This is a genomic window from Frigoribacterium sp. CFBP 13712 (assembly GCF_014842255.1).
In the GTDB taxonomy this organism is placed as follows: Bacteria; Actinomycetota; Actinomycetes; order Actinomycetales; family Microbacteriaceae; genus Frigoribacterium.
In genome coordinates, this window is the sequence record NZ_JACYVH010000002.1 from 168,036 (window position 1) to 224,436 (window position 56,401).

General features: G+C 70.9%; 53 protein-coding genes (2 of these 53 only partly in view). 26 read left to right on the forward strand and 27 right to left on the reverse strand.

The window, feature by feature from the left end:
• Positions 1-74: the 3' end of a mycothiol conjugate amidase Mca gene (gene mca / locus IFT51_RS04440; RefSeq protein ID WP_192059615.1), read on the forward strand. 817 nt of this gene lie to the left of the window's left edge; only the last 74 of its 891 coding nucleotides appear in the window; the start codon falls outside the window, past its left edge; its stop codon occupies positions 72-74.
• Positions 71-457, forward strand: coding sequence for a hypothetical protein (locus IFT51_RS04445; protein ID WP_192059617.1), 387 nt, complete (start codon positions 71-73; stop codon positions 455-457). Before mca ends, IFT51_RS04445 begins: the two co-directional genes overlap by 4 nt.
• A 112-nt stretch (positions 458-569) precedes the next feature.
• On the opposite strand, the gene IFT51_RS04450 is transcribed toward IFT51_RS04445, so the two are convergent.
• Positions 570-1,295 carry a hemolysin III family protein gene (locus tag IFT51_RS04450; RefSeq protein ID WP_192059619.1) on the reverse strand — a complete coding sequence of 242 codons (726 nt, stop codon included), beginning with the start codon at positions 1,293-1,295 and terminating at the stop codon, positions 570-572.
• Between the two features lie 85 nt (positions 1,296-1,380).
• Here IFT51_RS04450 and IFT51_RS04455 point away from each other — a divergent pair, with 85 nt between their 5' ends.
• The 5 genes from IFT51_RS04455 (at position 1,381) to IFT51_RS04475 (ending at position 6,974) form a co-directional block, all read left to right on the forward strand.
• Complete coding sequence (locus IFT51_RS04455; RefSeq protein ID WP_243213856.1) at positions 1,381-2,169, forward strand: isoprenyl transferase; 789 nt, start codon at positions 1,381-1,383, stop codon at positions 2,167-2,169.
• Between the two features lie 109 nt (positions 2,170-2,278).
• Complete coding sequence (locus tag IFT51_RS04460; protein ID WP_192059621.1) at positions 2,279-3,406, forward strand: aminotransferase class V-fold PLP-dependent enzyme; 1,128 nt, start codon at positions 2,279-2,281, stop codon at positions 3,404-3,406.
• 263 nt (positions 3,407-3,669) lie between these two features.
• Positions 3,670-5,037, forward strand: a complete 1,368-nt coding sequence (locus IFT51_RS04465) for a PhoH family protein (protein WP_243213852.1) — start codon at positions 3,670-3,672, stop codon at positions 5,035-5,037.
• A 330-nt stretch (positions 5,038-5,367) separates the two neighbouring features.
• The gene (locus IFT51_RS04470; protein WP_192059623.1) at positions 5,368-6,396 is read left to right on the forward strand and encodes a glycyl-tRNA synthetase; all 1,029 of its coding nucleotides are present in this window, start codon (positions 5,368-5,370) and stop codon (positions 6,394-6,396) included.
• Positions 6,396-6,974: an A24 family peptidase gene (locus IFT51_RS04475; protein ID WP_192059625.1), complete on the forward strand. Its 579-nt coding sequence runs from the start codon at positions 6,396-6,398 to the stop codon at positions 6,972-6,974. Before IFT51_RS04470 ends, IFT51_RS04475 begins: the two co-directional genes overlap by 1 nt.
• A gap of 137 nt (positions 6,975-7,111) precedes the next feature.
• Here the strand turns inward: IFT51_RS04475 and IFT51_RS04480 are convergent, their stop codons facing one another.
• The 5 genes from IFT51_RS04480 to xseA form a co-directional block, all read right to left on the reverse strand.
• Positions 7,112-8,506 (reverse strand): class II fumarate hydratase, encoded by a 1,395-nt coding sequence (locus IFT51_RS04480; RefSeq protein ID WP_192059627.1) that lies wholly within the window; start codon positions 8,504-8,506, stop codon positions 7,112-7,114.
• Positions 8,507-8,575: 69 nt separating this feature from the next.
• On the reverse strand, positions 8,576-9,226 hold the full coding sequence (locus IFT51_RS04485; RefSeq protein WP_197981787.1) for a carbonic anhydrase: 651 nt from the start codon (positions 9,224-9,226) through the stop codon (positions 8,576-8,578).
• Positions 9,227-9,228: 2 nt separating this feature from the next.
• Positions 9,229-9,912 (reverse strand): DUF4245 domain-containing protein, encoded by a 684-nt coding sequence (locus IFT51_RS04490; protein WP_371740679.1) that lies wholly within the window; start codon positions 9,910-9,912, stop codon positions 9,229-9,231.
• Positions 9,909-10,106: an exodeoxyribonuclease VII small subunit gene (locus tag IFT51_RS14825; protein ID WP_243213879.1), complete on the reverse strand. Its 198-nt coding sequence runs from the start codon at positions 10,104-10,106 to the stop codon at positions 9,909-9,911. The genes IFT51_RS04490 and IFT51_RS14825 overlap by 4 nt, the downstream gene beginning before the upstream one ends.
• 103 nt (positions 10,107-10,209) lie before the next feature.
• Complete coding sequence (gene xseA, locus IFT51_RS04500; protein WP_192059632.1) at positions 10,210-11,523, reverse strand: exodeoxyribonuclease VII large subunit; 1,314 nt, start codon at positions 11,521-11,523, stop codon at positions 10,210-10,212.
• A 188-nt stretch (positions 11,524-11,711) separates the two neighbouring features.
• Between xseA and IFT51_RS04505 the strand changes: the two genes are divergently transcribed.
• Both IFT51_RS04505 and IFT51_RS04510 read left to right on the forward strand, forming a co-directional pair.
• Complete coding sequence (locus IFT51_RS04505) at positions 11,712-12,725, forward strand: 4-hydroxy-3-methylbut-2-enyl diphosphate reductase (RefSeq protein WP_243213878.1); 1,014 nt, start codon at positions 11,712-11,714, stop codon at positions 12,723-12,725.
• Positions 12,722-13,342, forward strand: a complete 621-nt coding sequence (locus IFT51_RS04510; RefSeq protein WP_192059634.1) for a DUF6264 family protein — start codon at positions 12,722-12,724, stop codon at positions 13,340-13,342. Before IFT51_RS04505 ends, IFT51_RS04510 begins: the two co-directional genes overlap by 4 nt.
• Before the next feature lie 85 nt (positions 13,343-13,427).
• Here the strand turns inward: IFT51_RS04510 and fbaA are convergent, their stop codons facing one another.
• Positions 13,428-14,456, reverse strand: coding sequence for a class II fructose-bisphosphate aldolase (gene fbaA / locus IFT51_RS04515; protein WP_192059636.1), 1,029 nt, complete (start codon positions 14,454-14,456; stop codon positions 13,428-13,430).
• Between the two features lie 75 nt (positions 14,457-14,531).
• The gene (locus IFT51_RS04520) at positions 14,532-17,876 is read right to left on the reverse strand and encodes an SdrD B-like domain-containing protein (RefSeq protein ID WP_192059639.1); all 3,345 of its coding nucleotides are present in this window, start codon (positions 17,874-17,876) and stop codon (positions 14,532-14,534) included.
• A 92-nt stretch (positions 17,877-17,968) separates the two neighbouring features.
• Between IFT51_RS04520 and glpX the strand changes: the two genes are divergently transcribed.
• On the forward strand, positions 17,969-18,967 hold the full coding sequence (gene glpX, locus IFT51_RS04525) for a class II fructose-bisphosphatase (protein ID WP_192059641.1): 999 nt from the start codon (positions 17,969-17,971) through the stop codon (positions 18,965-18,967).
• A gap of 9 nt (positions 18,968-18,976) precedes the next feature.
• On the opposite strand, the gene IFT51_RS04530 is transcribed toward glpX, so the two are convergent.
• Together IFT51_RS04530 and IFT51_RS04535 are read right to left on the reverse strand one after the other, a co-directional pair.
• Positions 18,977-20,263: a DNA recombination protein RmuC gene (locus IFT51_RS04530; RefSeq protein ID WP_244636923.1), complete on the reverse strand. Its 1,287-nt coding sequence runs from the start codon at positions 20,261-20,263 to the stop codon at positions 18,977-18,979.
• Between the two features lie 73 nt (positions 20,264-20,336).
• Positions 20,337-20,969, reverse strand: coding sequence for an exonuclease domain-containing protein (locus IFT51_RS04535; RefSeq protein WP_192059647.1), 633 nt, complete (start codon positions 20,967-20,969; stop codon positions 20,337-20,339).
• A 119-nt stretch (positions 20,970-21,088) separates the two neighbouring features.
• Here IFT51_RS04535 and ychF point away from each other — a divergent pair, with 119 nt between their 5' ends.
• Together ychF and IFT51_RS04545 are read left to right on the forward strand one after the other, a co-directional pair.
• Positions 21,089-22,162 carry a redox-regulated ATPase YchF gene (gene ychF / locus IFT51_RS04540; protein WP_192059649.1) on the forward strand — a complete coding sequence of 358 codons (1,074 nt, stop codon included), beginning with the start codon at positions 21,089-21,091 and terminating at the stop codon, positions 22,160-22,162.
• 1,091 nt (positions 22,163-23,253) lie between these two features.
• Complete coding sequence (locus tag IFT51_RS04545; protein ID WP_192059651.1) at positions 23,254-23,616, forward strand: hypothetical protein; 363 nt, start codon at positions 23,254-23,256, stop codon at positions 23,614-23,616.
• A gap of 1,054 nt (positions 23,617-24,670) precedes the next feature.
• On the opposite strand, the gene IFT51_RS04550 is transcribed toward IFT51_RS04545, so the two are convergent.
• Positions 24,671-25,675, reverse strand: coding sequence for an AraC family transcriptional regulator (locus IFT51_RS04550; RefSeq protein WP_192059653.1), 1,005 nt, complete (start codon positions 25,673-25,675; stop codon positions 24,671-24,673).
• A gap of 222 nt (positions 25,676-25,897) precedes the next feature.
• Between IFT51_RS04550 and IFT51_RS04555 the strand changes: the two genes are divergently transcribed.
• Together IFT51_RS04555 and IFT51_RS04560 are read left to right on the forward strand one after the other, a co-directional pair.
• Positions 25,898-26,182, forward strand: a complete 285-nt coding sequence (locus IFT51_RS04555; RefSeq protein WP_192059654.1) for a hypothetical protein — start codon at positions 25,898-25,900, stop codon at positions 26,180-26,182.
• Between the two features lie 366 nt (positions 26,183-26,548).
• Positions 26,549-27,715 carry a N(5)-(carboxyethyl)ornithine synthase gene (locus IFT51_RS04560; RefSeq protein WP_192059656.1) on the forward strand — a complete coding sequence of 389 codons (1,167 nt, stop codon included), beginning with the start codon at positions 26,549-26,551 and terminating at the stop codon, positions 27,713-27,715.
• 54 nt (positions 27,716-27,769) lie between these two features.
• Here IFT51_RS04560 and IFT51_RS04565 read toward each other — a convergent pair whose 3' ends face one another.
• Positions 27,770-28,318, reverse strand: coding sequence for a TetR/AcrR family transcriptional regulator (locus IFT51_RS04565; protein ID WP_192059658.1), 549 nt, complete (start codon positions 28,316-28,318; stop codon positions 27,770-27,772).
• A gap of 53 nt (positions 28,319-28,371) precedes the next feature.
• On the opposite strand from IFT51_RS04565, the gene IFT51_RS04570 reads away from it, so the two are divergent.
• Positions 28,372-29,091, forward strand: a complete 720-nt coding sequence (locus IFT51_RS04570) for an MBL fold metallo-hydrolase (protein ID WP_192059660.1) — start codon at positions 28,372-28,374, stop codon at positions 29,089-29,091.
• On the opposite strand, the gene IFT51_RS04575 is transcribed toward IFT51_RS04570, so the two are convergent.
• Genes IFT51_RS04575 through IFT51_RS04595 form a run of 5 tightly spaced genes read right to left on the reverse strand, consistent with a single transcriptional unit; the run spans position 29,088 to position 34,507 of the window.
• Entirely contained in the window at positions 29,088-31,400 is a 2,313-nt protein-coding gene (locus IFT51_RS04575; protein ID WP_192059663.1) for an FdhF/YdeP family oxidoreductase, read from the reverse strand. The two genes, IFT51_RS04570 and IFT51_RS04575, sit on opposite strands and share 4 nt — an antisense overlap.
• Positions 31,397-32,386: a formate dehydrogenase accessory sulfurtransferase FdhD gene (gene fdhD, locus IFT51_RS04580; protein ID WP_192059664.1), complete on the reverse strand. Its 990-nt coding sequence runs from the start codon at positions 32,384-32,386 to the stop codon at positions 31,397-31,399. Before fdhD ends, IFT51_RS04575 begins: the two co-directional genes overlap by 4 nt.
• Positions 32,387-32,415: 29 nt before the next feature.
• Positions 32,416-33,591, reverse strand: coding sequence for a molybdopterin molybdotransferase MoeA (locus IFT51_RS15035; RefSeq protein ID WP_192059666.1), 1,176 nt, complete (start codon positions 33,589-33,591; stop codon positions 32,416-32,418).
• Positions 33,588-33,875 (reverse strand): DUF6457 domain-containing protein, encoded by a 288-nt coding sequence (locus IFT51_RS04590; RefSeq protein WP_197981789.1) that lies wholly within the window; start codon positions 33,873-33,875, stop codon positions 33,588-33,590. Before IFT51_RS04590 ends, IFT51_RS15035 begins: the two co-directional genes overlap by 4 nt.
• Positions 33,876-33,883: 8 nt before the next feature.
• On the reverse strand, positions 33,884-34,507 hold the full coding sequence (locus IFT51_RS04595) for a molybdenum cofactor guanylyltransferase (protein WP_192059668.1): 624 nt from the start codon (positions 34,505-34,507) through the stop codon (positions 33,884-33,886).
• A gap of 193 nt (positions 34,508-34,700) precedes the next feature.
• On the opposite strand from IFT51_RS04595, the gene IFT51_RS04600 reads away from it, so the two are divergent.
• The gene (locus IFT51_RS04600) at positions 34,701-35,411 is read left to right on the forward strand and encodes a hypothetical protein (RefSeq protein ID WP_192059670.1); all 711 of its coding nucleotides are present in this window, start codon (positions 34,701-34,703) and stop codon (positions 35,409-35,411) included.
• Between the two features lie 67 nt (positions 35,412-35,478).
• Here IFT51_RS04600 and IFT51_RS04605 read toward each other — a convergent pair whose 3' ends face one another.
• Entirely contained in the window at positions 35,479-36,465 is a 987-nt protein-coding gene (locus IFT51_RS04605; RefSeq protein ID WP_320478629.1) for a bifunctional methionine sulfoxide reductase B/A protein, read from the reverse strand.
• 108 nt (positions 36,466-36,573) lie between these two features.
• Between IFT51_RS04605 and IFT51_RS04610 the strand changes: the two genes are divergently transcribed.
• The gene (locus tag IFT51_RS04610) at positions 36,574-38,199 is read left to right on the forward strand and encodes an ABC-F family ATP-binding cassette domain-containing protein (protein WP_192059674.1); all 1,626 of its coding nucleotides are present in this window, start codon (positions 36,574-36,576) and stop codon (positions 38,197-38,199) included.
• Between the two features lie 28 nt (positions 38,200-38,227).
• On the opposite strand, the gene IFT51_RS04615 is transcribed toward IFT51_RS04610, so the two are convergent.
• Together IFT51_RS04615 and IFT51_RS04620 are read right to left on the reverse strand one after the other, a co-directional pair.
• The gene (locus tag IFT51_RS04615) at positions 38,228-38,458 is read right to left on the reverse strand and encodes a hypothetical protein (protein ID WP_192059676.1); all 231 of its coding nucleotides are present in this window, start codon (positions 38,456-38,458) and stop codon (positions 38,228-38,230) included.
• Positions 38,459-38,669: 211 nt separating this feature from the next.
• Positions 38,670-38,963 carry a hypothetical protein gene (locus IFT51_RS04620; protein ID WP_192059678.1) on the reverse strand — a complete coding sequence of 98 codons (294 nt, stop codon included), beginning with the start codon at positions 38,961-38,963 and terminating at the stop codon, positions 38,670-38,672.
• Between the two features lie 78 nt (positions 38,964-39,041).
• Between IFT51_RS04620 and IFT51_RS04625 the strand changes: the two genes are divergently transcribed.
• Positions 39,042-39,737: an SDR family oxidoreductase gene (locus IFT51_RS04625; protein WP_192059680.1), complete on the forward strand. Its 696-nt coding sequence runs from the start codon at positions 39,042-39,044 to the stop codon at positions 39,735-39,737.
• Between the two features lie 124 nt (positions 39,738-39,861).
• Here the strand turns inward: IFT51_RS04625 and IFT51_RS04630 are convergent, their stop codons facing one another.
• Both IFT51_RS04630 and IFT51_RS04635 read right to left on the reverse strand, forming a co-directional pair.
• Positions 39,862-40,353 carry a MarR family winged helix-turn-helix transcriptional regulator gene (locus tag IFT51_RS04630; protein ID WP_192059682.1) on the reverse strand — a complete coding sequence of 164 codons (492 nt, stop codon included), beginning with the start codon at positions 40,351-40,353 and terminating at the stop codon, positions 39,862-39,864.
• Positions 40,354-40,550: 197 nt separating this feature from the next.
• Positions 40,551-42,218 (reverse strand): glycosyl hydrolase 53 family protein, encoded by a 1,668-nt coding sequence (locus IFT51_RS04635; RefSeq protein ID WP_192059684.1) that lies wholly within the window; start codon positions 42,216-42,218, stop codon positions 40,551-40,553.
• Between the two features lie 279 nt (positions 42,219-42,497).
• On the opposite strand from IFT51_RS04635, the gene IFT51_RS04640 reads away from it, so the two are divergent.
• The 7 genes from IFT51_RS04640 to IFT51_RS04670 are packed head-to-tail and all read left to right on the forward strand — an operon-like array spanning position 42,498 to position 51,404.
• Positions 42,498-44,147 carry an ABC transporter substrate-binding protein gene (locus IFT51_RS04640; RefSeq protein WP_192059686.1) on the forward strand — a complete coding sequence of 550 codons (1,650 nt, stop codon included), beginning with the start codon at positions 42,498-42,500 and terminating at the stop codon, positions 44,145-44,147.
• Positions 44,148-44,151: 4 nt separating this feature from the next.
• On the forward strand, positions 44,152-45,105 hold the full coding sequence (locus tag IFT51_RS04645; RefSeq protein WP_192059688.1) for an ABC transporter permease: 954 nt from the start codon (positions 44,152-44,154) through the stop codon (positions 45,103-45,105).
• A complete protein-coding gene (locus IFT51_RS04650) occupies positions 45,105-45,980 on the forward strand; it encodes an ABC transporter permease (RefSeq protein ID WP_192059690.1) in 876 nt (291 codons plus the stop codon). Before IFT51_RS04645 ends, IFT51_RS04650 begins: the two co-directional genes overlap by 1 nt.
• A 5-nt stretch (positions 45,981-45,985) precedes the next feature.
• Positions 45,986-47,902 carry a gamma-glutamyltransferase family protein gene (locus IFT51_RS04655; RefSeq protein WP_371740680.1) on the forward strand — a complete coding sequence of 639 codons (1,917 nt, stop codon included), beginning with the start codon at positions 45,986-45,988 and terminating at the stop codon, positions 47,900-47,902.
• A complete protein-coding gene (locus tag IFT51_RS04660; protein WP_192059693.1) occupies positions 47,886-49,553 on the forward strand; it encodes an ABC transporter ATP-binding protein in 1,668 nt (555 codons plus the stop codon). Before IFT51_RS04655 ends, IFT51_RS04660 begins: the two co-directional genes overlap by 17 nt.
• Positions 49,534-50,481, forward strand: coding sequence for a GntR family transcriptional regulator (locus tag IFT51_RS04665; protein ID WP_371740681.1), 948 nt, complete (start codon positions 49,534-49,536; stop codon positions 50,479-50,481). The genes IFT51_RS04660 and IFT51_RS04665 overlap by 20 nt, the downstream gene beginning before the upstream one ends.
• On the forward strand, positions 50,478-51,404 hold the full coding sequence (locus IFT51_RS04670) for an acetamidase/formamidase family protein (RefSeq protein ID WP_192059695.1): 927 nt from the start codon (positions 50,478-50,480) through the stop codon (positions 51,402-51,404). The genes IFT51_RS04665 and IFT51_RS04670 overlap by 4 nt, the downstream gene beginning before the upstream one ends.
• Before the next feature lie 21 nt (positions 51,405-51,425).
• Here the strand turns inward: IFT51_RS04670 and IFT51_RS04675 are convergent, their stop codons facing one another.
• The 5 genes from IFT51_RS04675 to IFT51_RS04695 form a co-directional block, all read right to left on the reverse strand.
• The gene (locus tag IFT51_RS04675; RefSeq protein ID WP_192059697.1) at positions 51,426-52,304 is read right to left on the reverse strand and encodes an ABC transporter permease; all 879 of its coding nucleotides are present in this window, start codon (positions 52,302-52,304) and stop codon (positions 51,426-51,428) included.
• The gene (locus tag IFT51_RS04680) at positions 52,291-53,289 is read right to left on the reverse strand and encodes an ATP-binding cassette domain-containing protein (protein WP_320478638.1); all 999 of its coding nucleotides are present in this window, start codon (positions 53,287-53,289) and stop codon (positions 52,291-52,293) included. Before IFT51_RS04680 ends, IFT51_RS04675 begins: the two co-directional genes overlap by 14 nt.
• Positions 53,290-53,299: 10 nt before the next feature.
• Positions 53,300-54,421 (reverse strand): DUF2092 domain-containing protein, encoded by a 1,122-nt coding sequence (locus IFT51_RS04685; RefSeq protein WP_192059701.1) that lies wholly within the window; start codon positions 54,419-54,421, stop codon positions 53,300-53,302.
• A 203-nt stretch (positions 54,422-54,624) separates the two neighbouring features.
• A complete protein-coding gene (locus IFT51_RS04690; protein WP_192059703.1) occupies positions 54,625-54,936 on the reverse strand; it encodes an antibiotic biosynthesis monooxygenase in 312 nt (103 codons plus the stop codon).
• 61 nt (positions 54,937-54,997) lie between these two features.
• Positions 54,998-55,480 carry an FBP domain-containing protein gene (locus IFT51_RS04695; protein WP_192059706.1) on the reverse strand — a complete coding sequence of 161 codons (483 nt, stop codon included), beginning with the start codon at positions 55,478-55,480 and terminating at the stop codon, positions 54,998-55,000.
• 102 nt (positions 55,481-55,582) lie between these two features.
• On the opposite strand from IFT51_RS04695, the gene IFT51_RS04700 reads away from it, so the two are divergent.
• On the forward strand, positions 55,583-56,401 hold the 5' portion of the coding sequence (locus IFT51_RS04700; protein WP_192059708.1) for a putative protein N(5)-glutamine methyltransferase. It continues 93 nt past the right edge of the window; the window shows 819 of its 912 coding nt (coding positions 1-819); its start codon is at positions 55,583-55,585; its stop codon lies off the right edge, out of view.

Genomic DNA, 56,401 nt, shown 5'->3' on the forward strand with positions numbered 1-56,401 from the left:
CGACCATGCCCGAGAACGACCTGTTCGCCGGTGTGACCGACGACGACACCGGCCTGATCGGGGCGATCCGATGAGCGCCCTCGGCGACGCCACCCTCTCGGCCTCGGTGCGCCTCCTCGCCCAGCCGTCGACGCCCGATGCGACGCTGCCGGCGTCGACCGTGCCCGACGTCGACGTGACCCCGGGCGTCTGGGGCTTCGTGGCGATCGCATTCGTCGCGGTCGCGACGGTGCTGATCATCGTCGACATGACCCGCCGGGTCCGTCGCACGCGCTACCGCGGCGAGGTCCGCGAGCGCATCCAGGCGGAGCGCGACGGGGTCGCCTCCGGCGAGACCGCTGCCTCCGGCGACGGCGTCACGTCGGGCGACGGCGTGGCCTCCGGCGACGGCACCACCCGCGCCGTCGACGACGCATCCGACGGCGACGCGTCCGCGGGGCCCTTCGTCCGCGACTGACCGGAGCTGCCCCGAGGCGATCCGTCTGCGGGGCCGACCCTCCGCGACCGACCTGCGCGCGCCTCCTCGGCTCGAGAGAGGCCGGTGGCGCGACCGGTGCTCGATGGTCGGCCTAGAAGGTCGGCGGGTTCAGAGCGAGCACCAGGATGCCCGTCCAGTGGCAGAGGTAGGCGAGCACCGTCAGCGCGTGGAACAGCTCGTGGAACCCGAAGCGCCCCGGTGCGGGGTTGGGCCGCTTGAGGGCGTAGAACACGGCGCCGACGATGTACATCAGGCCGCCGGTCAAGACGAGCACGGTCATCGGGACGCTCGCCGCCAGCAGGTCGCCGGTGAAGCCGAGGGCGCCGACCCCCAGCAGGATGTACAGCGGCACGTACAGCCAGCGGGGCGCCCCCAGGAAGAAGATCCGGAAGAGGATCCCGAGACCCGCACCCGTCCAGACGAGGGTGAGCAGCAGGGTCGACGTCGCGGGAGGCAGCGCGATGACCGCGATCGGGGTGTACGTGCCCGCGATCAGCAGGAAGATGTTCGCGTGGTCGAGTCGCTTCAAGAACCTCTTGGCCCCCGGGCTCCACGGGAACCGGTGATAGGTCGCGGAGATGCCGAACAGCAGGAGCGACGTCGTCATGAAGACCGCGGAGGCCCAGGTCGCGGACGTCCCGTCGGAGACCACCACGAGGATGACGCCCGTGGCGATGGCGATCGGGAAGGTCGCGGCGTGGATCCAGCCGCGCCACGACGGCTTGCGTTCGATCGAGGCGTATTCGAGGCTGTCGTCGAGCAGAGGCAGGTTCGGGATGTCGGCACCGCCGACGCCGTCGCTCACGGGTCGGGTCATGATCCGAGCGTAGGGGAGGGCAGGAGGCGCGGGCCTGGGAATCGACTCGGCGAGCGGGGGCCCACCGGTGGGCTACCGTAGCGGTGTGAAGAGTCGTCGGAGGTCGCCGCTGGCCCGCGGTGTGCTCTACGAGCTCTACCAGAGCCGGCTGCGACGCGAGCTCGACGGAGCCGATCTGCCCCACCACGTCGCCATGATCGTCGACGGCAACCGGCGCTGGGCCAAGCAGCGCATGCTCGAGACCGCCGCCCACGGCCACCGCGCCGGCGCCGCCAAGATCAGCGAGTTCCTCACCTGGTGCGACGATCTGGGCATCCGCGTCGTCACCCTGTACCTGCTCTCGGCCGACAACCTCGGCAACCGCGCCTCCGACGAGCTCACCGAGCTGTTCGGCATCATCGGCGACGTCGCCGACGAGCTCTCGCAGCAGCGCGACTGGCGCGTGCAGCACGTGGGCGCCAGCGACGACCTGCCGCAGGGGCTCCGCGACTCGTTGACCGGCGCCGCCGAGCGCACGGCCGGCAAGAAGGGGCTGCACGTCAACCTCGCGGTCGGGTACGGCGGGCGGCGAGAGATCGCCGACGCGATGCGCAGCATCGTCCGCCAGCACGACGCCATGGGGGGCACCCTCGACGCGCTCGCCGAGGTGCTGACACCCGAGCTGATCGCCGAGCACCTCTACACGGGCGGTCAGCCCGACCCCGACCTCGTCATCCGCACGTCGGGCGAGCAGCGACTGAGCGACTTCATGCTCTGGCAGAGCGCGCACAGCGAGTTCTACTTCGTCGAGGCCTTCTACCCCGACCTCCGCGAGGTCGACTTCCTCCGGGCCGTGCGCGACTTCGCCCTGCGGCACCGTCGCTACGGCAGCTGACCCCGCACCTCGATCGACCGCCGCGACGGCCGACGTCGGCGGTCGGCGATCGGCGGTCGGCGGTCGGCGATACGGTTGACAGCCAGCGACACCGCCCGAGGAGACCAGCGTGACCACCATCGATGAACTGATCTCGGGGTACACCGACGAACCCGGGTACTTCGACTTCGCCAAGTGGGGCCCGATCTCACGGCCCGTCGTCGAAGAGGAGCGCGCTCTCGTCGACGTCCAGGCTCGTGCCCGATTCGGCTCGGAGGTCGCGCTGACCGAGCAGGCCGGGCGGGTCCGGCGGGCCGTCTCGGCCGTCGTCGGGTTCCCGGCCGATCAGGTGGTCTTCCAGCCGGATACGAGCTCGGGTCTCGTCCACACCCTCTTCGGCCTGACGGGGCAGGTCCTGATGTCCCCGCGCGACTATCCGAGCGGGCCGGTCGCCGCCACGCGGGCCGCCGCGGCGATGCGCGTTCTCGAGCCCGTCTGGATGGACCTCGACCACGACGTCGTGACCCCTTCCGTCGTGCAGCGCCACCTCACCGACCGCGTGACGGCGGTCGCCGTCAGCCTCGTCGACTACCGCACCGGCTACCTCGTCGACCTCGAGGGCATCCGCCAGGTGATCGGCGACCGGCTGCTGATCGTCGACGCCATCCAGGGGTTCGGCGTCGTCGACGCTCCGTACGGCGTGGCCGACGTGATCGCCTCGGGTGGCCAGAAGTGGGTGCGCGCCGGCTGGGGCACGGGGTTCCTGGCGCTCAGCGAGCGGGCTTCCGCCACGCTGACCCCGGTCTTCAGCGGGGTGGCGGGCACCGAGCTGCGCCTCGGCGGCTCGTACCACGAGACGCTGCCGACCCTGCCGGGTGCGGCGGCGTTCCAGATCACGAACCCCGACCCGATCGCGCAGGCGCGGTTCTCCACCGCCCTCGAGGGCATCGCCTCGGTCGGCGTCGCCGCGATCTCGCGAGAGATCGCCGACCGGGCCTCGCGGCTGATCGACATCGCCGACGAGTTCGCGCTGCCCGTCGTCTCGCCCCGAGACGAGGCCGAGCGCGCCGGCATCGTCGTGCTCGAACCCTCTCCCGAGCAGATGACCACGCTCACGGCGGCGCTGCTGAACCACGGGGTCACGGCCACCGTGCGCGACACCACCGTGCGGCTCAGCGTGCACCTGTCGACCGACGACGACTCGTTCGACCTGCTGCGGGGCGCGTTGACCTCGTTCGGGACGACCGTCTACTACTGACCCGCGCCTCCTCGGTCGACCCGCGCCTCCTCGGTCGACCCGCGCCTCCTGCCCTACGGCGTCTCCGTGCGCTCGCGAGCTGTTCACGTGTTCGTCACACGACACGGCGGGTCGTGTTCGGCCGGTCGTCGGGCGACGACGTAGGTTCGACCCATCGGGCACAGGGTCCGATCGAGTCGGCCACGAAAGTTCGCCTCGCAACTGCTCCGCGGCCGTCTCCGCCGAAGGTACCGAGCGCATCAGCGCTCGGAGATGGAGTGGTCGTGACCGCGCTCAACAACCCCCAGACCGAACAGCCCCGCCCCTCGACGAGCACCGGGGAGGCGCGATCCGGCTCGGTCGCGCAACGCACCTACGTGCTCGACACGTCGGTGCTCCTGTCGGATCCCCAGGCTCTCCTCCGCTTCGCCGAACACGACGTGGTGCTGCCCGTCGTCGTGATCAGCGAGCTCGAGGGCAAGCGTCACGACCCCGAGCTGGGCTACTTCGCGCGCCAGGCGCTGCGGCTGCTCGATGACCTGCGGCTGAAGCACGAGCGACTCGACTTCCCCGTCGAGGTCGGTGACGGGGGGTCGTTCCGCGTCGAGCTCAACCACTCGAACATGTCGGTGCTGCCGTCGGGCCTGCAGCTGAACGACAACGACTCGCGCATCCTCGCCGTCGCCTCGAACCTCGCCAACGACGGACTCGCCGTGACCGTGGTCTCGAAGGACCTCCCGCTGCGGGTCAAGGCGGCCTCGATCGGCCTCGCGGCGGAGGAGTACCGCGCCGAGCAGGTCGTCGATAGCGGCTACACCGGGCAGACCGACATCGACGTCTCGAGCGAGCAGATGGCCGCGTTCTACGAGACCGAGAGGCTGAGCTCGCGGGCGCTGGCCGACGTCCCCGTGAACACGGGCGTGGTCGTGCACTCCGACCGGGGCTCGGCCCTGGCGCGCGTGGTGTCGCAGGGCGAGGCGCGGCTCGTCCGCGGCGACCGCGACGTGTTCGGGCTGAACGGGCGCTCGGCCGAGCAGCGTCTCGCCATCGATCTGCTGCTCGACCCCGAGGTCGGCATCGTGTCGCTCGGGGGCAGCGCGGGCACGGGCAAGTCGGCCCTCGCGCTCTGCGCCGGGCTCGAAGCCGTGCTCGAGAAGCAGCAGCACCGCAAGATCATGGTGTTCCGGCCGCTGTACGCGGTCGGCGGCCAGGACCTCGGCTACCTGCCGGGCGATGCCGGCGAGAAGATGAACCCCTGGGGGCAGGCGGTCTTCGACACCTTGGGCGCCCTCGTCTCGCAGAACGTGCTCGACGAGGTCGTCGAGCGGGGGCTGCTCGAGGTGCTGCCCCTGACCCACATCCGCGGGCGCTCGCTGCACGACGCGTTCGTCATCGTCGACGAGGCTCAGTCGCTGGAGCGGAACGTGCTGCTCACCGTGCTGTCGCGCATCGGCCAGAACTCGCGCGTCGTCCTCACCCACGACGTCGCGCAGCGCGACAACCTCCGCGTGGGGCGGCACGACGGCGTGGCCTCGGTCATCGAGACGCTCAAGGGGCACCCGCTGTTCGGCCACGTCACACTGATGCGGTCGGAGCGGTCGGCCATCGCCGCGCTGGTCACCCGGATGCTCGAGTCCACCGACCTGGCCTAGGCCCCGCCGCCTCCGGCCCCGCCGCCTCCGGCCCCGCCGCCTCCGGCCCCGCCGCCTCCGGCACTGCCGCCTCCGTCCCTGCCGCCTCCGGCACTGCTGCGCGGTCGGCAACTCAGGTTCAGCCGCACGATCGTGTCTGATCGGCATGGGAACGGGCGGGTGCGCCTGAGTTGCCGACCGGGTGCGGGCGCGACAGCGCGGCGCGGGGCGGCGCGGGGTCGACCCGAGGCGCTGCGCGTGATCCCACCCCATATGCTCGTCGGCCCGATCCGTCCCCAGGGGCCTCTCCTTGGCCAGGTGCCGGGCCCGGCCATCGAGCAGTCTGCCGGCATGGAGCAACTCGCAGCACTCGTCACCGACCTGGGTGGTGTCGCGCACAAACGGCAGCTCGTGGCGCACGGCGCCACCGATCGTCTGCTCACGGCCAGTGTCCGGTTCGGGTCGCTGCATCGGGCCCGGCGCGGCTGGTACACGGTCTTCCCTCCCGGCGACCCCCGGCACGAGGCGGTGCGCATCGGCGGCCGCCTCACGGGCGCCTCTCTCCTGGCCCTGCACGGTGCGTGGTTGTGGACGACGCCGCCCGTCACGGTGGCCGTCTCGGCGAATGCCTCTCGGCTCCGAGCGCGTCACGGGGCGACGGTCCTCTGGCGTCCGCGCGTGCTCCCGTCCGGCCCTGTTCGCGATCGGCCGACGCCACCGTGGGCGGTGCCCCTCGAGGAGGCGCTGGTCACGGCCGTCCTCGGCCTCCCGCTCGACGAGGCGGTCGCCCTGCTCGACTGGGCGCTCGCCAGCGGGCGGTTCACGCGGGTCGAGTTGGCGGAGGCGTTCGCTCATCTGCCGGAGAATCGCGCCTCGATCGTCGACTGGGCGGATCGGCGGAGCGAGAGCTTCATCGAGAGCCTGATCAGAGCCACCTTCGTCTCACTCGGGCATGACGTCCGCGTGCAGGTCCCCGTGGGTCCGCGCGACGCCCGACGCATCGACATCGTCGTCGACGAGGTGGTGGCTCTCGAACTCGACGGCCGGGCCTTCCACGCCGACACGTTCGACGCCGACCGGCACAAGGACATCACCGTGACGATCGCGGGGAGGGTCGCGCTCCGCTGCGGGTACGGCATGGTCCGAGACGAGCGGGGCCTGCTCGTCGAGGCGGTCCACGCGATCATCCGACGTTCGCGTGCCGTGAGCACGGCGTCGAGGCGATGCCGCGACTCGCACCATCAGGCCTGCCTCGGTGCCGAGCCCTGGCGTGTCGGCGCGTCGAGGGCTCCTCGACCTCACCGGCCACGGTCGGCCTCAACCGCTGGTGTCGTGCGGGCAGACTCCCCACCCCGGTCGTCTCGGGCGACTCGGTCGTGATGTCGATCCTCGAGACGACGCCGACGCCGACGCCGACGCCGATGCCGCCCGCCGATCGCGTGCTCGAACTCGGGGCCGTCGTGCTGCTCGGCGGACTCGCGGTCACGGTGGCCCCCGACGTCGGTGCGCAGATCTCTTTCCTGGCGGTGGCGGCGGTGACCCCCGCCCTGGTGCGTCACGATCTGGCCGTCCGGCGTCTACCGAATCCTCTGGTGGGGTTGCTCGCAACCGCCTTCGTCGTCGGCAGCACCCTGCGAGGGGTCGACTCCGGTCTGCTCTCGGCGTCGATCCCCTTCGGCTGGGCCGCACTCTGGTTCGCCGTCGCGTTCGCGCTCGCCGTGGGTGGCGCGTTCGGCATGGGCGACGTCAAGCTCGGTGCGGCGCTCGTCGGCATCGTCGCTCCGTGGGGAGGCATCGCCGTGGGGGCGCTCGTCGCCGGCGCAGGAGTAATCGGCCTGATCGTCGTCGCCGCGACCGCGCTGCGTGCCAGGGGGAGCCGGAGCCGTGGAGTCCCGTTCGGTCCGTGCCTGCTGGCTTCGTTCTGGGCTCTGTCGGTGTTCGGCGGTCCGCTGCTGTGAACGGCTGCACGACAGGAACCCGACCGCGACGGACGGGAGGCCGCGACGCGGAGGCGGGGCCAGGCCCGTGGCCGGACCAGCCGGGGAGGCGCGGCGCCGGTCAGACCGGCACCGCGCCTCCTGCAGGGGCGATCGGATCAGCCCGGGTGGGTCATGCTCAAGACGTCGAGAGCCTTGTCGAGCTGGTCTTCGGTGACCTCGCCGCGCTCGACGAAACCGAGGTCGACGACGGCCTCGCGCACCGTCATCTTCTGGGCGACGGCGTGCTTGGCGACCTTGGCCGCAGCCTCGTAGCCGATGACGCGGTTGAGCGGCGTGACGATCGAGGGCGACGATTCGGCGAGGGCCCGCGCGTGCTCGACGTTGGCCTCGAGCCCGTCGATCGTCTTGTCGGCGAGAGCTCGACCGGCGTTCGAGAGCAGACGGATGGACTCGAGCAGCGCTGTACCCATGACCGGGATGGCGACGTTGAGTTCGAACGCACCCGACGCACCCGCCCAGGCGATGGTGGCGTCGTTGCCGATCACTCGGGCGGAGACCATGAGCACGGCCTCGGGGATGACGGGGTTCACCTTGCCCGGCATGATCGACGACCCGGGCTGCAGGTCGGGGATGTGCAGCTCGCCCAGCCCGGCGTTGGGGCCGGAGCCCATCCAGCGGATGTCGTTGTTGATCTTCGTCAGGCTGACGGCGAGCACCCGCAGGGCTCCCGAGGCCTCGACGAGGGCGTCGCGCGCACCCTGGGCCTCGAAGTGGTCGAGCGCCTCGGTGACGGGGAGCCCGCTGTCTGCCGCGAGGGCCGCGATCACGCGCTGGGGGAACCCGATCGGCGTGTTGATGCCCGTGCCCGTGGCGGTGCCGCCGAGGGGGACCTCCGCCACGCGGGGCAGCGTGGCCTCGACCCGCTCGATCGCGAGGCGGATCTGTCGTGCGTACCCGCCGAACTCCTGCCCGAGGGTGACGGGCGTGGCGTCCATCAGGTGGGTGCGCCCCGCCTTGACCACGTCGGACCAGGCGGAGGCCTTGCGCTCGAGCGCCTCGGCGAGGTGGGTCAGCGCCGGGACGAGGTCGTGCAGCAGCGCACCGGTGACGGCCACGTGCACAGAAGTCGGGAACACGTCGTTCGACGACTGCGATGCGTTCACGTGGTCGTTGGGGTGGACCGCGGTGCCGTCGACCGTGCCGGCGAGCGTCGCGAGCACCTCGTTCATGTTCATGTTCGACGATGTCCCGCTGCCGGTCTGGTAGACGTCGACGGGGAACTGGTCGTGGTGCCGACCGCCGATGACCTCGTCGGCGGCGGAGACGATCGCCGCGGAGACGGCGGGGGCGACGATGCCCATCTCGCCGTTGACCAGCGCGGCGGCCCTCTTGATGCGGGCGAGAGCGACGATCTGCGCCGGCTCGAGACCGGTGCCCGAGATCGGGAAGTTCTCGACCGCACGCTGGGTCTGAGCCCGGTAGAGGGCCGATGCGGGCACCCGCACCTCGCCCATCGTGTCGTGCTCGATGCGGTACTCGGATGTGGTCACGTCGTCGTGGTCCCTTCTTCGGCCCTCAGGGGGCGCTGGCGACCCGGGGCGGCCGCCCCGGGATGGTTCTCAGAGACGGCCCACGACGACCGACGGGTCGACGCGGCCGTTGGCGAGTGCGTAGTTGGCCCCGACGACGGCGAGTCGGCCCTCGGCGATGGCGGTGGCGATGAGGGCGGACGAGCCGACGAGCGACTGGACGGACGCCTCGATGTGCAGCTTGCCCACGCTGCGGGGATCGAGGGCGGCCCCGGGTTCGAGATCGATCGTGGCCCGCCGGACGGAGGGGACGATCATGTCGATGAGCCCGCCGAGGAACCTCGACCCGGGAGGCGCCTCCGACGTCAGCGAGTCGATGGCAGTGGCCACGGCGCCGCAGCTGTCGTGCCCGAGGACGACGATCAGGGGGACGTTCAGCACGGAGACGGCGTACTCGAGCGACGCGATGACGGTGTCGCCGACGACCTGACCCGCGTTGCGGACGACGAACAGGTCGCCGAGACCGACGTCGAAGATGATCTCGGCGGCCAGTCGCGAGTCGGCGCAGCCGAAGAGGGCGGCGACGGGCTTCTGGCCACCGGCCAGGCTCGACCTGTGGTCGCTGTCCTGGTGCGGGTGGTCGGGGGTCCCGGCCACGAAGCGCTCGTTGCCGTCGGTCATGCGACGCCACGAGTCGCCGGGGGTCTGCGGGGGAGTCTGGGTGATGGGCTGCGATGTCATGTTCAGTCGTCCGTCTCGTCGGCGGTGTCGGCGATGTCGGCGGCCAGCGCCGTCGCCAGGGCCTCGAAGTCGGCGTCGTCGGCCGTTCCGTGCAGCACGTACGAGCTGCGGCCGACGGTCGTCGTCAACGAATAAGCGTAGTTGCCGGCGTCGTCGTCGTCGCGTCGGTCGTAGACCGTCCAGTCGACCCCGTCGATCTCGCGGGCGGAGGTCGCGGCGCGATTGTCGACGGCTGCTGCGAGCCAGGTGTCGTTGGCGTCGATGCCCTGCTCGAGAGCGATGAACTGCTCGCCCGGGGTGATGAAGCCGATGTACCAGACATCGACGTCGTCGGGTGTGGAGGTGTCGATGTCGGCGCGGTTCGAACTCCAGGAGTCGGGCAGGACGGGGGCGGCGAGCGGCACGTCGACACTGGCCTGAGCCTGGGAGGCCACGGTGGCGTAGTCGATGTCCTGTCGGTTGACGGTCCCGTCGGGGCGCACGACGACCAGGATGAGGAACAGGACGATGCCGAGCGACGCGACGATCGACAGCGTCAGATTGATCGCCGTCTGGTTCGCGTAGTGCTTGCGGGTGTTCTCGGCCTTGCGCGCGGCCGTCTCGGCCGGTGTCTCGGGTCGGCCCAGCTCGGCGACGATCCGCGGGCCCTGATCGCGTCGACCGCGGCCACGTCTCGGGGTGCTCACGACGCGGGTGCCTGTCGTCTGGCGGCCTCGAGGCGCTCGCGAGCACCCATCAGCCATTCTTCGCAGCGGCGGGCCAGCGCCTCGCCGCGCTCCCAGAGGGCGAGGGAGCGCTCGAGCGTGGACGCACCCTGCTCGAGCTCGGACACGACCGAGACGAGCTCGTCGCGCGCCTGCTCGTAGCTCAGGGAGGCGATGTCGGCCGGGAGAGCGACCGCGGTGCCGTCGGCCGACGAGACGTCGGGCGACGAGCTGTTCGCGTTCGAGGCGTCGGAGGGGGCGTTGTCCACGATGTCGATCCTAACGAGGGGTTTGCGAGGCGGGGTGAGAGCGACCGGCGCCCGATGCGCGTGACTGCTCCGTGCCTCCTGGGGAGGGATGATCGTCGATCGGTCCGCTCGACTCGCCGGTCGAGACCGCCGTCAGACCGCCGCCGGAGAGCGTGAGCAGCAGCTCGGTGTCGCGAGGCGCATCGGAGGGGTCGTGCAGGACGGCCCCGCCCGGCACCTGCACGATCGCGTACCCGCGGCGGAGCGTGCCCTGCGGGGACAGCGCCCGGAGACCCGCGGTCAGCTCGGCGACCCGGGTCTCGCCCCGCTCGACGCCCCGGACGACGAGCTCCCGGCCCCGAGCGACGGCCCGGACGATCTCGTCGGCTCGGACGTCGACGAGGGTCTGCGGCGACGCGAGCACCGGACGGCTGCGGATCTGCTCGAGCCGGTCGACCTCGGTGGCGACGAGCGCCGTCAGCCGCTGCCCGATGCGAGCGCGGGCCTGCTGCACCCGAGAGAGCTCTTCGGTGACGTCGGGCACGACCCGTTTGGCGGCGTCGGTGGGCGTCGAGGCGCGCAGATCGGCCACCTCGTCGAGCAGCGGACGGTCGGCCTCGTGACCGATGGCGCTGACGACGGGGGTCGTGCAGCCGGCGACCGCCCTGATGAGCGTCTCGTCGCTGAAGCCCAGGAGGTTCTGGAAGTCGCCCCCGCCTCGGGCCACGATGATGACGTCGACCTCGGGATCGGCGTCGAGCCGCTGCACGGCCGCGGTCACCTCGGAGACCATCCGGTCGCCCTGCACCGCGGCATGCACCACCCGGAACTCGACGGACGGCCACCGCAGCTGCGCGTTGCGGAGCACGTCCTTCTCGGCGTCGCTGTCTCTGCCGGTGACGAGCCCGATGCACTGGGGCAGGAACGGCAGACGTCTCTTGCGCTCGGGCGCGAACAGCCCTTCGCCCGTGAGCTTGACCCGGAGTCGCTCGAGTCGCTCGAGGAGGTCGCCGAGCCCGACGTGCCGCATGTCGAACACCTGCATGGTCAGCGAGCCGCCCTTGACCCAGTAGTTGGGCTTGACGGCGGCGACGACCCGGTCGCCCTGCTTGAGATCGGCGGGCACCCGCGACTTGACGCTCGACCAGATCGAGAACGACACCGTGGCGTCTTGTTCGAGGTCTCGGAGCTTGCCGTAGACGTTGCCCCCCGACACGTTCCACTGCGTGATCTCGCCCTCGACCCAGGCCGTGCCCAGTCGTTCGATCCAGTCGCGCAGCTTGGTCGCGAGCAGGCCGACTGGCCAGGGGGCGTCCGCCGTGGGCGGCGGGGGCACGATCGTCATTCGTCTCCTGTCGTCGACCGATGTCGAGGATGCTCGGTGAGGGTGGGCAGGGTCGGCATCGGCCGCATCAACACGACTCGACCCGCCGCTCTCAGTACGCGACCAGTCGTCGCACCTACAATCGACTGGTGAGCCATATCACCAACGGCGCCCTTGCCATCGACCTGCCGACACCGCGTGTTCCTGCGGTGCGTAACAGGCTAAGGGATACCCCTGTCACTGGACACAAGCGTGTGCTGCTCGCGGCCCCACGCGGCTACTGCGCGGGCGTGGACCGAGCGGTGATCGCCGTCGAGAAGGCGCTGGAGCACTACGGTTCGCCCGTCTACGTGCGCAAGCAGATCGTGCACAACGTCCACGTCGTGTCGACGCTCGAGAGCCAGGGCGCGATCTTCGTCGACGAGGTCGACGAGGTCCCCGAGGGGTCGCACATCGTCTTCAGCGCGCACGGGGTCTCGCCGGCCGTCGTGCAGGGCGCGGCCGATCGCCAGCTGCAGGCCATCGACGCCACCTGCCCGCTCGTCACGAAGGTGCACCGCGAGGCCGTGCGCTTCGGCAGCCAGGGTCGGCACATCATCCTCATCGGTCACGCCGGACACGAAGAGGTCGAGGGCACGATGGGTCATGCGCTCGATCGCACCACCCTCGTGCAGAACCCGGAGGAGGTCGACGACCTCGTCATCGACGACCCCGAGAACCTCGTGTGGCTCTCGCAGACCACGCTGAGCGTCGACGAGACCATGGAGACCGTGCGCCGCCTGCGCGAGCGGTTCCCGACCATCCAGAACCCTCCGAGCGATGACATCTGCTACGCCACGCAGAACCGCCAGGTCGCGATCAAGAAGGTCGCGCCCGAGGCCGATCTCGTGATCGTGGTCGGGTCGGCCAACAGCTCGAACAGCGTCCGTCTGGTCGAGGTCGCCCTCGAGCACGGGGCCAAGGCCGCCTACCGCGTCGACTTCTCGTCCGAGATCCGCCAGGAGTGGCTCGACGGCGTCGAGACCGTCGGCGTCACCTCGGGCGCCTCGGTTCCCGAGATCCTCGTCAAGGAGGTGCTCGACGATCTCGCCGACGCCGGCTACCTCGACGTCGCGGAGGTCGTCACGGCCGAGGAGGACCTCATGTTCTCGCTGCCGAAGGAGCTCCGTAAGGACGCGAGCGGTCAGGTCGACGCGCGCGGCCTCGGCGGTCGGACCCGATGACCGACGATCGTCAGCAGCAGCCCGTGGCGCAGCGCGACGAGCGTCCCCGCCCGCGGTACGGCGAGTACGCACCGGAGGGGTGGGTCAACCCAGTCGCCCCGGTCGAGACGCAGACCCCGCCCCCGGGCCAGGGCGGCGGCCCCGCGCCCACTCCGCAGGCGGGACCTCGAGACGCGACGACCCCCGGTGCGTGGGGCGCGCCTCCTCGTCCCGGTGCCGGTGATCTCTCGGGAGCCCGCCGCTTCGACCGGGTCGCCACGTTAGTCCTGCTGGGCATCGGTCTGTACAGCGTCATCTCGAACGTGGTGATGGCCTCGACGTTCTCGTCGACGCTGCTCTCCGCCCTCAGCGGCGCGGGCTACTCGACCGACGCCTTCACCGGCCAGGAGGCCCTGCAGCGCTCCGGCGTGATCATCGCCGTGCTGACCGTGGCGGTCTTCGCGATCACCCTCATGTGGAGCATCCGTCGACTCGCCGCCCGCAAGGTGACCTTTTGGGTGCCGTTGTCGGCCGGCGTGCTGATGTCGATCGTGCAGATGGTCCTCGTGCTCGGCGTCCTGTTCGGCGACGCGGCCTTCGTCCAGTCGATCCTCGACGGTTCGGGCCCCTCGCTCTAACGCTCTGACACGACGAGAACGGGCCCGCAGCGCATGCTGCGGGCCCGTTCGTCGTCTACGGCGAGGAGCGCCGAGGAGGCGCGGGTCAGCTCCCCGACTGACCGAACGAGCCGAGCTGCCTGGTCGCCTCGACGACTCGGGCCGCCATGGCGGACTCGGCGACCTTGCCCCAGGCGCGGGGGTCGTACTGCTTCTTGTTGCCGACCTCGCCGTCGGCCTTGATGAAGCCGTCGTAGTTCTTCAGCACCGTGTCGGCGATCGAGCGGCTGAAGGCGTACTGCGTGTCGGTGTCGAGGTTCATCTTGACGACGCCGTTCGAGACGGCCTCGCGGATCTCGGCGTCGGACGAGCCGGATCCGCCGTGGAACACGAGCTCGAGGGGCTTCTCGGCCGTGTCGAAGCGCTCGCGGATGCCCTGCTGGATCTCGCCGAGCAGCTCGGGACGCAGCTTCACGTTGCCCGGCTTGTAGACCCCGTGCACGTTGCCGAAGGTCAGGGCGGCGATGTACCGGCCGTTCTCGCCGAGGCCCAGGGCCTCGACGACCCGGGTGACGTCGCCGACCGTCGTGTAGAGGGCGTCGTTCGTGCCCTCGTGCTCGACGCCGTCCTCTTCGCCGCCGACGACGCCGATCTCGACCTCGAGGATTGCGTTGATCGCCCGGGTGCGCTTCAGCATGTCTTCGGCGATGGAGATGTTCTCGTCGAGGGGCACCGCGGAGCCGTCCCACATGTGCGACTGGAAGAGCGGGTTGCGACCCGCTCGCACCTCCTCCTCGCTGGCTGCGATGAGCGGCAGCACGAAGCCGTCGAGGGCGTCCTTCGGGCAGTGGTCGGTGTGGAGGGCCACGGTGATCGGGTAGTTCTTCGCGACCTCGGTCGCGAACTTCGCGAAGGCGATCGCCCCGGCCGCGCGGTTCTTGACGGTGTGCCCGGCGAAGTAGTCGGCACCGCCGGTCGTGACCTGGATGATGCCGTCGCTGCCCGCCTCGGTGAGACCCTGCAGAACGGAGTTGATCGTCTGCGACGACGAGACGTTCACGGCCGGGTAGGCGAAGCCCTTGGTCTTGGCCTTGTCGAGCATCTCGGCGTACTGCTCAGGGGTTGCGACGGGCATTGCATCTCCTTCGATTGCGGGTGGTGGCTGCAGCCACCACCCTAGTCAGCGACGATCGGGTGACGCCCGGAGGCCTCACCGGGGGTCGTGCCTCGACGGGCGTCGGCGACGAAGGGCGAGCAGAACGAGCCCCGCGAGGGCCAGAGCCGCGCCGACGAGGGCCGGGCCCGCGGCGTCCGCACCCGTGAAGGCCAGCCTCGGGGCGTCCGTGTCGCCGGGCGTCCGTGACGCCGTGTAGTCACCGGGGCCGGGGCCGGGACCGGTGCCGGAAGCGGAACCCCGGTCGGGCGGCAGGGGAGTCCCGTCGCCGCCGTTCACCGGCGCCGGGAGCATCCCCGCATCGACCCGATCGTGTCGGGTCACTCCGGTCAGACTGCCGTCGACGACGATCTCGTCGAGTCGGGTCTCGGCCGCTCCCCGCTCGTCGACGTCCGAGTCGAACTCGTCGTCGCCCACGTGCTGGAGTGTCCAGCCATGGGGCGCAGCCCCGAAGTCGACGACGTAGTCGCCCGGGCGCAGAGCGGTGAACTCGTAGCGGCCCTCGGCGTCGGTCTCGGTCTCGGCCGTCACGTCGTCGCCCCGGTCGTCCGTCCCGCGCAGGGACACAGCGTGCCCGGCGACCGCGGGTTCGTCATCGGCGCGGACCCCGTCGGCATCCGAGTCGATCCAGACCCTGCTGCCGATCGATCCGGCCACGGCGCGTGTCGAGGCCACCGTCGACGTCGAGGTCCAGTCGATGCCGCCGACCCTGAGGCCGAAGGTCGAGGCCCAGGTCTCGAGACCGGCGGATGCGCCGTCGACGACCAGGTCGTGATGCACCTCCGCGCCGGCGGCGATGGGCTCGCTCCTCTCTACCCGGACGCCCGTGACCGCCGCGAACGAGGCCGGGCAGTCGTCGATCCCGAAGTCATCCGCCAGGCACCAGGTCGTCTCACCGCCGTCCAGGTTGGACGGGTGGACGGGGTCGTGCGAGAGCTCGTCGGAGGGGGTCGTCGTGTACCGGATCACATCCGTCGGAGCGGCGGAGGAGAGCGGCCCGCCCAGCTCGGCCCGCTCGCCGGTGGTGCCTCGCCCGTCGGCGTCGTGGGGGAGGATCGTGATCAACGAGCTGTTCGGCAGGATGGTCGTGCCCGTGTTGACATACGACAGGGTGAAGGTCGCATCGTCGCCGACCACGCGGACGGGCCGGTCGACGGTCTCCTCCGCGTCGAAGCCGCCGCCCTCGAGGACGGTCACCGTGCGGTGGGCGACTCGGGCCCAGAGCGCCGAGACGTCACGGGTCGACGCCACCACCGCCTCCAGCCGGGCCTCGCCGCCCACGGGGACGCTGTCGAAGCGGACGTCGAAGGTCAGCGGGTCGATCGTGTCGTTGACCGTGACCGGGGCGATCGACCAGGTGAGGCGCTGGCGGACTACCCCGTCGATCTCGATGCGATCGACCTCGGGGGTCGGGGAGGCGCTCCCCGGCACGAACGACGTGCCGGCCGGCAGATGGGCCCTGACCGTGACGGCCTCGTCGACCCGGTCGCGGGAGGCGTTCGTCAGGCTCGGGTACAGGGCGTAGGTCGTCGTCCCGCCGGCGGTGACGTAGGTCGTCTCGTCAGGTGTGCTGTCGGCGTCGTGACCGGGGTCGACGACGGCGCTCCGGATGCGGGCCATGTTGCTCGTCACCGTGAGGAAGTCGGCCCACCCTCCGTTGGCGGCCTCGGCGTCGCTCCGGTCGTTCGTCCACCCGGCGGTCGGGGATGTGCGGATGGCGGCGAAGGTGCGCGGGCGCGTCTCGTCGTCGAGGCGCGGCTCGATGCGGAGATGAGCGCCGAAGCTGATGGAGGCGGTGCCCGGGTGGTCGTACGTCCAGCGCACCGCACCGACGGACTCGGCGCCGCCCGGCACGGATCGCGGATCGGCGTGCCACTCCAGATCGTCGTCGCCGCAGGTCGCGTCGCGAGCCGTGGTGGGGTCCGAGCCGTCGAAGGCCGCGAACTCGGGTCGGCCCGTCACCGCGGGGAGCGTCGACGTCGCCCAGACGCCGGCGCGCTGCTCGCGCAGCGTCTGCACCGAGTTGTCGAAGACGATGCACGAGACGGCCTCCTGCCACGGAGCCGTGCCGGAGTTGCGGACTCCGAGCATGCTCATGACCGGCTGTGCCGGCGTGACGTAGGGGAGGTTGTTCTTGCCGGAGAGGTTGAACGAGGCACCCGTCTCGACGTCGATGCCGAGATAGCGCAGCGAGCCGCCGGCACCTGAGCCCTTGCTGACGTCGCGGGCCACGGAGTTGTTCGCGACGGGCTCGCCCTCCCCGTCGTAGTTGGCTCGACCGCTCACGGAGTCGGCGACGAAGTCCCGGTAGGTGTTCGTCGCCCGGAACGTCCCCTGCTCGGTGAGCTCGGGGACCCACAGGGAGACGTAGGCCGACACGACGTACGGCAGCGCGCCTCCGAGGATGTCGCTGCCGAGCACGTTCTTGGTAGGGAGCGACGATATCGAGGTGTCGGCCCCGGTGATCGAGATCGACACCGGTTCGCCCGGTGCCGCCTGGCTGCAGACGATCGTGCCCGAGTCGACGACGTTGGTCGACCCGCCGCCGACGCCGCCCGGCATCGACTCGACCTGGCCCGTGTTCGGGCCGCAGGCCGGAGCGCCGTCGAGGGGGGAGAGCACCGCCGGGCTGGCGTCGCCGCCGTACATGCGCGAGACGTCGTCGACGAGGGTCATGCGCTCGCCGAGGGGCTCGACCCCGAGGAGCCCGCCGCCCTCGACGAGACCGTTCCAGTGGACGAGGAGCGGGTAGACGAGGCGGAAGCCGGGAGTGACGCCGTCGGGACCCACGGCCTCGGCGAGCGTGGGCAGGGCGCGGTTCATGGATACGTCGTAGCGGGGCGCCGCCGATACGACGAGCGAGGGGGCGACGGCGCGGACGGGATCGTTGGCATCGGCGCGGGCCTCTGCGGTGACCGTCAGAGACGTCGCGTGAGGGAGGGCGACGGCGACCGAGGCGGCCACGCTCACCGTGCGGGCGCCGCTCGTCAGCGTGCCCAGTCGGCAGCGGAGGACGTCGCCCTCGATGGCGGACCCCTCGCGGGCGCAGTCGTCGGGCAGCCGCGACCAGCCGAGCCCGGGAGGCGCGGTGAGGGAGAACTCGCCACCCGACGCCGTGCCCTCGGTCGTGCCCACGGTCACGCCGTAGACCACCGCGTCACCCGTGCGCACGATGCCGTTCGCGGGGCCGCTGTCGCCCCCGGGGCGGTCGTCCGCCGTGAATCGGCCGAGACCGTCGCTCGTCACGCGGACGGCGATCTCGACGTCGTTGGAGTTCGGCGTGGACGCGGCGGTGGCGATGGACGGGTCGCCGAGGACGACGACGATCGCGGCTACGGCGGCGGTCAGCACCCTCGCGGATCGACGGGAGGTGAGCTTCATGGGCGCCTTTCGGTGGAACACGAGTTCTGGATGCGATCTGCAAACATATCGCACGTTGTCGAACGTCGACGACGCCGGACTATGCTTCAGGAATGGCTGACTCACCCTCCGGAACCCTGTACTCGCACCCCGATCGAAACCTCGGAATGGAGCTGGTCCGGGCGACCGAAGCGGCCGCGATCCGTTCCGCCCCCTTCATCGGCAAGGGCGACAAGAACGCCGCCGACAAGGCCGCCGTCGACGCGATGCGGAAGTTCCTCGGCACCGTCGCCTTCGACGGCGTCGTCGTCATCGGCGAGGGCGAGAAGGACGAAGCCCCGATGCTCTTCAACGGCGAGCACGTCGGTAACGGCTTCGGCCCCGCCTGCGACATCGCCGTCGACCCCATCGACGGCACGAGCCTCACCGCCGCCGGTCGCATGAACGCCCTGTCGGTCATCGCGGTCAGCGACCGCGGCAGCATGTTCGACCCCAGCGCCGTCTTCTACATGGACAAGATCGTCACCGGACCCGAGGGCGTAGGCATCATCGATCTCGATCGTCCGATCGGCGAGAACATCGTGGCGCTCGCCTCGGCCAAGGGCATCGCCGTCGAGGACATGCAGATCGCGGTGCTCGACCGCCCCCGTCACGCCGACCTGATCGCCCAGATCCGCGCCGTCGGCGCGTCGACCCGTCTGCTGCTCGACGGCGACGTCGCCGGCGGCATCAACGCCGCCCGCCCCGACTCGCGCATCGACATGTGCGTCGGCGTCGGCGGCACCCCCGAGGGCATCATCACGGCCTGCGCCGTGAAGGCCCTCGGCGGTCTCATCCTCACGCGTCTCGCCCCGAAGGACGACGCCGAGCGCCAGAAGGCCATCGACGCCGGTCACGACCTCGACCGCGTGCTCGACCAGGACGACCTCGTGACCGGCGACAACGCCTACTTCGTCGCCACCGGTGTCACCGACGGCGCGCTGGTCGCCGGTGTCACGCGCAAGCAGGGCATGATCCGCACCTCGAGCATCGTGCTGCGCTCGCACTCGGGCACGATCCGCCGCGTCGAGGCCGACCACCTCGTCTCGAAGTGGTACGGAGAGACCGCCTAGCCCCTGAGGCTATTCGTCGTCCGCCCTCGCGCCGTGTCGTTCTCGATCGGCGTCGAGGGCGGACGTCAGTTCGGCGGCCGTCAGGTCGCGCGGGGTCTCTTCGATGGGCGTCGGTGCGGCGAGCACCTTCGTCTCGTCGAGCATGCTGAGGCGACGGGCTGACGGCAGGACGGTGCGTTCGAGGGAGCCGACGAAGCGGTTGTAGTCGGACACCGACCCGCGGAGCGATCTGCCGAGCTTGTCGACGTGACCGGCCATCGTCGAGAGTCGGCCGTACAGCTCTCTGCTGAGGTCGAAGAGCGTCTTGGCCTCGGCGGTGACGACGTCCTGCTGCCAGCTGAAGGCGATGGTCTTCAGCACCGACCAGAGGGTGACGGGGGACGCCAGTGCGACCCGCTTCTGGAACGCGTAGTCCATGATCGAGGGGTCGGCTTCGAGCGCTGAGGCGACGAGGGACTCGCTCGGGATGAATGCGATGACCAGCTCGGGTGACGACTCGAGCCCCGACCAGTAGCTCTTCGAGGCGAGGGCGTCGACGTGGGCGCGCAGCGCCTTGACGTGCTGGTTGAGCAGGGCCTCGCGTCGGGCCCCTTCTTCGCCGCCGGCCGTCGCGGGGATGGCACTGGCCTCGAGGTACGAGGTGAATGGCACCTTGGCGTCGACGGCGATGTTCTTGCCCCCCGGCAGGTGCACCACCATGTCGGGGCGTCCCGTGCCCGCGTCGGAGTGGATGCTCGTCTGGACGTCGAAGTCGACGCGCTCGACCAGGCCGGCGGCCTGCACCACGTTGCGCAGCTGGGTCTCGCCCCAGACCCCTCGGGTGCTGTTCGACTTGAGCGCCGACGCGAGACTCTCGGCGGTGCTCCGCAGGCGCTCTTCCGACTCCGCCGCGCTGCGCAGCTGCTCGCTGAGCGCACCGTACTGATGGGTGCGCTGCTCTTCGAGCTCGGCGACCTTCTGCTGCACGGCGGCGAGACTCTGCGCGACCGGGCTGAGGGCGGTCAGAACGTGCCCCTCGGAGCGGGTGCGCTCGGCCTCGGTGATGCGGATGTCTCGGAGACGGTCTTGGAATTCGGCGAGCCGTGCCTCCTGCCCCGCGATCTGCCGACGGTACTGCTGGTCTTGCTCGTGGAGCCGCTCTTGGTACGACTCGGCGGTCGCCCGCGCCGCTGCGGCGTCGGCGGCCAGCTGCGCGGCGGTCGCGGTGCTGCGGGAGCGGCCGGCCAGAGCGCCGACGAGGGCCCCGACGACGAGGGCGACGAGAGCGAGGAGGAAGGCGACGAGCGAGGAGACCATGTCGAGCAGTGTGGCAGCGGCCACCGACATCGCTCGCTGGCGAGCCTGACTCGGTGGGTAGTGGCTCAGAGGGTCAGCTGAAGAAGACCTTGAGTCGCCGTCTGGTCGGCTCGGCGCCCTCGGGCTCGGGCAGTGGGGTCGGCTTCAAGACCTTCATCTTGACGGTGGCGAGCGACGCGAGCTCGACGAGATCGTCGGCGCCGTGGAACGCCGATGCGTGCGTGACGATCGCCGCGCAGGCCTCGGCGTCGGCCAGGGCGTCGTGGTGCGAGAAGCCGGTGAACCCGGCGGCCGCGGCCGCGAGGGGGAGGCGGTACGAGTCGAGCGTGTACGTCTTGCGCGCGACCTGGAGGCTGCAGAGATAGGACCACGCCGGGGGAGTGAGCCCGGTCGCGGCGCAGGCGGCCTTGATGACGCCCATGTCGAAGCCGGCGTTGTGAGCGACGAAGACGTCGTCGCCGGCGAAGTCGGCGATCAGGTCGAACTGCTCGGCCCAGCCGAACGCGCCGACGACGTCGGAGGCGACGATCCCGTGGATGCGCGTGTTCCACTCGGAGAACTCGTCGTGCCCCGCGGGCGGCTGGATCAACCAGCCCGCCTTGTCGACGACGACGCCGTCGCGGACCTTGACGAGGCCGACGGAGCAGGCGCTGGCGCTGCTCGAGTTCGCGGTCTCGAAGTCGATCGCGGTGAAGTCGATGGGCATTGGGTCATGGTCTCACGCGCCTCCGACAGTCCCTCCACAGGACCGGTGGGAAGGCGACCCGCGCCTCCTCGGGTCCGCTCCGCCCCGGTGGCACGGCATGCCCGGTACGCTTGACCCTCGTGGCTCTCACTATCGCGATCGTCGGACTGCCCAATGTCGGCAAGTCCACCCTGTTCAACGCCCTGACCAAGAACCAGGTGCTGGCGGCGAACTACCCGTTCGCGACCATCGAGCCGAACGTCGGCATCGTCAACCTGCCCGACCCGCGCCTCCAGGTGCTCGCCGGCGTCTTCGGCAGCGAGAAGATCCTGCCCGCGCCGGTGTCGTTCGTCGACATCGCCGGCATCGTCAAGGGCGCGAGCGAGGGCGAGGGGCTCGGCAACAAGTTCCTGGCGAACATCCGCGAGGCCGACGCCATCGCCGAGGTCGTGCGCGGCTTCGACGACCCCGACGTCGTGCACGTCGACGGCAAGGTCGACCCCGAGAGCGACATGGGCACGATCAACACCGAGCTGATCCTGGCCGACCTCGAGACCGTCGAGAAGGCGCTCGTGCGCTACGAGAAGGAGCTCCGCCTCAAGCGCGTCGAGCCGATCGTGCACGAGACCGCCGTGGCCGCCCGCGACGCCCTGCAGCGAGGCGAGGCCCTGTCGTCGACGAGCATCGATCTCGAGCCGATCCGCGAGTTGGGGCTGCTCACCGCCAAGCCCTTCATCTACGTCTTCAACGTCGACGAGGCCGTGCTGACCGACGACGCCCGCAAGGCCGAGCTGCAGGCGCTCGTGTCGCCGGCCGAGGCGATCTTCCTCGACGCGCAGGTCGAGTCCGAGCTGATCGGCCTGGACGACGACGACGCGGCCGAGCTGCTCGCGTCGCTCGGACAAGACGAATCGGGTCTCGACCAGCTCGCCCGCATCGGGTTCGAGACGCTGGGGCTGCAGACCTACCTGACGGCCGGCCCGAAGGAGACCCGCGCCTGGACGATCGGCAAGGGCTGGAAGGCCCCGCAGGCCGCCGGTGTCATCCACACCGACTTCGAGAAGGGCTTCATTAAGGCCGAGGTCATCTCGTACGACGACCTCGTCGAGACCGGCTCCATCGCGGAGGCGCGCTCGGCCGGCAAGGCCCGCATCGAGGGCAAGGAGTACGTCATGCAGGACGGCGACGTGGTGGAGTTCCGCTTCAACAACTGACACCCCCAGCCGGTGCGGTTTAAGCCCCTCTGGCCTGCAGGGAGTCCGCAAGAGTAGGAATCGTGGCCCGCATCAGGGCACCAGCTGCGTTCCTCGTGTGATCCTCCGCCCTCAGCCAGAGGTGGGTGTACGTGTTCAGCGTGATTGACGGGGACGAGTGCCCAAGGCTCGCTGCACCGTTGCGACAGAGCAGCCTGATGCGATCAGCCCAGACGCGAACTAGTGGCGCAGATCGCAGAGCGTGATTCCCTCGATGCCCGCTTTAGTCGTGGTTTTCTTCCATCAGTAGGCGATCAAGTCGTCTGGGTGGCATTGATCCGTCTTCGACGGACAACCACTGTTCCTCTTCACGCACATCGATCCGCTCAACTTCTCCCGACGTCATAACGCCCGCTACCCGGAGGACCTCACGGCCGCGGACTTCGACAGGCTCAGCTTCGCGGCGGCACTTGAAGCAGTTGCGAACGACGTAAAGCAGACACGCCATGTCGACGCTGGCTAGGCGCAGGCCATTAGCCTCCCCCTCTCCCCACCCCAGGGGTGAACAGCGGGACGGCGCTGCCCATTTTGTTGTCTACGGTTCCAGCAGCCTCAGGGCGGGGCGGGGCGGGCGCGGGGGTGGCGGGCGCGCGCGAAACGGCTTGTTCGAAGGCTCCGGAGCCGGGTGCGATCCTCGATCGGGCACAAGGCCCCGGGGTGGTCGAAGCCGTTAGAGCGGAAGCTGAGTGTCGGTACGCGCTTCTGGTGGACATGGTCAAGTGGGTCCCCGGAGCATGATTGGTAGATGACACCAGACTTGCGTCGTTGAGTTTGCGATAGGCACGAACGCGAGACAGCGTGCACGTGAGGTTTACCCGTAGATTCTACTTATGCTCGTGTTTTCTACCTCAAGTCCAGCTCTCGACGTGCTCGGTTATGTGTTTGCGTTCGTCGGCGGCCTCTTGGTCGCTTGCCTCACAGTGTGGGGATCGTTCGCTTTGGCCAATATGGAATGGAGGCGATCCGAGACGCGACGCCTTCTCGACGCACGCAGATCCACGTATGTGGCCTACGCTCGCGAAGTCAAAAAGGAAGTTAGAGTTTGTCGGCAGATGGGCGCCGAGCTTGGAGTCGCGAAGAGCAGGGCTCCGCTGACCCGTGACCAAGGGCGAGTAGCCCTCGCCGAAATCAGCCCGCTTCGGTCTGCTGAACTCGAGGATATATTGCTAATCGGAAGCAAGTCGGTCGCCGAGAGCGCGCGACTGTGGAAGTATGCACAGCAACAAATCGAGGATTATCTACTCGCGCAGACGATGCCGGTTGCAAATGAATATGAGCGCCGTTACATTAAGGCTAGTCATGCCCGAGATCTCTTCTACATTGCAGCTCGCGACGACCTGGCGGTAAAAGGAGACACAACGATGAAATCACGTTCTGACCGTGCGGCGGACTACGCAGCCCTTCATGAACATTAATCATTGCTGACTTTTATCTAGCGTCTGACACGGTCACAGCTATAACTTAGATTGATGTTACTCCAGGACTCCAGGGTGCCGATGGCGGGCGTACATAAGACGCGCGGATTGCGAGGCCCGGCTTGCCGAGCTGTGTTTAACCAGCGAGCGCGATCTTTATCAACGCCTGATCGAAAACGGCACACGTAATCGGTTTCATGCTGTCATAATTGCGGTGTGGACATCTTGCCTGCTCTTCCGGTCCTTCTTGCAAGTACGGTTCTATCGGCTGCGGTCGCCGGGGTTATTTCGCTTCTCAGTCAAAGGATGAATCTTCGTCACCTAGATCGTGAAACTGCCAGTCGAAGTAAGGACTTGGTGCGTCAGAGGGTCCGTGAGAATTCGGAGTTCATGATGACTCTCGTCGCGATTGCGCACGGTACGCCGGCGGATGGACGGCGTCATCTGGCGGTCGCTGAACAAAGGACTGCCGTTGAGATAATTGTTTCGAATGCTAATGAGTACCCGGAACTCCGTAAGCCAACTGAAGTTTTCCTGCTTAGCGGTATGGATTATGCGCGAGAAAGACTAGAGTCACCCTCGGCTGGTCTTGGATGGAAAGATATGCTAGCTTATTACGAGGCTGCCTATAGTAGATTGAACTAATCAACACGCGGGCACGACTCGGAAATTTAGCCCAAGAATGCGGGATTGGCTGATCGCCAGGGCGCCAACCAGCTTTAATGCGTGCACTCTTATGGCCATGGTGAAATGTTTCTCATAAGTTAATTAATTCAAATACTGGCACTTAGTTCGCGCTCAGCACTTGGCGTGCAAGCAAAAAACATATCTGTCGGAATGCATTGTCATAAACCAACAGCCAGGGTTTCGTAGAGCAGATCTAGATACGAGATCGAGCCATCCTTCACTAGAATCGCCTTCCTCTCGGCTCATTTGTAGCCATAGCGGTTTGCTCATTGACTACTTAGGCCATATTCTCGAAATTAGATGCCTTCTTTGCATGAGGAACGTGAATGTCTATTCCAAAGTATTGTTAGGTCTATCGTTATGAGCATCAGCGCAGCAGGGTGTCGCGGGGGTACTCGCCGAAGCGCTTGACGTACGCGGCGGAGAAGCGGCCGAGGTTGCCGAAGCCCCAGCGGCGGGCGATCTCCGAGACGAGGGCCTCGTCGCGCGACGAGGCGACCAGCTCGTCGTGCGCCTTGTCGAGACGCACCTGCCGCAGGTAGTTCATCGGGCTCGCACCCAGGTGGTCGTTCATCGCCTGCTGCAGCGTGCGCGTGTGCATGCCGGCGGCCCGCGCGATGTCAGCCGGCGTGATGGGCTGATCGGCGGACGCGTGCACGTACTCGACCGCGACGCGGAGGCGCGCCGTCCGCTCGGTCCGCAGGCTGCTCGGCACGTCGACCGCCTGCCAGGGGAAGAGGTCGAGCATCGCGCGCACCAACGTGACCTGCGCCTCGTGGCGGAGCAACGGCGACGCCTTCTCGGTGACGATGGCGGGCGTGGTGGCGCTGATGGCGGCTCGCCAGGCGACCAGCGCCTCCGGCGTGGGGGCCGCGGTGTGGTCGAAGACGATGCGCTGCGAGGGGCCGCCGTGACGCTCGGTCGCCAGGTCTTCGAGGAACGTCGCGTCGGCGTGCACCATGTTGTTTCGGTGCGGCGTCATCATGAACGAGAACGACGTCTCGGACGGGATCAGGAACGGCTGCCCGCCGAGACTCGTCAACTGCCCGCCGTGGTGCTCGATCGTGGCCGTGCCCGAGCGCAGCCACGACACGACGTAGTCCTTCGAGTAGGGGACGTCGCCTTGCAGATGCCCGGTGAAGGTGGCGGTGCGGAGGCTCATGCGCTCGTCGCCGGCGCTGGCGTAACGGAACACGAACGGCTCGTCGGAGCGGCGGGCGCGGAAGTGACGACCGCGGTACAGATCCTGGAGGCGCGCGCAGGCGTCGAGGAGATCGTCGGTTCCCTCTTCGGAGCGGCGGAAGGCCGGGTCGACCTGCACGGCGATCGGGCGGGTGTCGCCCTCCTGCGGGGGTGCGTAGGCGCTCGTCATTAATCCTCCTGGTCCGATGCGGTCCGGTGCCGAGGCGCGTGGTGGACGCCCGGGTACGTCATTGAGACGTTCCGCGAGACGGAAACGTCACGAATCCGTCGGACCTGAGGGTTGTTCGGAGATCACGGGGCGCTCGATGGGGGCTCGGCGCGCCCCAGAATGGGGGAGTGCCGTCTCAGGCGTCGACCGGACAGCGGTGCAGGAGATCGATGGAATGGAGCCATGGTGATCGATCGACGTCCGTACTTCCGCCAGGTGGCCTCGCCGGCCCGACGGCTGGTCTTCACGCGCGGGGAGTCGGAGTACGAGGTCATGTCGTCGCCGGGTGTCATCCGACGCGTGCCGTTGTCGCAGGTGAGGGAGGCGCTGGGCGCGTCGCCCACCTCGCGTCGCGACTTCCAGGAGTGCGACATGACGGCCGCGCAGCTGTTCCGCGAGGGTAGCGACCTGTGGGTCGAGTACCCGACGGGCATCACCGTCAGCACCGGCGAACTGTTCACACCGTGACCGACTCCAGTGACTACAACTACCTCCGGTTCTTCAGGATGACGGCCAGGCCTAGCGGGTGGTCCGTCTTCCGGTGGGGTCACCGCGAGTTCGATGTACTGCCGGTGGGTGGTGCTCCTGAGCACGTCGTGGGACTCCGAGCCTTGCGAGAGCGCCTGGGCGTGACGCGAGACGGTCGGCGCGATTTCCAGGAGTGCATGACCACCTGTCACCGACTCTTCCGGACCCACGAGACCGACTCGTGGGTCAATTGGCCGTACGGCAGTGTCTCGTCGAGCGGAGACGTCCTACGAGGCTGATTGCCCTGACCCGCGTCAGCCGGCACCACCGGTCCCGGGCGTGAGCCTGCCTCGTCTAAGGTCAGGCATGAGCCGAATCACGCCCGCCCCCGCACTGCTGCGCCTCGGCGTCCTCGCGACCTCCCGCAAACCCGACGAGCGGCGCCTCCCGATCCACCCCGCGCACCTCGAGCGGATCGACGCCGATCTGCGCGCCAGCATGACCCTCGAGCGTGGCTACGGCCTGCGCTTCGGCATCCCCGACTCCGACCTCGAGCCGCTCGTGGCCCTCGCCGACCGCGAGCGGATCATCGCCGAGAGCGACGTCGTCCTGCTGCCGAAGCCCCAGGCCGACGACCTCGCCGAGCTGCGTGACGGGCAGACGCTCTGGGGCTGGCCGCACTGCGTGCAGGACCGCGAGATCACCCAGCTCGCCATCGACAAGCGCCTCACCCTCATCGCGTGGGAGGCCATGAACCACTGGCAGCCCGACGGCGGCTACGCCCTGCACGTCTTCCACAAGAACAACGAGCTCGCCGGCTACTGCTCGGTGCTGCACGGGCTCCAGCTCTGCGGCTCGACCGGCGACTACGGCCGCCGCCTGACCGCCGTCGTGATCGGCTTCGGCGCCACCGCCCGCGGGGCCGTCACCGCTCTGAACGCCCACGGCATCCACGACGTGCGCGTGCTGACCAACCGCAACATCGCGGCCGTCGGCTCGCCCATCCCCTCGGTCGACATCCACCAGTTCGAGCACGACCCCGAGACCCCCGGCGCCAGCACGGTCAACACGCCCGACGGCCCGGTCGCCCTCGCCCCGTTCCTGGCCGCGAACGACATCGTCGTGAACTGCACCCTTCAAGACCCCAACTCGCCCCTGACCTACCTGCGGACGAGCGACCTCGCGACGTTCCGCCCCGGCAGTCTCATCGTCGACGTCTCGGTCGACGAGGGCATGGGCTTCGAGTGGGCCCGCGCGACGACCTTCGCCGAGCCGATGATCACCGTCGGCGAGACGACGAACTACTACGCCGTCGACCACAGCCCGTCACTGCTGTGGAACTCGACCACATGGGAGATCAGCGAGGCGCTCATGCCGTTCCTCCGCACCGTGATGGAGGGCCCCGCCTCGTGGCGCGAGTCCGACACGATCCGCCGTGCCATCGAGATCGAGGAGGGGCGGGTCGAGAACGATGCGATCCTCACCTTCCAGGGCCGGTCGCCCGAGTACCCGCACCTGCCCGTCGACGCCTGACTCGGGCGGCGCGCTTGCGGCCGGCGGCAAGCGGCGGCGGCGGGCAGTATGAGATCAGGACCGAGGAGGCGCGGCGAGGGCCGCGACGACCCGTTCCGTCCCGAACTCCCACGCGTCGTCGACGTCGCCACCGAGCTGGAACCCGCCGTTCAGCTCCATCACGACGAAGCCGGCCACCCAGGCCGTGAGCGTGCGGGCCGCTGCGAGAGCGTTCTCGGCGCCGGCGAGCTCCGCGCCGACCCGGAGGGTCGCCCGGCTGGCCTCGGCCCCGAACTCCGCTCGCGCTCGCGGCATGCCGGGGCCCGGGGTCATGACGAGCTGGAACGCGGCCGGTCGCTCGTGCGCGAACGAGCGGAAGCCGTCGAGCACCTGTCGGGCGCTCGCAGCCTCGTCGAGGTGGACGGCCAGATCGGAGAGGGTGGCCTCCGCGACCAGCTGGACCAGCGCCTCCCTGCTGTCCACGCGCTTGTAGAGCGAGGGGGCGCGCACGCCGACGCGTGCCGCGACGGCGGCCATCGTGAGACCGGCGGGGCCGTCGGTCTCGAGCAGCTCGCGGGCGGCGGCGACGATGGCTTCGAGGGAGGTGCGCTCAGGAGACGGCATCCGTCGAGTATAGCTATTGACAGTAGCCATGAAGGCTAATTACAGTAGCCATCATGGAACTCACCCCCTCCCTCCACCGCATCGGCAACGACGTGGTCGCCGCCTACTTCGTCGTCACCCCCGCCGGTGTCACCGTCATCGACGCCGGGCTGCCCGGTCTCCACGCCGAACTCGTCGCCGAGCTGGCTCTGATCGGCCGCTCGCTCGCGGACGTGAAGGGGCTGATCCTCACGCACGGCGACGGCGATCACATCGGCTTCGCCGAGCGCCTGCGTCGCGAGCACGGCGTGCCCGTCTTCATCCACGCCGGCGACGCCGCCCGAGCGAAGGGCGGCGCCAAGCCCAAGAACGCCAAGCAGCAGATGCGACTCGGCGCCCTGCTCGGGTTCGTCGCCTACACGCTGCGCAAGGGCGGCGCGAAGACGACCTGGCTCACCGAGGTCGTCGAGCTGCAGGGCGGCGAGACCCTCGATCTGCCGGGGTCGCCGCAGATCATCCCGATGCCCGGGCACTCCGAGGGCAGCATCGCCGTGTTCGTGCCCGGCGTCGACGCCGTGTTCGTGGGCGACGCCCTGACGACGCGGCACGTGCTGACCGGTGCGGTCGGGCCTGCACCGGCGCCGTTCACGGACGAGCCGGAGCAGGCCCTCGACTCGCTCTCGGCGCTCGTCGAGACCCGCGCGACCTGGGTGCTGCCCGGTCACGGCGCCCCCTGGAGCGGCGGGGTCGCAGCCGCCGTCGAGGCCGTTCGCGCCGCCGCCCGCCGCTGCTAGACCGTCGCGGGCACCGCCGCCGGCACCACGCGCACCAGCACGGCCTTCGACACCGGCGTGTTGCTGCCGATCGACGCGCTGTCGAGCGGGACGAGCACGTTCGCCTCGGGGAAGTACGCGGCCGCGCAGCCCCGCGCCGTCGGATACGCCACGACCCGGTAGTCGCGCAGCACCCGCTCGACGTCGTCCGTCCACTCGGTGAACACGTCGACCCGCTGGCCGTCGACGAGGCCCAGCTCGGCGAGGTCGTCGGGGTTGATGAAGACGACCTCGCGCCCCTTCTTGATGCCGCGGTAGCGGTCGTTCAGGCTGTAGATCGTGGTGTTGTACTGGTCGTGCGACCGCAGGGTCTGCAGCAGGAGGCGCCCCGCCGGCCGCTCGACGTGCTCGAGCTCGTTGACCGTGATCATCGCCTTGCCCGCCGCTGTGTCGAACGTCCGCGAGTCGCGGGGCCCGTTGGGCAGCACGAAGCCGTCGCGGCTGCGCACCCGCTCGCTGTACCGCTCGAAGCCCGGTACGACCCGGCTGATGTGGTCGCGCAGCGTGTCGTAGTCGTCTTCGAACGCCTGCCAGTCGATCTCGAGATCGGCGCGATCACGGAGGGTCGCCCGGGCGAGTCTGCTGACGATCGCGACCTCCGACAGCAGGTCGGGTGCGACCGGCGGGACCTGGCCGTGGCTGCCGTGCACCGAGCAGACGGTGTCTTCGACGGAGACGAACTGCGGACCCGACTTCTGCACGTCGATCTCCGTGCGACCGAGGGTCGGCAGGATGAGCGCCTCGGCGCCCACGACGGCGTGCGACCGGTTCAGCTTGGTCGACACCTGGACGGTCATCTCCGTGCCGCGCATGGCGGCCTCGGCCAGCTGGGTGTCCGAGATCGCGGCCACGAGGTTGCCGCCCATGCCCATCCAGAACTTGATCCGCCCCTCCTGCATGGCCTTGATGCCCTTGAGCGCGTCGACGCCGTGCTCCCGCGGCGGGTCGAAGCGGAACTCCCGCTGCAGCGCGTCGAGGAACTGGTCGGACATCTGCTCCCAGATGCCCATCGTGCGGTCGCCCTGCACGTTGCTGTGCCCGCGGATCGGCGAGGCCCCGGCGCCGGGTCGGCCGATGTTGCCGCGCAGCAGCAGCAGGTTGATGATCTCCTTGATGGTGTCGACGGCCTTGCGGTGCTGCGTGATGCCCATCGCCCAGGTGATGATCACGCGTTCGGCCGAGATGTAGCGCTCGGCGAGCTCGTCGATCTCGGCGCTCGTGATGCCCGTGGCGAGCAGCACCTCGTCGTCGTCGACCTTGGCGATGTGCTCGCGGAAGGCGTCGAGCCCCACGGTGTGCTCGCCCAGGAACGCGTGGTCGAGCACGGTGCCGGGCGCGGCGTCCTCCGCGGCGAGGACGCGCTTCGCGACCGCCTGCAGCAGGGCCATGTCGCCGCCCAGTCTGATCTGCACGAACTGGTCGGCGATGTTCGTGCCGCGACCCACGATGCCGCGCGGCAGCTGCGGGTTCTTGTACCTGCGGAGACCGGCCTCGGGCAGCGGGTTCACGGCCACGATCGCCGCGCCGTTGCCTTTCGCGTCTTCGAGCGCCGTGAGCATGCGGGGGTGGTTGGTGCCGGGGTTCTGCCCCAGCACGATGATGAGGTCGGCCTGCTCGAAGTCGTCGTAGGCGATCGTCGACTTGCCGACGCCGACGGTCTCGCCCATGGCCGCACCCGTCGACTCGTGGCACATGTTCGAGCAGTCGGGCAGGTTGTTGGTGCCGAAGGCCCGCACGAACAGCTGGTACTCGAACGCCGCCTCGTTCGAGGTGCGACCCGAGGTGTAGAACGACGCCTCGTCGGGGCTGTCGAGCGAGTTCAGCCTGTCGCCGATGATCTCGAACGCGCGCTCCCAGCTGACCGGCTCGTAGTGGTCGCTGCCGACGGGCTTGTGCACCGGCGTCGTCAGGCGGCCCTGCATGCCGAGCCAGTACTCGGACTTCTCGAGCAGGTCGTCGATCGAGTGCTCGGCCCAGAACGAGTCGGGCACGAGCACCGGGTTGGCCTCCCAGGTGACCGCCTTGGCGCCGTTCTCGCAGAACTCCGCGACCTTGCGGTGGTTCGGGTCGGGCCAGGCGCAGCTCATGCAGTCGAAGCCGTCCTTCTGGTTCAGCGAGGTCATCAGCTTCACGGTGCGGGCGAGACCGAGCTGCTTGATGGCGGGCTCCATCGAGTGCAGCACGCCGGGCACGCCGGCCGCCCACTCGCGCGGGGGGCCGACCTCGATGTCGTCGTCGTTCACGTCGTCGACGGGGGGCTTCTCGGTCACGGTCTCGATCCGATCGTCAGGGGCACGGGGGAGGAGGCGCGGGTCGCGCCCGAAGGGGAGGTCGAGGAGGCGCGGGTCGCGTCGCCGGGGGAGGTCGAGGAGGCGCTGGTCGCGTCGCCGGAGGAGGCGCGCGCCGTCTCGTCGGGAGCCCCCAGCCGGTCGGGTCGCGAGTACACGACCATCGAGCGGCCGCGGAGGAACCCCACGATGGTCACGCCGAGCTCGGTCGCCAGGTCGACGGCGAGCGACGACGGCGCGGACACGGCGGCGAGCATCGGGATGCCGGCCATCGACGCCTTCTGGGTGAGCTCGAAGGAGGCGCGACCCGAGGCCATCAGAACGGTGCCGCTCAGGGGGAGCCGCCCCTCCTTCACGGCCCAGCCGACGACCTTGTCGACGGCGTTGTGCCGACCGACGTCTTCACGCAGCACGAGCAGCTCGCCCGTCGCGCCGTCGAAGAGGGCGGCGGCATGCAGCCCGCCGGTCTTGTCGAAGACGTCTTGGCCCTCGCGAAGCCGATCGGGGAACGTCGCCAGCAGGGCCGGGTCGAGCACGAGCGGATCGTGCAGCACCGAGTGCTGCGACTTGGTGCGCACCGCGTCGATGGAGGCCTTGCCGCAGAGACCGCACGAGCTCGTCGTGTAGAAAGCTCGCTCGAGGCTCGGATCGGGGGCGGGCACCCCGGGGGCGAGTGCGACGTCGAGCACGTTGTAGGTGTTGAGCCCCTCGGCCGTCGCGCCGGCGCAGTACCTCGCGGCGGCGAACTCGTCACCGGTCGAGATGACGCCCTCGGAGACCATGAAGCCGGCCGCGAGATCGAAGTCGTGGCCAGGCGTCCGCATGGTGATGGCGAGCGAGCGCCCGCCCACGCGGATCTCGAGGGGCTCTTCGACGGCGAGGGTGTCGATCGTGCGCCGGACTCCGGTCGACCCGTCGTCGTCGACGGTCAGCCGGGTCACGGGTTTCCGTGACGTTATTCGTGCCATGGGTCAGGTCTACCCCCGTTCGCCGCAGATCACCATGGGAGCGCCAGCGCCGGCACGGTCTCGCCGGCCCGGGCGCCGCCCTCGGGCACGATCAGCAGACCGTCGGCGTCGGCCAGACCGCGCAGCATGGCCGACGACTGCCGCACGGTCGGCAGCGCGCCGTCGACCGTGTCGCGGTACGCCTGCACGAGCACGCCCGAGCGCGGGTGCGGCACGTCGACGGCGAGGGTCACCTGCCGAGGAGGCGCGGGTCGCCGCCCGAGCAGCCCCCCGATCAGAGGCGCCCCGACCACGACGAGCCCGACGAACGCGGCCATCGGATTGCCGGGCAGGCAGAGGTGGAGTGTGCTGCCGCGCCGAGCGACGAGCAGCGGCTGCCCGGGGCGCATCGCCATCCCGTCGACGACCAGCTCGGCGCCGAGACGGTCGAGCGCCGCCCGGACGTGGTCGGTGCTGCTGTGCGCCGTGCCGCCCGTCGTGACGACGAGAGCGGCGTCGGGGCGGTCGAGGGCTGCGATCGTGGCCTCGAGATCGTCGGCGACCCGCTCGCTCGACACCTCGCCCGCCCCGAGGGACTGCAGGAGGCGCGGCACCGGCACCGAGAAGACGTCGCGCACGCTGCCCGGTCGCGGCACACCCGACGGCACGATCTCGTCGCCGAGCACGGCGACGGCCACCAGGGGTCTCGCGACGACGGCGACGTCGTCGAGCCCGGAGACGGCCGCCACCGCCACGCGCGGGGGGGTGAGACGGGTGCCGCCGACGAAGAGCAGGTCGCCGGGTCGGGCCTCTTCGCCGGCGCGGCGGATGTGCTGCGGAGGAGCCGCCGGTTCGCCGACGGCCGTGAGCAGGCCGTCGACGATCAGCCCGGACTCCGAGCGCAGCACGCGGTCGGTGCCGACGGGGATGACGGCGCCCGTCGTGATCGGCCGGGCGGTGCCGGTGTCGAGACCAGGCTCGACGGGATCGACCGGCCCCGCGACGATCGGCGGACCGAGCCGCCAGGGCCCACCGCCGCGGACCGCCCAGCCGTCCATCGCGGAGGCGTCGAAGCCGGGCACGGACGCCAGCGCACGGATGTCTTCGGCGAGGGTGCGGTCGACCGCCTGATCGAGACCGACCCGCTCGGCGTCACCGCGGAGGGAGAGACCGGCCTCGTGCGCGGCGGTGCGAGCGGCCTGCCAGTCGGCGCGGACGAGCGTCACGCGGTCGGATCGCCCGGGTTCGGGTCGCCCGCGGTCGCCCCGGTCGCGAGCTCGGTGGCGATCGCCACGGCCCGCGCGACGTCGGCTTCGGTGCCGCCGGCCAGACCCGCGGCGTAGCCGACCAGGTACGTGGTGAGGGGTGCGGCCGGTCGGGCCACGTTGTGCGCGGCGTCTCGGGCCAGATCGAGCACGGTCGCGACGTCGATCACGGTGTCGGCGGGCAGACCCAGGGCGGTCGTCAGTCGAGCGGCCCAGTCGTCGAGTTCGGAGGGGGTGTCGGTCATGTGCACACTCAACCAGCAGCCGGTGACATCGGGGTCGACGCGGGTCGCACGCCCAGCCGCTCGGCGTCGGCGGGCGTGTCGACGTCGGCGCAGAGCGCGTCGTCGAGCGCGACCTCGTCGAGGTCGAGTCCGTCGAGCAGTCGTCGCATCGAGAGCCCGGCCAGCGGCCCGTCGGCGAGGAGCGCGTCGAGCCGATCGTGCAGCGCGGCCGTGCGGTAGAGCGCGAGCAGCGGCTGCCGACGTCCGTCGCCGTCGAGGGCGATCAGGCCGTCGCCGGTGTCGTCCGCCCCGCTCCGCCCCTCTCGGAGGGCGCGGACGGCGGCGGAGGCGCGGGGCAGATCGCAGGCCAGCACGAGGGTCGACGGCGACGGATCGTCGACGGCGGCGAGCCCGGCGGCGAGGGCGGCCACCGGGCCCGACCACGGTGGATCCTCGCGGGTCGATATCGCGTCGGCGGGGAGGGCGGCCCCGTCGCGGGCGCCGACGACCACCAGGGTCGCCGCACCCGACGCGGCCTCCACGGCCTCCGACAGCAGGGTCACGCCCCGGGTCGTGAACGCCGTCTTGTCGACCCCGCCCACGCGGGAGGCGCGCCCGCCGGCGAGCAGGACGGCGTCGAAGGCGGGGAGCATGCGACCATCCTGCGCGGTGGAGACCGGGCGCGGCCACGACGGGGCCGTGCCATCGGGCTCCGACGTCGAGCCTTCAGGACGACACGTGTCATCCTGACGGGCGAGGAGCGACGACCTGCTCCGCCAATAGTCTCGGGGCAGCGGCCGGGGGTCGTCCCGACACCGCCGGTCTGCGGCACCACGGAGGTAGAACATGAAGCGCATCCTGACGGGCCTGGCGGTCGCCACTGCAGGCGCGGCACTGCTGGCGGGCTGCACCTCGTCGCCCGTCGACCCCGACCCGTCGATGGACGCGACGACGTCGTCGTCGCCGTCGCCGGTCGCGACGGAGGTCGCGACGGCGCCGACCGCCACGCCCCCTGCGAGCCCGGCTCCGACCGATGCGGTCGAGCCGGCATCCGCTTCGATCCCGACCGACTGCACCGACGTGGTCGACGCCGAGACCTACGCCGCCACGATGGGCGACGCGCCCCTGAACGACCCGGTGCAGTACCAGGGCCCGATGGGTCAGGTGACCCCCACGACGCCGGCTGCCGATGCCGATCTCCGCGAGAAGGTCGACGCCGCCGGCGTGCTCCGCTGCGGATGGCGCGACCCTCGGGCCGACATCACCGGTCTGCGCGTCACCGTGTCGGTCGTCGACGCCGCGACCGCCGAGGCCTACCCGGCGTGGTTGGCGGAGTTCCGCGAGCCCAGCACGGTGTTCTGGCTCGACGGCGTCGCCTACGACTGCTCCGACGGCTACGGCGGGTCGTTCTGCCAGTACACGACGGAGGACGAGATGTACGGCGTCGAGATGAGCGACACCGTGCTGGTCCGTGACGGCGTCGTCGTCACGGTCGTCCAGGCGAACGTGCCGACCGACGATCTGATGGGCTCGATCGTCACGCGCATCTGGGGCTGAGAGCGGGCGGACAGGCAGGAGGCGCGGTGCCGGATCGACCGGCACCGCGCCTCCTGCAGGTCACGGGTCAGCCCGCGGCGACCGCCTGGTCGCGCTTCGGCAGCACCCAGCCCGGACGGATGAAGTGGCAGGTGTAGCCGAACGGGTCCTTCTCGAGGTAGTCCTGGTGCTCTTCCTCGGCCTCCCAGAAGTCGCCGGCCGGGGCGACCTCGGTGACGACCTTGCCGGGCCAGATGCCCGAGGCGTCGACGTCGGCGATGGTGTCGAGGGCCGTGGCGCGCTGCTCGTCGGTCGTGAAGAAGATCGCCGAACGGTAGCTGTCGCCCACGTCGTTGCCCTGACGGTCCTTCGTCGACGGGTCGTGGATCTGGAAGAAGAACTCGAGGATCTCGCGGTACGAGGTCAGACCCGGGTCGAAGACGATCTCGACGGCCTCGGCGTGACCGGCGTGGTTGCGGTACGTCGCGTTCTTCACGCTGCCGCCCGAGTAGCCGACGCGGGTCGACACGATGCCGGGCCGACGGCGGAGCAGCTGCTGGGCGCCCCAGAAGCAGCCGCCGGCGAGGATCGCCGTCTCGGTGGTGCCGCTGGGCGCGGGAGTGGATTCGGGGGAGAAGAGCGTCATGTAGGCACCGTATCCTTCGGTTTCGAGAGAGCTGTATGGGACGAAGCGGAGAGCCGCCGAGTTGATGCAGTAGCGGAGGCCGCCGGTCGCCGTGGGGCCGTCGGCGAAGACGTGACCGAGGTGGCTGTCGCCCGCTGCCGACCGTACCTCGGTGCGCCGCAGGAAGAACATCCCCTCGCGCTTCTCGACGACGTTCTCGGCGTCGATCGGGCGGGTGAAGCTCGGCCAGCCGCTCCGGCTGTCGAACTTGTCGACCGAGGCGAAGAGGGGTTCGCCCGAGACGAGATCGACGTAGATGCCCGCGTCGGTGGAGTCCCAGAACTCGTTGCGGAACGCGGGCTCGGTGCCGCCGTCCTGCGTGACGCGACGCTGCGTCGGGGTGAGCCGGGCGAGGGCGTCGGGGTCTTTCCGGTAGTCGTTCGACATCATGCCTCCTGTTCGGAGCCGTCCCTCCACAGGTGAGGTGGGCGTGACTCCAGAGGGGTCAACACCGGTCGGGGCGCGGGTGTTCCGACGGCGGCTGCGAGACTGGTGGGCATGAGCTTGATCCGTCTGAACGACGTCACCGTCCGCTTCGAGAACCGACCCGTGCTGCGCGAGGCGTTCTTCCGTCTCGAGACGGGCGACCGGGTGGGTCTGATCGGGCGCAACGGGTCGGGCAAGTCGACGCTGCTGAAGCTCGTGCTCGATCAGGTGCAGCCCGACGAGGGCACCGTCGTCGTCGACGACGGCACCAGGCTCGGCTACTTCTCGCAGTTCAGCGAGCTCGACGGCACCGCGACGGTCACCGAGGTGCTCGAGGGGCTCTTCGACGACATCCGCGCGATGGAGACCGAGCTGGCCGACATCGACTCGGCCATCGCCGTCGCCGCGATGGACCCTGCGCAGGGTGACGAGCTGACCCGGCTGGTCGATCGGCAGTCCGAGCTCTTCGCCGAGATGGACCGCCTCGACGGGTGGGAGTACCCCCGGCGCATCGACACCGCGCTCACGGTGCTCGGCTTCGACCCGGCGCACCGCACCACGCCGATCGACTCGTTGAGCGGCGGCTGGCGCAACCGGGCGGCCCTGGCCAAGATCCTGCTGCAGCAGCCCGACGTGCTGCTGCTCGACGAGCCCACGAACTTCCTCGACGTCGCGGGGGTCGAGTGGCTCGAGCAGTGGTTCCGCGACTTCCGCGGGGCCGCGATCGTCGTGTCGCACGATCGGCGGTTCCTCGACCAGGTGGTCACCCGCATCGTCGAGGTCGAGAACTTCCACCTGCACGAGTACCCCGGCGACTTCGGCGAGTACGTCGTGCAGAAGCAGTTCCGCTTGAAGAACCTCGAGCAGCAGTTCGCGCACGAGTCCGAGCTGCTCGCATTCGAGTCGGAGGGCATCAGCGACCGCCGCGAGGCCGCGAAGGCGGCGAAGAACGCCAAGTCCGGAGGCGCGGGCGGGCTCACGAAAGACCTGGCGAAGATCAAGAAGCAGCGCACCCCGCGCCCTGTCGACCAGATCATCACCGAGATCTACGGCGGTCTGCACGTCAAGGACGTCCTCTGCCGCATCGACGGTCTCGGGAAGTCCTACGGAGACAAGGTCCTGTTCGACGATCTCGATCTCGAGATCCGCCGCGGGCATCGGCTCGTCGTCGTGGGCGCGAACGGCAGCGGGAAGAGCACGCTGCTGCGCGTGCTGACCGGCGAGGAGAAGGCCGACCACGGGCGCATCGACTGGGCCGGCGGCGCGAAGGTCGTCTCGTACAACCAGGTGCTCGCCGACCTCGACGACGCCGACACGGTCACCCACTCGGTGAACGCGATGCCCGACAGCCTCGCCCTGCGAGCCACCAAGAAGTCGGTGGGTCGGTTCCTCGCGATGTTCCAGTTCTCGGACGCCGACCTGCAGCAGCGCATCGGCGCGCTGTCAGGCGGCCAGCGGGCCCGCGTGGCGATGGCGCAGTGCCTGCTGTCGGGGGCGTCCGTGCTGCTGCTCGACGAGCCGACCAACCACCTCGACATGGCGAGCACACAGGTGATGGAGCGCGCCCTCGTCCACTTCCCGGGGGCGGTGGTCGTCGTCAGTCACGACCGGTTCTTCAGCGAGAAGGTCGCGAACCGCCGACTCGTCTTCGGCGCCGAGGGTGCGAGCCGCGGAGAGCTCGCGCTCAGCGCCGTCTGAGGGCCACGCGACCCGCGGCGGGCTCGGCTCAGCTGTAGGTGTCCTCGATGAACCGGAAGTCGATGCGCTGCACACCGTCGTCGTCGACCCGGGAGTCCTCCCGGCTGTAGTTCGCCAGCACCTCGGTGTCGGTCTGCGGCAGCGAGAGGGTGTCCTGGATCGATCCGTCGACCACGTCGATCTCGTGCTCCTGACCGTCGAAGGGTCCGCCCTGCAGGACGGCGATGATTTGGTTCTCGTGATGCGCTGCGGGGGTCATCCCCCGATGCTACGTACCCGCCCGGCGTGCCGCTCGGGCCTCCGCTGCTGCTTCGGCGGGTTCCCGTCACTGGCGGCGGGTCAGCGCTGAGCCGCCCGGCGTGCCGCTCGAGCCTTCGCTACTGCTTCGGCGGGTTCCCGTCATCGACGGCGGGCCGGCGCTGACCCGCCGCGGAGGACGGGAACCCGCCGCAGCACCGGGAGAGACCGGCTCAGAGCACGATCAGGGCCAGCAGCTCGGCGATGGTGACGACAGGGATGAGCGCGAGCAGCACGGCGAGCGCGGTGACGCGCGGGCGCCGCGGCCTCACGGTGACGCGGACGACCAGCATGGCCACGTAGAGCGCGACGACGACGGCGGCCACCACGTCGGACGTCGCATGATCCTGGAAGAGCAGGACGGCGACGCTGATGCCGGCGAGCACGAGCCCGATCACGAGCCACTCGGTGCCGGTCGAGGTGCGGAGCGCGGGCTGGTCGCGCATCCGCGTCGGATCGTTCGTCACGGGACTCCTCTCGGCGGCGACGGCAGGGCGGGTGATGACCCGCGCCTCCATGGTGTCACCCCGGCGTAGGCTCCGGCCATGACCGATCTGAACGACGCCGTCGTGCTCGTCCTCGGCGCCTCCGGCGGGCTCGGCTCGCGGATCGCCGCCATGCTGGAGGACGAGGGAGCGCGCGTGGTTCGCGCCGCACGCCGCCCCGACTCGCTGTCGGGCCCGGACGCCTACCTCGCCGATCTCCGCACCGAGCAGGGCGCCGCGTCGCTGGTCGCCGCCGCGCTCCAGGCGCACGGTCGTCTCGACGGCGTCGTCGTCGCAGCCGGCGTCGTCGCCTTCGGGCCGGCCGACGAGGTGTCCGACGACACGCTCGCCGAGCTCGTGGAGACCAACATGCTCGGCCCGATTCGAGCGCTGCGCGACGCGTCGCAGGCGCTCGCCGAGTCGGCCGCCGCCGGGCGCGAGCCCTTCGTCGTCACGATCAGCGGCGTGGTCAGCGAGTCGCCGACGGCCGGCATGGCCGCGTACTCCGCCTCGAAGTCGGGGCTGGCGGCGTTCGTCTCCGCCGCCTCCCGCGAGTACCGCCGCCGGGGCGTCCGCGTGCTCGATGCGCGACCCGGTCACACCGACACAGGGCTCGCGACCCGCGCCGTCGAGGGCACCGCGCCCGCCTTCGGCGCGGCGCTCGACCCCGACGACGTCGCCGCGCGCATCGTCCGTGCCATCGTCGACGGCGAGAAGGACCTCCCCAGCTCGGCGTTCACGCCCGCCCGCGACTGACCTGGCCGCACGGCGCCACGCCGCACCGCGCCGTGAGCATCGCACCTCGGCGTGACGCGGTGCGATGCGATGCACGCAACGCGGTGCCGAAGCGCCGCGCACCCGGGAGACGCGCCTGAGCGCCTCAGGCGAACTCGGCCCCGAGCACGCGCAGCAGCTCGGCGAGCTCGGCCTGCTGATGCGCCGAGAGGGAGTCCAGCGGGGCCCGCTCGACCTGGACCAGCAGGCTCATCGCCGCGTCGACGCGCTCGACGCCGGCGGGTGTGATGCGGATCAGCGCGGCGCGGCCGTCGCGCGGGTCGGAGTGCCGCTCGACGAGCTCTCGCTCCATCAGGCGGTCGAGCCGGTTCGTCATCGTGCCGCTCGTGACCATCGTCGCCGCGACGAGGTCCTTCGGCGACAGCTGGAACGGATCGCCCGCTCGTCGCAGCGTGGACAGCACGTCGAACTCCCAGATCTCGAGGTCGGCGTGCCGGAACGCCTCGGCGCGCAGACGGTCGAGTCGCCGCGAGATGCGCCGCAGCCGCGAGAACACGTCGAGCGGGGCGAAGTCGATGTCGGGTCGCACCCGCGCCCACGCGTCGATGATCAGGTCGACTTCGTCGCTGGTGGTCACAACTGGTCCAATCGAGTCTCAGGGTCTCTCGATCATGCCCCACGCACGCCGGGGACGCTGTCAGCCACGGGGCGGGCGACCCGGGCTCTCGCGAAGCGGACGACGACCGCCCGAGAGGGTCGCCGCCGGGAGCGACCGAGGAGGCGCGGTGCACGCGATCGCGCACCGCGCCTCCTCGGGGCCGTCGGCGGCCGACGTCAGTCGGCGGCGTACTCGTCGAGGGCCGGCAGCGGGCGTCCGTCGAAGTCCCACATGGCCTGGTTCTCCCAGGCGTTGCCGGAGGTCGGGTCGTCCGGGTCCCAGCCGGCGCCGTCGACGGCCGTCCACGCGGGCTCCCACGCGACGACGCCGGTGCCGCGCCCGCCGGGGGCGGATGCCACGACGTCCTGCACGGCACGGAAGTTCGCGGCCTGACCGGCGGGGGTCGCGGGGTAGCCGGCGGTCAGCATCGAGGCCTGCGCGACGACGTTCTCCCAGGTGTGGTCGGGGTCGTCGGCGAGGGTCCACGGGTACGAGGTCTCGACGACGAGGGCGTCGCGGTCATACCGCTCGGTCAGCACCGTCACGGCCTGCTGCAGGTCGCTGAGGCTGCCGTGCCAGTACGAGTAGTACGACAGGCCGATCACGTCGAAGTCGACGCCGCGCGCGGTGGCCTGGTCGAACCACCAGGTCAGCCCGTCGATGCCGTTGTTGATGTTCGTGAGGTGCAGCACGACGTCGGTGTCGGGCGACACCTCGCGCACGGCGGCGGACCCTGCGGAGAGGAACATCGCGAGGTTGTCCCACTGGGCCCCGCTCACCCCGTCGCTCGGGTCGACGTCCCAGGTCTGGCCGAGCGGCCACACCATGCCGGGGTTGATCTCGTTGCCGACCTGCACGGCGTCGGCCGTGATGCCCTCGGCCGCCAGCGCGTCGAGCACGCTGCGCGTGTGGTCGTGGATCCGCGTCGCGACCTCGGGTGCGGACAGCCCGACCCAGGCCTTCGGCATCGTCTGCGCACCCGGATCCGTCCAGCGGTCCGAGTAGTGGAAGTCGACGAGCAGCTCCATGCCCGAGGCCTCGATGCGCTTCGCCATGGCGACCACGTCGTCCTGGTCGTTGTAGCCGTCGGTCGGGTCGACCCAGACCTTCAGCCGCGCCATGTTGGCCCCGGCCGCCGAGATCTGCTCGACGGCGTCGGTCGGTCGGCCCTGCGCGTCGAGGTAGACCGCGCCCTTGTCCTCGTTGCGGGGCAGACCCGACAGGTCGGCTCCGCGGATCTCCCGCGTGACCCGGCCCGGCGTGAACGTGACGTCGTCGATGCTCGCCCACGAGCCGGCGTCGCCCGCCGTCGTGAGGGTCAGCGTGCACTGGCTGTGGGTGACCTCGGCTGACACCGAGAGGTGCAGCCAGCCGTCGTCGGACTCGGTCGAGGGGACGACCGTCGTGCCCGCGGCGTCCTTGCTCGAGCCCTGGCCGCAGCCTGTCAGCGAGAGCGTGCTCGACCCGGCCGTGCCACCGCTCTTCACCCAGGCCGAGAACGTCCACCAGCCGGGGGCGACCTTCTTGACCTTCTGGGTCGTCGTCGCCTGACCGGCCGAGGGCAGGTGGTGGGTCAGGCGCGTGGGGGAGTCGTGGCCGCCGGTCTCGAGCGCGGCCGTGCCCTTCCCCTTCGAGACCCAGCCCGACAGGCCGGACTCGAAGCCGGGGTTCGCGACCGCGACCCGGGAGGCGCGGGTCGAGTCGTCCGCCGATGCCGCCGATGCCGGGACGGCCGGCGCGAGCCCTCCGCAGAGCGCCGCCGTCAGCACGAACGCCCCGGTGGCGACGCCGAGCCGCCTCCGCGAGATCGGGAGCGGATGGGTGGGTCGATGGGATCGAGACATCGGTCGTCCTCCTTGACGATGAGCGCACATGACTGTGTGCGCTCCCAGTTCTAGCACGACCTGTCTGGTTCGGGGAAGACCACGCGCCTTTAATGCAAGCGGATGCGACGGGTTGTGGGCCTGTTATCGATCCCAGTTTGGCGGGTCTCGAGGTGTCGACCCGCGCCTCCTCGGGTCCGCGACGTTTTACACGGTCGTAACAAGATGTATACGAAGGGGCGTCATCGGGGCTGATTGTATTCAATCCACTTCGCCCCGACCACGAGCATTGGATCACGCATGTCCCGCTCCCCGTACTCCCGCCGCCGGGTGCTCGCGCTGCCCGCGGCCGCCCTCGGTCTGGCCCTCGCCGTGACCGGCTGCCAGGCCGTCCAGACCACCGACACCTCCGACGAGACCCGCGACGACGTCTCGACCGCGGCCATCGGCGACCAGACGATCGTCGAGGGCGGCGACCTCGTGATGGCCCTCTCGGCCGAGCCCGACCGGCTCGACCCGACGACCTCGTCGTCCCTCTACACCCGGTACGTCATGGAGACGATGTGCCAGAAGCTCTACGACATCGACGCCGAGGGACAGATCGTGCCGATGCTCGCCACCGAGCTGCCCACGGTCTCCGACGACGGACTGACGGTGAGCTTCCCCGTCCGCACCGACGCCGTCTTCGCCGACGGCACGCCCCTCGACGCCGACGCCGTCGTGACGACGCTGCAGCGCGCCCTCGACAAGGAGGACTCGTCGCGCCGCAGCGAGCTCGGGCCGATCACGGGCATCACGGCCGCTGGCGACGACGAGGTCGAGATCGAGTACTCGGAGCCCTTCGCGCCCCTGACGGCCGCGCTGGCCGACCGCGCCGGCATGATCATGTCGCCCACGGCCCTCGAGGCGCAGGGCGACGACTTCGGCGACGCCCCGGTCTGCGTCGGTCCGTTCAAGTTCGCCGACCGGGTGCCGCAGACCTCGATCACGGTCGAGCGCGACCCGCTCTACTACGACGCCGAGAACGTCCACTTCGACTCCATCACCTACCGCATCATCACCGACGCGAGCATCCGCGCGGCGAACCTGCAGTCGGGCGATGTGCAGGTCGCCGACTCGATGTCGACCCAGGACGTCGAGTCGCTCAAGGCGGACGACGCGCTCACCGTGCTCGAGGTCGGCTCGCTGGGCTACCAGGGGCTGACGGTCAACATCGGCAACCAGGACGGCGTCGGCACCGACCCCGCGCGGATCGACACCCCGCTCGCCTCCGACGCGACGGTGCGGCAGGCCCTGTCGATGTCGATCGACCGCGAGTCGCTCGTCTCGTCGATCTTCGGCGGTCTCTACGACCCCGCCTGCTCGCCGATCTCGCCCGACAGCCCGTTCGCCACCGACGCCAGCGACGCCTGCCCCGAGTACGACCCGGAGGCCGCGCGTCAGATGCTGGAGGACGCCGGCGTCGAGACGCCGTACGCGATCGACATGCAGGTGAGCAACAACGCCGACACCGTGCGGTTCGCCCAGGCGCTGCAGGCCCAGGTGGCCGAGGGTGGCTTCGAGCTGACGATCACGCCGGTCGAGTACTCGACCCTGCTCGACGTGCAGACCCGAGGCGACTTCGAGGCGCTGCAACTCGGCTGGTCGGGCCGCGTCGACCCGCACGGCAACACGTACAACTTCCTGTCGACGGGTGGCGGCAACAACTACAGCGGCTACAGCTCGGAGGAGGTCGACGACCTGCTGACCCGTGCCGCCGCGACCAACGACGTCGACGAGCGCGCCGACCTCTACGGTCAGGCCGTCGCCCAGGTGCAGGAGGACGACCCGATCATCTACCTCTACCGGGTCCGCAGCCTGACCGCGCTGTCGAACGAGATCGCCGGCGTCTCCACCTTCGCCGACGGCGTGGTCCGCCTCAGCAACGCCGCCTTCGTCGAGGCGGACTGACCCGATGGCCCGCTACCTCCTCACCCGCCTGTGGCAGTCCGTGCTGACCCTGGTGCTCGCCTCGATCGTCGTGTTCGTCGGCGTCCGGCAGCTGCCGGGCGACCCGGCCCTCGCCCTGGCGGGTGAGGAGGCGTCGCCCGAGCGCGTCGCGGCCATCCGCACCGACCTCGGACTCGACGACTCGCTCGTGGTCCAGTACCTCCGATTCGTCGGCAACTTCCTCACCGGTGACTTCGGCGAGTCGACCCGCACCGGCACGCCGGTGACCGAGCTGATCGCCGCGACCCTGCCGGTCACGCTCTGGCTCGCGCTCTACGCGATCGTCGTCGCCGTGATCGTCGGGGTGGCGCTCGGCGTGATCGCCGAGCGGTACCGCGGCCGCTGGCCCGAGTGGATGGCCAACGCGGCCGCCCTGGTCGGTCTCAGCGTGCCGAACTTCTGGCTCGGCATCCTCGCCATCCTCTGGCTCGCGGTCGGGCTGGGGCTGTTCCCCGCCTCCGGCTACGTGCCCGTGTCGGTCGATCCGTTCCAGGCCCTCGTCCATCTGACCCTGCCGGCCCTCATCCTCGGCACGTCGCTCGCCGCGGTGATCATGCGGCAGACCCGGGCCTCGATGATCGAGACGATGAAGACCGACTACGTCCGCACCGCCCGCGCCAAGGGCCTCGGCCGGGGGCGCGTGCTGATGCGCTACGGCCTCCGCAACTCGATGATCGTGGTCGTCACCATCGTCGGGCTGCAGCTCGGCGGTCTCATCTCGGGGGCTGTCGTCACCGAGCGCATCTTCGCGCTGCCGGGCTTCGGCAAGCTCACCCTCGACTCGGTCTTCACCCGCGACTACCCCGTCGTCCAGGCCGTCGTGCTCGTCATCACCCTCGGCTACATCGTGATCAACCTCGTCGTCGACGTGCTGTACAGCGTCCTGAACCCGCGCATCCGAGTCGGAGGAGCCTCCTGATGACCGTCATCCCGATCCAGGCCGAGCTGGGCTCCGCCCGAGGCCGCGTCTGGGGCCAGCTGAGACGCAACCGTCTCGGCGTCGCCGGCGGCGTCATGCTGCTCGTGGTGCTCCTCCTCGGCGTCCTCGCGCCGCTGATCGCCCCGCACGGCCCCACCGAGGTCAACTTCGCCGCGCCGTTCCAGCAGCCCGGCACGGTCGGCTACCTGCTCGGCACCGACGACCTCGGCCGCGACATCCTCTCGCGCATGCTCTACGGCATCCGGGTCTCGCTCGTCGTCGGCGTCCTCAGCGTGCTGCTCGCCGTGGTCGTCGGCACGCCCCTCGGGCTGCTCGCCGGCTACTGGCGCTGGCTCGACGGCGTCATCGGGCGCCTGACCGATGTCATGCTCGCGTTCCCGTTCCTGATCATCGCGGTGGCGCTCGCCGCGATCAGCGGACCGAGTCTCGGCAACGCGGTCGTCGCCCTCGGCATCGCGCAGATCCCGACGATGATCCGCGTGGTGCGCGGCGAGACGATGCGCATCGCGTCGACCGACTTCGTGCTCGGCGCCCGCACCATGGACGCCACCGGCCTCCGGGTGATCTTCACCCACGTGCTGCCGAACTGCGTCTCGGCGATCATCGTGCAGGCCACGGTCATCATGCCGGTCGCGGTCATCGGCGAGGCGCTGCTGTCGTTCCTCGGACTCGGCATCCAGCCGCCGACGGCCAGTCTGGGCATCATGCTCAGCGACGCGCAGCAGTACCTCGGGCGGGCGCCCACCGCCGCCGTGGTGCCCGGTCTCGCGATCGCCGCGATCTGCCTCGGCTTCAACCTCTTCGGCGACGCGCTGCGCGATGCGCTCGACCCGACCTCCAGCGAACGGAACTGACCCCAGTGACCTACACCGCGCCTCCGGCGTTCACCACCCGCCCCGATCTGGTCGGCACCTTCGGCATGACGGCCAGCACCCACTGGCTCGCGACCGCCTCGGCCCAGGCCGTGCTCGAACGCGGCGGCAACGCGTTCGACGCCGCCGTCGCCGGCGCCTTCGTGCTGCACGTCGTCGAACCCCACCTCAACGGACCGGGCGGCGACCTGACGGCCGTCTTCGCCACCGCCGACGCCCCGGGCGCCCCGACCGTGCTGATGGGTCAGGGGCCCGCGCCGGCCGCGGCCACCGTCGAGCACTACCGCGCCGAGGGCCTCGACCTCGTGCCGGGAGCGGGGGCGCTCGCCGCGGCCGTGCCCGGTGCGGTCGACGCGTGGCTGCTGCTGCTGCGCGACCACGGCACCTGGGAGCTCGGCGACGTGCTCGCCTACGCCATCGGCTACGCCCGCGACGGTCACCCGATCACCGCCCGCGTCACCGAGACGATCGGCGCGGTCGGCGAGCTCTTCACCGAGCACTGGCCCACCTCGGCCGACCGCTGGCTCGTCGACGGGCGCCCGCCCGAGCCCGGCGACCTCGTCACGAACCCGGCCTACGCCGCAGTCCTCGAGGGGCTGATCACCGCCGGCGGGCCCGCCGACGCGGCGGTCGACACGAGCCGAGGAGGCGCGGCGCCGGTCGCCGACGACGCCCGCCGCGATCGCGCGGACCGCATCGAGGCGGCCCGGACGGAGTGGGCCGAGGGGCTCGTCGCCCGCTCGATCGACGAGTTCGTCCGCCGCCCGCACCGTCACTCGTCGGGCACCGATCACGCCGGGGTGATCCGCGCCTCGGACCTCTCGGCGTTCCGCGCCGGGTTCGAGCCGGCGGCGACCGTGGAGTTCCGCGGGCACACCGTCGCCAAGACCGGCGCCTGGGGCCAGGGCCCGGCGCTGCTGCAGGTGCTCGCACTGCTCGACCCGCTGCCCGACGAGCTGCTCGACCCGTCGACCGCCGACGGCGCGCACACGATCGTCGAGGCGCAGAAGCTCGCCATGGCCGATCGCGAGGCCTACTACGGCGACCACGACGTGCCCCTCGACGCCCTGCTCTCGTCGGAGTACGCGGAGGCGCGGCGTGCGCTCATCGGCGCGCGGGCGTCGCTCGAGCTGCGACCGGGCGACCTCGTCGCGGGCGCTCGGCCGCTCGCACCGCTCCGGACCGACGACGAGGCGGCCGGGGCCGTCGCCGGCGTCGGCGAGCCCACCGTCGGGTCGTTCGCCGAGACGCCCGCGGACGACGACCCCGTCGCCGCGGCCTCCGCCGAGCCCGTCGTCGACGCCACGGGGGCGACCCGCGGCGACACCTGCCACATCGACGTCGTCGACCGGTGGGGCAACATCGTCTCGGCGACGCCGTCGGGCGGCTGGCTGCAGTCGTCTCCGACGATCCCCGCCCTCGGCTTCTGCCTCGGCAGCCGTCTGCAGATGGCCTGGCTCGACGAGGGCACCGCGTCGACGCTCGAGCCCGGTCGCCGACCGCGCACCACCCTCACCCCGACCCTCGTGCTGCGCGACGGTCGGCCGGTCGTCGCGCTCGGCTCACCCGGCGGCGACCAGCAGGACCAGTGGCAGCTGCTCTACCTGCTGCGCACGATCGTCGGCGGGTACACGCCCCAGCAGGCCATCGACGCCCCCGCTCTGCACACCACGTCGTTCCCCGGCTCGTTCTGGCCGCGCACCTGGACCCCGGGCGGCGTGGTCGTCGAGGACCGCCTCGGCGACGACGTGATCGCCGACCTCGAGTCGCGCGGACACCGCGTCACCCGGGCCGGCGACTGGTCGCTCGGCCGCCTGTCGAGCGTCACCCGAGACCCCGCGACGGGCGTGCTGTCCGCCGCCGCCAACCCCCGAGGAGCACAGGCCTATGCCGCAGGACGCTGACCGCACCGTCTCGACGACGACCACCGACGCGTCCGCCGGCGCGCCCCTCCTGAGGGTCCGCGATCTGCAGGTGTCGTTCGGCGACCGGCCCGTCGTGCACGGCGTCGACCTCGACGTGGCCCGCGGTGAGCGCGTCGCCATCGTCGGGCAGTCGGGCTCGGGCAAGTCGACCGTCGTCGCGGCCGTGCTGCGCCTGCTGCCGGGTGCAGGGCGGATCACGGGCGGCACGATCCGCCTGGGCGACGACGAGCTGACGACGGCCGGGGAGGCGCGGATGCGGTCGGTGCGCGGCGCCCGGATCGGTCTCGTGCCGCAGGATCCCTCGACCAACCTGAACCCCTCGATGACCGTCGGGGCCCAGATCGCCGACGGGCTGCGGGCGGGCGGGGCCCGGGGGCGGGCGGCCGTGGCCGATCGCGTCGTCGAGCTGATGACCGAGGCCGGCATCCCCGACGCGGCCCGCCGGTCGGGTCAGTACCCGCACGAGTTCTCGGGTGGGATGCGGCAGCGCGTGCTGATCGCCGTCGCGCTCGCCCGTCGCCCCGAGCTGCTGATCGCCGACGAGCCGACCTCGGCCCTCGACGTCACGGTGCAGCGCACCATCCTCGACCACCTGCAGACGCTCGTCGACGCCCACGGCACGTCGCTGCTGTTCATCACGCACGACCTCGGGGTCGCGGCCGATCGCACCGACCGCATCGTCGTCATGCTCGAGGGCCGCGTCGTCGAGACCGGGACGCCGCGGCAGATCCTGCTCGACCCGCAGCACGAGTACACGAAGCGTCTGGTCGCGGCCGCCCCGACGGTCGCCGCGGCCGCCGCGCTCAGGGCGGACGAGCCCATCGGAGACGACGCGCCGACCGCAGCTGACGACATCCTCACCGTCACGGACCTGGTCAAGGAGTACCGCCTGCGCGGTCGCCGCGGCGAGACCGTGCGGGCCGTCGACGGCATCTCGTTCGCGGTGCCGCGAGGCACGACCACCGCCGTGGTCGGCGAGTCGGGGTCGGGCAAGACGACGCTGGCCCGCATGGTGCTCGGCATCGAGCCCGCGACCAGCGGGACGGCCCTCGTCGACGGCGAGAGCATCACCGCCAGTCGCGGGGCGGCCCGTCGCGCCCTGCGACGCCGGGTGCAGCCCGTCTTCCAGGACCCGTACGGCTCGCTCGACCCCACCTACCCGGTCGAGCGGCTGATCGACGAGCCGCTCCGTATCTTCGGGGTCGGCGACCGGTCGACCCGCAGGAGGCGCGTGGCCGAGCTGCTCGACCAGGTCGCCCTGCCGAGGTCGGTCGCCCAGAGCCGACCCAACGAGCTGTCCGGCGGTCAGCGTCAGCGGGTCGCGATCGCCCGGGCCCTCGCGCTCGAGCCCGAGCTGCTGATCTGCGACGAGGCCGTCTCGGCTCTCGACGTGCTCGTGCAGGAGCAGATCCTCGATCTGCTCGCCGATCTGCAGACCCGGCTGGGGCTCAGCTACCTGTTCATCACGCACGACCTCGCCGTCGTGCGGCAGATCGCCCATAGTGTGGTGGTGATGCGCCGGGGCGGCATCGTCGAGCGCGGCAGCGTCGACGACGTGTTCCTCTCGCCCCGCGACGAGTACACCCACGAACTGCTAGGAGCGATACCCGGTGCCAGCCTGGCCGTCTGACCGACCCGATCGTCCTGACGAGACGAGCCGCGCCTCCTCGGCTCCGGGCCACGATGCGACGGTCGAGCCCTCGTCGCCGCCGGTGAGTCTGCTCGACGCCGTGCGACGCGAGATCGTGACCGGGGCGCTGCAGCCGGGCACCCGCATCACCGAGGCCTCGCTGGCCGATCGTCACGGGGTCTCGCGGGTACCGGTGCGCGAGGCCCTCCGGGGTCTCGAGGCCGAGGGCTTCGTCGAGTCGACGCCCAACGTCGGGTCGCGGGTCGCGGAGATCCCCGTCGACGAGGCCGACGACCTCTTCGCCGTGCGCGAGGCGCTCGAGATCGCCACCGCCCGCCGGGCCGCCACGCGGGCGCGGGCGCTGTTCACCGTCGATGCGCCGCCGGAGGACTGGTGGCGCACCCGCCGGTCGCTCGAGCGCATCCTGGCCGACGGCGACCAGGCGGTCGCCGACGACGATCTCGACCGGCTGGTCGGGCTCAACGAGCGGTTCCACTTCGGCGTGGCCGAGCTGAGCGGCAGCAGCACGCTCGCCACCCTGCTGCGTCAGCTGTCGCGCAAGATCGAGTGGCTCTACGCCCTCGACACGTTCTCGCGGGGCAAGAGGCTCTGGCCCGACCACCGCGTCATCCTGTCGGCCATCGACGCCGGCGACCCCGACCGGGCGGCCGAGCGGATGGGGTGGCACGTGCGCGAATCGCGCATCGGGTACCTCAGTCGCACCGTGCCGGCGTCGGTCGTGGACGAGCTGCGGGCCACGCCGCCGGTCGTCGCGTCGGCCGCGGCCTCGAACACGCCCGTCGTCGACACGCCGGCCGCCGCGGGCGCAGGCGAGGGCGTGGCGGGCGTGGGCGTCGCGGGCGCAGGCGTCGCGGGCGTGGACGCCGTGGGCGCGGGCGGCGTGCCGACCGACGGGGGCGCGTCGTGACCCGGCATCGGCTCGACCCGACGTCCGAGACCACGAACGACGTCTACTCGCGCGACCACCGTCCCGTCCTCGCCGTCGACGCCGGAGACACGGTGGTGGTCGGGTCGCTCGACGCGTCGGGGCACCTCGAACGGCAGACCGTTCCGGGCGAGGCGCGACCGCGGCTCTTCGCCGAGGCGCGGGGGCACGCTCTCACGGGTCCGATCGCCGTCCGCGGCGCGCGGCCCGGCCAGACGCTCGCCGTGCACATCGACGCCGTGCTGCCCGGCGACTGGGGCTGGACGGTCGCCGGCGGTCGCGAGACGCCCGTCACCGCCCGGCTCGGTCTCGCCGACGCGGCTCCGTCGTGGCTGCTCTGGGAGATCGACGCCGACGCGGGCGTCGCGGTCGAGAGCCGGGGCTGGCAGGTGCCTCTAGCGCCGTTCCTCGGGGTGACCGGCGTCGCACCGGCGGAGCCGGGGGAGCACTCGACGACCCCGCCTCGGGCCGCGGCCGGCGGCAACATCGACTGCCGTGAGCTCGTCGCGGGTTCGACGCTCTACCTGCCCGTGCAGGTCGCCGACGCCCTCGTCTACCTCGGCGACGGGCACGCCGCCCAGGGCGACGGCGAGGTCGGGGGCACGGCGATCGAGTGCCCGATGACGACGGAGGTGCGGCTCGACCTCGTCGACGACCGCCCCGTCCCGTCGATCCACGCCGAGACCCCCGCGGGGCGCATCACGTTCGGCTTCGACGCCGATCTCGACGTCGCCACCGGTGATGCCCTCGATGCCATGGTCACGTGGCTGGCGACCCTGCTCGACGTCGACCGGGCGACCGCCCTGGCCCTCTCGAGCGCCGTCGTCGACCTGCGGGTGACCCAGGTCGCGAATCAGACGTGGGGAGTTCACGCGCTGCTGCCGACCGGAGCCCTCGGCGTCTGACCTCAGCGCCCCCGGGTCGGTTCAGCTCAGGATGTCCTTCGTGGTGAACCTGCCGAAGGCCAGGGCGCCGAAGACGAGGATGTAGCCGCCCTGCAGCAGGGCGTTGTCGGCGAAGTTCGCCCACGACACCGGGTCGCGCAGGAGGTCCGCGAAGCCCAGCCAGTAGTGCGTGAACAGCCACGGGTCGAGGAAGTCCAGCTGCGGCAGCGCGTCGACGATCTGCGCCACCGTCGAGAGCACGATGGTGGCGGCCATGGCACCCACCGGCACGCTGGTGAGCGTCGAGATGAAGAGCCCGACGGCGCTCAGCCCGAGCAGCGAGAGGGTGACGTACAGCGCCATCATCAGCATCCGCAGCGCGTAGTCGCCGTAGCCGATCGTCTGGCCCGAGAGCAGGGTCACCGGTCCGACCGGGAACAGCGCGGCGCCCGCGATGGCCCCGAACACCACGAGCACGAGGGTGCCGGCCAGGCAGAAGAGCGCGGCTCCGGCGAACTTGACGAGCAGGAGGCGCACCCGGCCCACCGGCGAGACCAGCAGGTACCGCAGGGTGCCGAGACCCGCCTCGCCCGCGATCGTGTCGCCCGCGACGACGCCGACGGTCAGGGGGAGGAACAGCGGGATCGCCACGGTCAGGGCGGTCAACGACACGAAGAGGCCGTTGCGCGTGATGTCGCCGAGGAACGCCGGGCCTCCGGAGGAGCCGCCGGACGCGTCGTCGGTCGTCACCCGCACGGCGATCGCCAGGAGGACGGGGATGAGCGCCAGGGCGCCGAGCAGGGCGATCGTCCGCACCCGTCCGAAGAGCACGACGACCTCGCTGCGGAGCAGGGACAGCCCCGTCCCGCGGCGGCGGAGGCCGTCCGCCGGCGGGGCGGGCACGGGTTCAGCCGGCGACATCGAAGCCCTCCCCGGTCAGATCGACGAAGCGCTCCTCCAGGCTGGCGCCCGTGACCTCGAAGCCGCGCACCCGCACGTCGGCGGCGACGAGCGCTGCCACGACGGCCTCCGGCGACGGCCCGTCGCCGACGAGGTCGGCCTCGATCAGCTCGGCGGCCGTCGACTCGGGCCGATCGGTCGGCCGCACCCGCGCCTCCGGGGCGAGTCCGAGTCGACGGAGCACGACGCGCGCATCGTCGGGATCGGGGGTGAGCAGCCTCACCCGGTGCGTGCCGAGCGCGCGGAGATCGTCGAGGGTGCCCTGGGTGAGCAGCCGACCCGCGCTCATGACCCCGATGTGGGTGCACATCTGCTCGACCTCGGCCAGCAGGTGGCTCGACACGAAGACGGTCGTCCCCTCGTCGGCCAGCGAGCGGATCAGGGTGCGGACCTCGCGGGTGCCCTGCGGGTCGAGCCCGTTGCTCGGCTCGTCGAGCACCAGCAGATCACGGGGCATGAGCAGGGCGTTGGCGATGCCGAGGCGCTGCTTCATGCCGAGCGAGTACGCGTGCGCCTTCTTCGACGCGGCGTGCCCGAGGCCCACCCGATCGAGCGCTGCGTCGACCCGGGCGGTGCGGGTCGCCGCGGGCGCCGTGCGGTCGGCCGAGTCGAGCCGGTGCAGGTTCGCCCGCCCCGAGAGGAACGGATAGAAGGCCGGTCCCTCGACCAGGGCGCCCACCCGGGGCAGCACGTCGCGGGCACGGTCGGGCATCGCACCGCCGAGCACCCTGATGTCGCCGCTCGTCGCCGACGTCAGCCCGAGGAGCATCCGGATCGTGCTGGTCTTGCCCGAGCCGTTCGGCCCCAGGAAACCGTAGACGCTGCCCGCCGGCACGGCGAGATCGACGTCGGCGACGGCCTGCTGCCGACCGAACGACTTCGTCAGCGACGACGTCTCGATGGCCAGCGGCGCCGCCGATGCGGCCGGTGGGGGTGCGGGGGTCACGCGAGCGGCGTCACTCGGCGGGTGCCGACGCGACCGCCGCCCGCAGGGTCTCGGCGTCGACGGCGCCCACGAAGACGCGCCCGTCATCGCCGAGGTAGATCGAGACGAGGGAGGTCTGCAGCACCCGGCCGCCGTCGACCCGGGTCATCACCTGGTCGAGCAGGGCCGACCGGTCGCCCTGGTCGCCGCCCGAGGCCGATCCGTCGGCGGGGGCGGACCCGGCGACCGACGTCGCGCCGTCGAGACCCACCACGGTCGACCAGCCCGAGCCGATCACCACGGGCTCGGCGTGCTCGCCGCCGTGCGCCTCCCGGCCCTCGGCGGGCGCGGCGACCTCGGTCACGGTCGCGTCTGCCGGGGGAGTGAACTCGAAGACCGAGGAGGCGGGGGTCTCGAACGACACGGAGGTCAGGGCCACCGAGATGGCCGGGTCGTCCTGCCCCCGCGCGTCGACGGTCACGGCCAGCGGCACACCCGTCTCGGCGTCGACGGTGAGGGTCGCCCGGGCGACGAGCGTGTCGGCGTCGTCGGGGGTCAGGACGACCCGGTACGCGTCGCGACCGGCGACGGACACGTCGTCGGAGCTGGTGACCGTCGTGGTGTCGCCCACGGCGTCGAGGACGGCGTCGGCGAGCTCGGACGGTGTCTGCGGCACGGCCGTGCCGTCGGCCAGGGTGTCGGGCAGGTCGCGGGACGACGCGTCGGGCAGCGTGGTGTGCGTGGCGTCTTTCGAGGTCGAGTCGTACGACCACAGGTCGCGGCCATCCCGGATGACGTCGCGCTCGGAGAGGTCGTCGACCACCTGCACGCGCTGTCGCGCCTCACCGTCGACGAAGACCTGGGCGGTGTGGCTGCCGGTCAGCATCTCGAGCGCATCCGAGGTCGACTCGCCGGTCGACGAGCCGCCCTGCAGGGACGAGGGGATGTCGGGCAGCCCGAGGTCGGACGTCTGCTCGACCGTGCCCGAGAAGGCCACGCCCGAGCTGCCCGCCGCGAGTGCCAGCACCTGCTGAGGGGTCTTGTCGGGCAGATCGACGTCGGCGCTGGCCGCCATCGAAGGGACGACGATGCCGGCGGCGATGACGGCCACGGGGATCGCGGCGGCGGGGATCCAGCGTGCTGACTTCTTCATGACGATCGGGCCTCTCGCATCGGACCGCGGGCGGGTCGACGACTGGGCGGCAGGCTACGCGTGAACCCTGGAGATGACTGGCAGACGCGACACCGGTGGTTCGACGTCGAGACAGGCCATCCGGGGACGAGGCCGAGGCGGGCGTCGACGGTCGTGCCGACGTCCGGCTCGCCCGCTGCCGACACCGGTGTCGCCCAACTCCCTTACAGCTCGACGACCTCGAACTCGAGCAGGTCGGCACCGGTCGCGACGGGACCCCGCGGGGCGTCGCCCGACCCCTCGGGGCGAGCGTGCGCGGCCTTGGCGCCGTTCGCCGCCCAGGCCAGGAAGTCGTCTTCGCTGCGCCAGGTGGTCACGACGAAGTAGCGGTCGTCGCCCTTGACCGGGCGCAGCAGCTGGAAGCCCTCGAAGCCCTCGGCGCCGTCGACCGAGTGCTTGCGCGCGGCGAAACGCGACTCGAGCTCGGAGCCGGACCCCTCGGGGACGTGGATGGCGTTGATCTTGACGACGGACATGACTGCTCGCTTTCGTGGGGGATGGGTCGGGGATGAGGGCGGGACGGCCGGAGGCGCCGCCTCAGGCGGTCTTCATCACAGTGGCGGTGAAGCCCTGCACGCGGTCGCTCAGCCCGGCGGCGCGACGCTCGATCTGCTCGGGCGGGTTCAGGTGCGGCGGTGCGATGCGGATGAGCAGCGAGCAGGCGAGGTCCTCGCAGATGTAGGTGCCGAGCGTGCTGCCGTTCAGGCCCGCCTCGCCGGCCTTCGGAGCGGTGAAGAGCCGCACCTGCGTCGCCGGCTGCGGCGAGTGGCAGAGCGAGCACATCGCGGCGATGCCGGGGCGCAGCGACGAGGTCGACGAACGGACGACGAGCCCGACGGGGCGGTCGGCCATCCAGTGGACGATGTAGCCGCGGTGATGGGCCTGCGGGTCGCGCCACCCCAGGAACTCCCGTTCGGACCACAGCATCTCGTGCAGCCCCGGGATCGGCAGGCGGTCCAGGTCGCCGGGCTGGGCGTTGACGAACGACTCGCGGATGTCGGACTCGGTCAGCGGCTTCATGGTCTCCTCAGTGCCTGGGTGCCTCGGTCCCGCCACCCTACGCGGCGCCCCCGACACCGCCGTGACACGGGCCACGCGGTCGCACGGTCGTAGCCTGGGGCCATGACCGAGGCCGAGGCGATGCGCCTGCTGGTGGCGCGCCTCCGGGACGCCGGCTGCGTCTTCGCCGAGGAGGAGGCGGCGCTGCTGACCGAGGCGGCCGCCGACCCTGCCGACCGAGCCGACCCCGCCGACCCCGCCGACCGTGCCGACCCCGCCGACCGAGCCCGCCCGGTCGACCCCGGCACCCTCGAGGGGCTCGTGCGCCGACGCGTCGCCGGCGAACCCCTCGAACAGGTCGTCGGTTGGGCCGAGTTCGACGGCCTGCGGCTCGCCGTCGCGCCCGGTGTCTTCGTGCCCCGCCGGCGGACGACCGCGCTGGCCCGCCGGGCGTCGGCCCTGGTGCCCCGGGGGCGACCGGCCGTCGCGCTCGACCTCTGCTGCGGGGTGGGGGCCGTGGCCGCCGTCCTCCTGCGCGACCATCCCGGTCTCTCGCTCGTCGCGTCCGACCTCGATCCGGTGGCCGTCGGATGCGCCCGCGCGAACCTCCCGCCGGGCTGCGACGTGGTCGTCGGCGATCTCTTCGACGCCGTGCCCGCCCGGCTCCGAGGTGCCGTCGACGTCCTGACGGCCAATGCGCCGTACGTGCCGACCGGAGCGCTCCCGACCCTGCCGCCCGAGGCGCGCCTCCACGAGCGGGTCACCGCACTCGACGGCGGACGCGACGGTCTCGATCTGCACCGCCGGATCGCCCAGGAGGCGCGGGTCTGGCTCCGCCCCGCGGGGTCGCTGCTGATCGAGACGAGCGCGGCTCAGGCCGCCGCCGCCGTGGACCTCCTGACCGCAGGCGGTCTCGACGCGCACAGCGAGTACGACGTCGAG

Coding starts and splice junctions, on each gene's coding strand:
- IFT51_RS04445 (WP_192059617.1), top strand. CDS start 71: ATGAGCGCCCTCGGCGACGCCACCCTCTCGGCCTCGGTGCGCCTCCTC.
- IFT51_RS04450 (WP_192059619.1), bottom strand. CDS start 1,295: ATGACCCGACCCGTGAGCGACGGCGTCGGCGGTGCCGACATCCCGAAC.
- IFT51_RS04470 (WP_192059623.1), top strand. CDS start 5,368: ATGGAGCAACTCGCAGCACTCGTCACCGACCTGGGTGGTGTCGCGCAC.
- IFT51_RS04475 (WP_192059625.1), top strand. CDS start 6,396: ATGTCGATCCTCGAGACGACGCCGACGCCGACGCCGACGCCGATGCCG.
- IFT51_RS04485 (WP_197981787.1), bottom strand. CDS start 9,226: ATGACATCGCAGCCCATCACCCAGACTCCCCCGCAGACCCCCGGCGAC.
- xseA (WP_192059632.1), bottom strand. CDS start 11,523: ATGACGATCGTGCCCCCGCCGCCCACGGCGGACGCCCCCTGGCCAGTC.
- IFT51_RS04510 (WP_192059634.1), top strand. CDS start 12,722: ATGACCGACGATCGTCAGCAGCAGCCCGTGGCGCAGCGCGACGAGCGT.
- fbaA (WP_192059636.1), bottom strand. CDS start 14,456: ATGCCCGTCGCAACCCCTGAGCAGTACGCCGAGATGCTCGACAAGGCC.
- IFT51_RS04520 (WP_192059639.1), bottom strand. CDS start 17,876: ATGAAGCTCACCTCCCGTCGATCCGCGAGGGTGCTGACCGCCGCCGTA.
- glpX (WP_192059641.1), top strand. CDS start 17,969: ATGGCTGACTCACCCTCCGGAACCCTGTACTCGCACCCCGATCGAAAC.
- IFT51_RS04530 (WP_244636923.1), bottom strand. CDS start 20,263: ATGGTCTCCTCGCTCGTCGCCTTCCTCCTCGCTCTCGTCGCCCTCGTC.
- IFT51_RS04535 (WP_192059647.1), bottom strand. CDS start 20,969: ATGCCCATCGACTTCACCGCGATCGACTTCGAGACCGCGAACTCGAGC.
- IFT51_RS04545 (WP_192059651.1), top strand. CDS start 23,254: ATGGGCGCCGAGCTTGGAGTCGCGAAGAGCAGGGCTCCGCTGACCCGT.
- IFT51_RS04550 (WP_192059653.1), bottom strand. CDS start 25,675: ATGACGAGCGCCTACGCACCCCCGCAGGAGGGCGACACCCGCCCGATC.
- IFT51_RS04555 (WP_192059654.1), top strand. CDS start 25,898: ATGGTGATCGATCGACGTCCGTACTTCCGCCAGGTGGCCTCGCCGGCC.
- IFT51_RS04560 (WP_192059656.1), top strand. CDS start 26,549: ATGAGCCGAATCACGCCCGCCCCCGCACTGCTGCGCCTCGGCGTCCTC.
- IFT51_RS04565 (WP_192059658.1), bottom strand. CDS start 28,318: ATGCCGTCTCCTGAGCGCACCTCCCTCGAAGCCATCGTCGCCGCCGCC.
- IFT51_RS04570 (WP_192059660.1), top strand. CDS start 28,372: ATGGAACTCACCCCCTCCCTCCACCGCATCGGCAACGACGTGGTCGCC.
- fdhD (WP_192059664.1), bottom strand. CDS start 32,386: ATGGCACGAATAACGTCACGGAAACCCGTGACCCGGCTGACCGTCGAC.
- IFT51_RS04590 (WP_197981789.1), bottom strand. CDS start 33,875: ATGACCGACACCCCCTCCGAACTCGACGACTGGGCCGCTCGACTGACG.
- IFT51_RS04595 (WP_192059668.1), bottom strand. CDS start 34,507: ATGCTCCCCGCCTTCGACGCCGTCCTGCTCGCCGGCGGGCGCGCCTCC.
- IFT51_RS04600 (WP_192059670.1), top strand. CDS start 34,701: ATGAAGCGCATCCTGACGGGCCTGGCGGTCGCCACTGCAGGCGCGGCA.
- IFT51_RS04605 (WP_320478629.1), bottom strand. CDS start 36,465: ATGATGTCGAACGACTACCGGAAAGACCCCGACGCCCTCGCCCGGCTC.
- IFT51_RS04610 (WP_192059674.1), top strand. CDS start 36,574: ATGAGCTTGATCCGTCTGAACGACGTCACCGTCCGCTTCGAGAACCGA.
- IFT51_RS04615 (WP_192059676.1), bottom strand. CDS start 38,458: ATGACCCCCGCAGCGCATCACGAGAACCAAATCATCGCCGTCCTGCAG.
- IFT51_RS04625 (WP_192059680.1), top strand. CDS start 39,042: ATGACCGATCTGAACGACGCCGTCGTGCTCGTCCTCGGCGCCTCCGGC.
- IFT51_RS04635 (WP_192059684.1), bottom strand. CDS start 42,218: ATGTCTCGATCCCATCGACCCACCCATCCGCTCCCGATCTCGCGGAGG.
- IFT51_RS04640 (WP_192059686.1), top strand. CDS start 42,498: ATGTCCCGCTCCCCGTACTCCCGCCGCCGGGTGCTCGCGCTGCCCGCG.
- IFT51_RS04645 (WP_192059688.1), top strand. CDS start 44,152: ATGGCCCGCTACCTCCTCACCCGCCTGTGGCAGTCCGTGCTGACCCTG.
- IFT51_RS04650 (WP_192059690.1), top strand. CDS start 45,105: ATGACCGTCATCCCGATCCAGGCCGAGCTGGGCTCCGCCCGAGGCCGC.
- IFT51_RS04660 (WP_192059693.1), top strand. CDS start 47,886: ATGCCGCAGGACGCTGACCGCACCGTCTCGACGACGACCACCGACGCG.
- IFT51_RS04675 (WP_192059697.1), bottom strand. CDS start 52,304: ATGTCGCCGGCTGAACCCGTGCCCGCCCCGCCGGCGGACGGCCTCCGC.
- IFT51_RS04685 (WP_192059701.1), bottom strand. CDS start 54,421: ATGAAGAAGTCAGCACGCTGGATCCCCGCCGCCGCGATCCCCGTGGCC.
- IFT51_RS04690 (WP_192059703.1), bottom strand. CDS start 54,936: ATGTCCGTCGTCAAGATCAACGCCATCCACGTCCCCGAGGGGTCCGGC.
- IFT51_RS04695 (WP_192059706.1), bottom strand. CDS start 55,480: ATGAAGCCGCTGACCGAGTCCGACATCCGCGAGTCGTTCGTCAACGCC.